This is a genomic window from Thiomonas sp. SCN 64-16, assembly GCF_001725585.1.
GTDB classification, from domain to species: domain Bacteria; phylum Pseudomonadota; class Gammaproteobacteria; order Burkholderiales; family Burkholderiaceae_C; genus Thiomonas; species Thiomonas arsenitoxydans.
In genome coordinates, this window is the sequence record NZ_MEGQ01000026.1 from 1 (window position 1) to 55137 (window position 55137).

Consider the following 55137-nt stretch of genomic DNA (forward strand, 5'->3'; position numbering starts at 1 on the left):
CACAGCACCCCGTTGAATTACTAGGTGAGGACTGGATGGACTTCGGTCTTGACGCAAAAGAAGCAAAAAAGGCAAAGTAAAGCAAGGCGCGACGTTGATTGCATGATTTCTTGCCGCACGCCGTAGCTCTAGCCTCCCTTTCTTGAGAACGGGTACTGTGCCAAAGCGCTCACCTACGTCATTGAAGTGGTAATAATAAAACTGCTTTAAGGTGCTTTATGACATGATGTGGGTCTGGCTGGTTGACAGAATCAGCCAGATTGAGGTGTTCTGTCTGCCCTGTTAGAGCTTGGAACTCGGCCCGGAGCAGCGACTGAATGATCTGCTCCCCATCATGAGTACCACGATGAAGCCTGTGGAGCCCAGCGAATCGCGCAACGGTCTTTCGACCCCGATCAAAAGATAGAACGCCTGGATGCGCACGGCTTCCCCGCACGGTTTCTCGCCAGCGAAGGATGTTTCACACGCCGCGCCGGGCTCGCATGGCCTTGCCAATCTCTTGGAGTTGTTTCTCGCTCAAGAGCCGTTTAGCCATGGGAAGCAGCTCGCTTTCTTCGCGCGCGATGTGGCGCGTATGGTGATCGACGAATTCATCCACCGCGGCAAAGTCAAGCGCGCCCGCTTCACCGAGCGCCACGCACACCAGTTGCGGGCGTAACGCCTGCCAGACGGCAGCGAGTTCACGATGGTCGTGGGTCAACGCCTGGGTGATATCGCGCAAGCAGACGGGGTCTGAACCTGCCATCGATTCCAGCAGCGCGGGAAAGAGATCGAGCTCTTCATCCGCGTGATGATCACGCCCCGCGGTGTCGAAATAGCGCATCACGTTGGCGGCAGCTTGTCTGGCGTCCTGATCGGCTCCGTGCTCGTCGAGATGCCGCACCAGGCGGCGCAGCGTCGCGCATTGTTTTTCGATGCGCGCGTGGCAGGCCGAAAGCATGTCCAGCGGCGCGTCGAATCCCGCGGCAGCGGACGTCGAGGAAAGAAGATTGATTTCCATATCGAATCTCGCAAAAAACTTGGTACGCACACGCAATACACGCAGCCCGCGGTCGCAAGCCCAAATACTGTAACCAGTCTATGGCTTGAAACAGGTAAAAGCAATGCATGTTTAATCGACAGGGTTTTGCGAAATGGCCATGATGACGGCTTGTGCCACATCCAGGAGTCTTTTCATGTCAACGTCACCCGTCTATCCGCAGGCTGATCGTGAGTTGACGCAAATGCGTCAAAACCATGCCCCGAATCAGTTTGCTGCCTTTCAGCAATTCAGCCAGCAGGCCTTCGCCAAGGGCGCGCTGGACGTGCGGACCAAACAATTGATCGCGGTCGCCGTGGCGCATGTGACCCAGTGTCCCTATTGCATCCGAGGCCACACCAAGGCTGCGCTCAAGGCAGGCGCCAGCCGTGAGCAAATCATGGAGGCCGTTTGGGTTGCCGCCGAAATGCGAGCGGGCGCCGCCTATGCGCATTCGCTTTTAGCGCTGGATACGATGCGCGAGGAGGATGCCAAAGCCGATTCCGCGTAGTCGCGTCAGTGTGCTGTATCGACCGGCGAAGCCGATCGCAGACGTCGGCGGCGCGCTGGCCGCCCGATGCCCAGATGCTGAATTTCCACTTTCTGCTCAGGCAGCTCGGTTGCGCTGACCAACGCATCTCACAGTCCGCAGCTACAGGAGAAACCTGAACATGGCCTCGAACCCGGCTGAGGACATCCCCGCTCAGCATGTGTCGATGCTGGCGACAGTGCAACGCATGCGCTTGGGCTTGCTCGTCGGCAACCTGATTGAGGCGCGCGCCGCACGCGATGTGCTGCAAGGCTTGCACGCAGCCCATATCGCGCTCGAAGAAACCGCGCTGATTCCGAAGCTGCCGGCCAGCGCACGCTGGTCGGCAAAGGTCTATCTGGCCGAGCATGCCAAGCTGAGCGCGATGCTCGGCGAATGGCGCGAGATCTTGGCACGACAACCTGACCGAATCGATCCGCCCGAACAACGTCTAACGCTGCCCGACGCCTCCGCGCCTTTGCAGCATCTGCTCGAACATCACTTCGAGCGTGAAGAAAAGGGCTTGTTGATCGAAACCCGGCGCTGAGCCGCGCTCAAGCCGTGGACAGCGGCACGGCGACGAACTTGCGCAGCGCAGGATTGAGGCAGTCTGCCAAGGTGGTTTCGTTGAGTGCGGCATAGAACGCGCGGCGGGCGCGTTCGAGTTTGGGCCGCAAGGCGCAAAAGCCGGTGAGCAGGCACTGGCCGCCATCGTCGCGGAAACACTCGGTCAGCGGGGCGTCGTCTTCCAGCCACTGCAACACCTCACCGATGCGAATGGCTGTGGCGCGCCTGGCGAGCCTGACGCCACCGCCGGCGCCGCGCGTGGTCTGCACATAGCCCCCGGCGGCAAGGCGTTGCAGCACCTTGATGAGGTGATCACGCGAAATATCGAGCTTGGTCGCAAGCTCGACGCTCGACCAGGTCTCGCGCTCGCTGCCGGCCAGCACGAGCAGGGCGCGCAGGCCAAAATCGGAAAAAGAGGTCAGCCGCATGGTGGAATCCTTCAGAAGAGGTATTGCAAATACCACTCAAGAATTTTATAGTGGGATTCATTCTACCTTTTTACAGCTCCACATCATTGATTGCACAGGACCTTCCGCCATGCACACCCAAGACCTCCCAGCAAGCTCCTCCTCACCGTTCGCCGGCCTCCCCCTGGGCCAACTGGCGCGCGATCTGCCCGGTTCCACCGCCGTGTTTCGGCGCCACCGGCTGGACTTCTGTTGCGGTGGCGACATGACCCTGGAAGCGGCCGCGCAGGCGCGCCAGCTCGATCTGGCGACTATTGAGCGCGAACTCGCGGAGTTGAGCCCGCAAGCGCTGGATGACACGCCCACCGACACGCTGCACGACCCCGACGCCCTGATCGACCTCATCGTCAGCCGCTTCCACGACATACACCGGCGGGAGCTGCCGGAATTGATCACCCTGGCTGCCAAGGTCGAGCGCGTGCACAAGGATCATGCCGAGGTGCCGGCCGGTCTGGCGGCCCTGCTTCAGGAGATGCTCGACGAACTGCAGGAGCATATGCAAAAGGAAGAACAGATCCTGTTCCCGATGATGCGCCGCAATCCCGGTGCGGTTCTCACCCCGCCGATCTCACGCATGCGCGCCGAGCATGATGACCACGGCCGGATGCTGCAACGCGTGCAGGATCTCACCCACGATCTGCGGCTGCCCGCCGAGGCGTGCAACACCTGGCGCGCGCTGTATGCAGGTCTGGACAAGTTCACCGCCGATTTCATGCAGCACGTCCACACCGAAAACAACATCCTGTTCCCGCAGTTCGAAGAACAGGCGTGAAGCCGGCTGCGCTGCCCTCCTCTTTCAACCCCGACTCACTCCCAAGGAACCCGCCATGGAACCCCTCACCGTCGTCAACCAACCCCACTCCCACCGCCGCGCCGACCGCGTCTATCCCTTCGACGCCAGCGGCATCGCCAAGCGCTTTCGCCATGCCGCCATCTTCGGCGCGCTGAATGCGCTGGAGCCGGGAGAGACCATGGCGTTTTTCAACGACCATGATCCCCTGCCGCTGCTGGCACAGATCGCGCAGCATTTCGGTGACAAGGTACGCATCGAATACGTCAGCCGCTCGCCCGAGGGGGTGCAAATCGACTTTCATGTGCAAGACGTGCAAACCGGCGCCTGAGGCGCAGGATCGAACCGACGGCGGCTGAGCGGCGAAGCTGAGCGGCCCCGCCTGGCCGCGCCGGATCACCCACTCACCACAGCCCCGCCTGCAACCGGGCCGCCTCGGACATGCGCTCCAGGCTCCACGGCGGATCCCAGACGAGTTCCACGTTCACTCGCGTGATTCCTGGAATGCGACGCACCTTGTCCTCGACCTCGGCGGTGAGGATGTTTCCCATGCCGCAGCCGGGTGCGGTCAGCGTCATGTCGATATCAACCGCCCAGCCGGCACCGCTTGCGCCGACTGGCTGCACGTCCAGGCGATAGATCAGACCCAGCTCCACAATATTGACCGGAATTTCCGGGTCGTAGCAGGTGGCGAGTTGTTCCAGCACGGCATTTTCGGCTTCCTCGCGCGTCGTTGGCGCGGGAATATCTTGCCGCTGCCCGTCATTCAGCCCAAGCGCATCGGCATAGCGGCCGTCGATGCGGTACATGCGGCCCTCGGACACCACGGTGACGTGGCTGCCCAGCCGTTGGGTGATGCGCACCTCGGTGCCCTGCAGCAAGGTTCCGGCAGTGCCCAGCGGCACCAGGGTCGCGGGGACGTCGCGCTGCAGGATGATGGGGCCAGAGTCGATGAGGTCGTCCATGGTCAACCCTGCGGCGTGGACAAATCTTCGGTGCGCGCCACCTGGGCGGTTTGGGTGAGCGCGTTGCGCAGGGTATGCCAGGCGAGCATGGCGCACTTCACCCGCGCGGGAAACTGCCTCACGCCTGCGAGCACGGCGAGTTTGCCCAGACCAGCCTCAGCGCCGGTGTCGCCATCGACCAGGATACCGTGCATCTGTACGAACAAAGTCAGTGCCTCGTCCACACGCTTGCCCTTGACCGCTTCGGTCAGCAGCGAGGCCGACGCGGTGGAAATCGCGCACCCCTCGCCGGTAAAGGCCACGTCCTGGATGCAGCCCGCGTCGTCCACAAACAATTCGAGTTCAAGGCGGTCGCCGCACAGCGGGTTGTCACCCTGCGCGCAGCGGTTGGGCTGCGGCAAATGGCCGAAGTGTCTGGGCCTGCGGTAATGATCGAAGATCACCTCCTGGTAGAGGTCGCGCAGGTCGGGAGGCGCGTCGTTGGATGGGCTGTCAGGCATGGGTCGTGGACTCCGTGTTTAAGCGGCAAACATCACCTGCGCCTTGCGCACCGCGCGCACCAGTGCGTCGATGTCGTCTTCTTTGTTGTACACGCCGAGCGAGGACCGCGCCATGGCCGCGACGCCGTAGCGTTTCATCAGCGGCATCGCGCAGTGGTGGCCGGCGCGGATGGCGACTCCCTCGGCATCGGCGATGGTGCCGAGGTCGTGGGCGTGAAGACCATCGATGTTGAAGGAGATGACGCCGATCTTGTCCGGAACCGTGCCGTAGATGCGAAGCCCGGGGATGCGGGAAAGCGCGCTTTGCGCCCGCTCCAACAGCGTGCGCTCGTGCTGCGCGATGGCGTCCCAGCCGAGGCCCTGCACGAAGTCGATCGCAGCGGCCAGGCCCACCGCGCCAGTGATGTGCGGAGTGCCGGCCTCGAAACGGGTTGGCGGATCGGCGTAGGTGATGCGTTCGAAGCTGACGCTGCGGATCATGTCGCCGCCGCCCTGATACGGCGGCATCGCGTCCAGCATCTCGGCGCGGCCCCACAGCACACCGATGCCGGTGGGACCGTAGAGCTTGTGACCGGAGAAGACATAAAAGTCGCAACCCAGCGCCTGCACATCCACCGGCAGATGCGCCACGGCTTGCGCGCCATCGACCAGCACCGGCACGCCGCGCGCATGGGCAAGATGCGCCACGCTCGCCACATCGTTGACGGTGCCCAGTACGTTCGACACATGGGTGACGGCCACCATCCGCGTGCGGGGCGCGAGCAACTCCGGCAGGGCCTGCAGGTCGAGCGCGCCGTCGTCGCGGATCGGCGCCACGCGCAATTTGGCACCGGTGGCATCGCACACCATCTGCCAGGGCACGATGTCGGCATGGTGCTCCATCGCCGTCACCAGCACCTCGTCGCCAGGCTGCAGCCGCGCCCGTGCGAAGCTTTGCGCGACCAGATTGATCGCTTCGGTGGCGCCGCGCACGAACACGATCTCGCCGGCGCTGCGGGCGTGGACAAAGGCTGCGACCTTCTCCCGCGCCGCCTCGAAGGCGTCGGTGGCACGCTGCGAAAGGACATGCACGCCGCGGTGGACGTTGGCGTAATCGCGCACCTCGAAGGCACGCATCGCCTCGAGCACGGCCAGCGGTTTTTGCGTCGTCGCCGCATTGTCCAGATACACCAGCGGCTTGCCGTGCACGGTCTGGGCGAGGATGGGGAACTGCTCGCGGATCGCCGCAAGTTGCGGCGCAAGACGCGATGGCGATTCAAGCGCATTCATGCCGAAACCTCCGAGGCTTCGATCTCCAGGCCGCGCCGCGCGGCAAGCCGTGCGCGCACCAGTGCGCGCAAGGGCTCCCAGCCGATGTCGGGCAGGGCTTCCGCAACGAAGGCCTGCACCAGCATGGCGCGCGCGAGCTGCGCAGCGATGCCGCGCGACTGCAGATAAAACAGCGCCTCGGCATCGAGTTGGCCGACCGTGGCGCCGTGGCTGCAAAGCACGTCGTCCGCGTCGATCTGCAGTTGCGGACGGGTATCGGCCTCGGCGCGGGGCGAGAGCAGCAGGTTGCGGTTGATCATGCCCGCGTCGGTCTTCTGCGCGCCCCGATGCACGTTCACACGGCCGGTGAAAACGCCGTGCGCGGCGTCGTCGAACACGCCGCGCACCACGGTGCGGCTGGTGCCGCGCGGGTGGCGGTGCTCGATGCACATGTGCACGTCGCCATGCTGCTCGCCTGCGAGCACGCTGGCCCCGCGCAGATCGGTATGGCAGCCCGGCGCCTCGTGCGCGATGTGAAATTCCTGGCGCGACAGCCTCGACCCCAGCACCAGGATTTGCGCATCGAGCGCGCTGTCCTCGCCTTGAGTTGCATGTAGTTGCGACACATGCACCGCGGCGTCGGCTTCGTCTTGCAGGCGTACATGCTGCAGCTTCGCCCCGCGCGCCAGTTCGGCGCGAGTCACACAGCTTGCCAGATAGGGGCCGACCTGCGCGACGCCGAGGTGCTGCTCGATCACGCGCGCCGAAGAACCCTGCCCCAGGCGCAGGGCGTGGAGCACATGGTTTGCGCCCGCGAGCGTTTGCACCATGACGACGACGATGGGCGCATCGAGGCAAACGCCCGCGCCCAGTTCGAGCGCCATGCCGTCGCGGGCGAACAGGCGGTTGATCGCGTCGAAGGCGCCGCCGGACGCGGCGGCATCCAGCACCGTTCCCGCCTCCGTGTCGCTGGACGACTGGCGCGCCCCCCAGGGCGCAAGGCGCACCCCAGGCGGCAGGTCGCTCAAATGGGAAAGTTCGGCGTCAAAAGCGCCGTCGACGAACACCAGACGCGGGCCGCTCTCAAGAAAACGCCGGGCCGCCCCAAGTTTTCTTGACCCCCTCGGGGGGCGGGTCGGCGAGCCGACCCTGGGGGCGCTCACGAGCAGAGCGCCCGCAGCGCGCAGCGCCTCTTGGTTCAATCGTGCGCTGGGCGCGGTGGCGGCGAGATCCATTGCGTCCAGCGCACGCAGGCCGGTGTATTTCCAGTCTTCGGTGTGGCGCGTGGGCAAGCCGCTGCGCAGCAAGTCCTCCAGAGCCTGACGGCGCGCCTGCACCACCCGTTCGGGCTCGCCCGCAGCATCGACGCCGATCGCGTCGAACGCCCGGACGAATGTTTCGAGCGCTCCCATGCTCAGACCTCCTGCGCACTCGCCAGGGCCGCGCCCTGCTGCAGCCAGGCATAGCCCTCGCGCTCAATGCGCCGCGCCAATTCGGTCCCGCCCGAGGCGGCGATGCGGCCTTGCCACAGCACATGCACGCGGTCGGGGATAATGACTTCCATCAGACGTTCGTAGTGGGTGATCAGCACGAAAGCCCGCTCGGGTGAGCGCATGGCGTTGACTGCCTGCGCCACGACCTTGAGCGCGTCCACGTCCAGCCCCGAGTCGGTTTCGTCGAGGATGGCCAGGCGCGGCTGCAGCAGGGCCATTTGCAGCATGTCGTTGCGCTTTTTCTCGCCGCCGGAAAAACCTTCGTTGACCCCGCGCTGCAGGAACTTCTCGTCCATGCCGAGTTCACGCATCAGCGCTTTGACCTGTTGCAGGAATTCCATCGCATCCAGCTCGGGCAGACCGCGGTGTTTGCGCTGCGCGTTGAGCGCGGCCTTGAGCAGGTAGACGTTGGACAGGCCGGGAATCTCCACTGGGTACTGAAACGCGAGGAACAGCCCGGCGAGCGCGCGCTCCTGCGGCGGCAGCGCCGGCAGGTCCTGGCCGTCGAAGCGCACCGTGCCGCCGGTCACGCGGTAGAGCTCGCGCCCGGCGAGCACCTGCGCCAGCGTGGTCTTGCCCGAGCCGTTGGGCCCCATGATGGCGACCACCTCGCCGGGGGCGATGTCGAGATCGATGCCATTGAGCACCCTTTTGCCGTCGATTTCGGCCTGCAGGCCACGGATTTGCAACAGCGGCTGCGTCGCTTGCGGTTGAAGCTTGGCTGGCATTTGCATGTTTGTTTCCTCTTTGGCGTTTCAGCCCACGCTGCCTTCGAGGCTCACGCCCAGCAGCTTCTGAGCCTCGACGGCGAATTCCATCGGCAGTTGTTTGACCACTTCCCGGGCGAAGCCGCCGACGATCAGCGCCACCGCGTCCTCCGCGGAAATACCGCGCTGCATACAGTAAAAAAGCTGGTCTTCGCCGACACGCGAGGTCGTCGCCTCGTGCTCGACCTGCGCGCTGGGGTTGCGCACCTCGATGTACGGAAAGGTGTGCGCGCCGCAGCGGTCGCCGATCAACAGCGAGTCGCACTGCGTGTAGTTGCGCGCCCCTTCGGCCTTGGGCAGCACCTTGACCAGGCCGCGGTAGGTGTTGCTGCCCCGTCCTGCGGAAATGCCCTTGGAGACGATGGTGCTTCGGGTGTTGCGGCCGATGTGGATCATCTTGGTGCCGGTGTCGGCCTGCTGGAAATGGTTGGTCAGCGCCACCGAATAGAACTCGCCGACCGAATCGTCGCCGCGCAGCAGCACGCTCGGATACTTCCAGGTGATGGCCGAGCCGGTTTCCACCTGCGTCCAGGAAATGCGCGAGCGCGCGCCGCGGCATTCGCCGCGCTTGGTGACGAAGTTGTAGATGCCGCCCTTGCCGTCCTTGTCGCCGGGGTACCAGTTCTGCACCGTCGAGTACTTCACCCGCGCGTCGTCGAGGGCGATGATTTCCACCACGGCGGCATGAAGCTGGTTTTCATCCCGTCGTGGCGCGGTACAGCCTTCCAGGTACGAGACCTGCGCGCCCTCGTCGGCGATGATCAGCGTGCGCTCGAACTGGCCGCTGTCCTTGGCGTTGATACGGAAGTAGGTTGACAGCTCCATCGGGCAGCGCACCCCCTTGGGGATGTAGACGAAGCTGCCGTCGGTGAACACCGCGGCGTTGAGCGCGGCGAAGAAGTTGTCTCCCGGCGGCACCACCGTCCCGAGGTATTGCTGCACCAGTTCGGGGTGGTTTTGCACCGCATCGGAGAATGAACAAAAAATGATGCCGTGCTGCGCCAGCTTGTCTTTGAAAGTGGTGGCCACCGACACCGAATCGAACACCGCATCCACTGCCACCCCAGCCAGCGCGGCGCGTTCGTGCAGCGGGATGCCGAGTTTTTCATAGACGCGCAGCAACTCAGGGTCGACCTCGTCGAGGCTTTTTGGCGCCTTGTCGCGCTTGGGGGCAGCGTAATAATGAATCGCCTGATAGTCGATGGGCGGATGGTGGATCTTGGCCCAGGTCGGCTCGGCCAGGGTCAGCCAGTGACGATACGCCTTCAGCCGCCATTGCAGCAGGAACTCCGGCTCATTTTTTTTGACGGAAATGAGCCGGATGATGTCTTCGTTCAGGCCTTTCGGGGCGAGGTCGGACTCGATCGGCGAAACGAAGCCCGCGGCGTAATCGCGTTCGAGAAATTCGACCAGTGAGGGATTGCTCTGGCTCATGCGGTCTCTCCTTGGCAGGGCTTGCGCAGCGTTCAGACAGCTTGCGCCGACGTGCGGGCGATGCCGGCGTGTCTCACCCCCGAAGCCAGAACCATCTGGCAGACATGCTCCAGGCGCTCCACATGCTCGAAGGCATCCCAGGGCGAGTGGCCGATGGCCACCACGCCATGCCGATCCAGGCCGACGATGTGCGGCATGGGCCCGAACTGCGGCTCGAAGGCTGCGACGCACGCCGCAGCAAGCTCTTCGCTGGTGGCGGGCAGCGCACCCACGTTCTTGCCCACCCGGCTGTAGCGCGTCACTTCCGGAAACGTCTCGCACAACTCGCGCAGATCATGACCGGCGTACATCGCCGCAACGATGTGCGTGGGGTGCAGGTGCAGCACCGTGTCATAACCGGCATGGAGCCTAGCCTGCAGCAAGCGATGCAGGGCGTATTCACCCGATGCCCCCTGGGGAACAGGCCCATTGGCGAGCTGCTCGGCGCTGACGCGCAGCATCTGCTCGGGCCGCAAGCGCGCCTTCACCACGCCGCTTTGCGAAATCCATAGGCCATCACCGTCTTCGGCACGCATCGAGATATTGCCGTCCCGATGCGTGATCCAGCCCCGCGCATAGGCGGCGTGCATGACTTCGCAGGCTTGGTCAAGGCGGGCATCGCGGCCTGCGGCGATTTGGATAGGATCGGAATGGAGAATGGTCATGGCGGTCTTGAGATGAAGTGGGTCAATCCGGATCGGCAGCGAATGCGTGCCGCCTCACGGCGAGCCGTCTCACGGCCCGATTTATTGTGGTTTTAAATTTACCACTTATGCCGTACGCTGACCAGGCTGGTCCGTTATCCCTGCTGCAAATGATGGAATGCGGAAAACGTGTGCGCCGCAGACCGACGCAAGATCGGCGCGTGCTGCGCATACTTCCTCGTGATCTCGCCTGCCAAGCGGGGGCGAAGCGCAGGCGTGGGGGTGCGTTTCCTCGGCCTCAGGCGGGAGCCGGGAGAGTCGGGTCAGTGGGTGAATCGTTCTGCATCGCGAGTTCGGCCCGCAGGCTGTCGCGGTCGCGGCCGATGCTGACTACGGCCTGCACGCGGCCGCCCAGCAGGTAGCGGGCCAGATAGCCGCTCGCGGGGACGCCCTCTTCCTCGATGGCGTCCCATTGCGCGGCGTGGCCCACGTAAGAAAGGGTCACGTCGCCGTGCTGGCTCCAGAAAAAGGGAACGGCGCTGAAGACTTCGGCAAACCCGAGCATATTGCGCGCGGCGGTCTTGCCTTGCGCCTGCGCCACCGTCCAATGTTCGATGCGCAGACGCGCAGCGCTGCGCGCATCGGGCCAGTTCGCCACATCGCCCGCCGCCCAGATGCCTGCGGCAGCGGCGAGACCGTGATCGACGACGATGCCATTTTCCACGCGCAATCCAGTCTGCGCGGCGAGCGCGGTATCCGGTCGCACCCCCACGCCCATGATGACCAGATCGGCGGGCAGGATCTGGCCGTTGTCGAGGGTCACCCCATGCGCGTCGATCGACGCGGGCCTGCGCCCGAGGTGGAACACGCTGCCCAGCGCTTCATGCAAGCTGCGGACAAACCCAGCCAAGCGCAGACCGAACACCCGCTCCAGCGGATGCGCCTCGGGCGCAACGACGTGGACTTCAATGCCGTGCGCCCGCAACGAAGCGGCGGCCTCCAGCCCGATGAAGCTCGCCCCGATCACCACGGCGCGGCGCGCGCCTCGCGCCAGCGCGGCCAGGATCGCCTCGGCATCGGCGCGGGTGCGCAGGGTGTGGACCTGAGGCAGGTCGGCGCCGGGAATGGGCAAGCGGATCGGCTGCGCCCCAGTGGCCAGCAGCAGCGCGTCGTAAGTCAAATCCTGGCCGTTATCACACCGCACGCGGTGCGCGTGGCGATCCAGCGACAGCGCTCGGGCGTTGACCAGGGTGATGTCGCGTTCGCGCCAGTAGTCTGCGCCGCGCAGCGGCAGCCAGTCTGCGGGCGCCTTGCCCGCCAGGTAGTCCTTGGACAGATTGGGGCGGTCGATCGGCGTGTCGGCTTCGCCGGCGAGCAAGGTGATGGGCCCGTCATAGCCGCAAGTGCGCAACTCGGTGGCGGCCGCTTCGCCAGCGGCTCCGGCGCCGACAATCAGCACCGCCTGCGGCTGACGTGGAGGGTTGCCCACAGCCGGCGCTGGCCGCACATCGCCCACCCGCACCAGGCCGTCTTGGACGTTCACCTGCCAGCAACGCAGCGGATTCAGCCCCGGCGGATTGAGGACCGCGCCGCTGCGCAGCGAAAAGCACGCGTGATGCCAGGGGCAGCGAATGGTGTCGCCAGCCACCAGCCCCTCGGCCAGCGGGCCAGCATAATGGGTACAGGTGGCGGAAACTGCGTGGATCTCGGCTCCATGGCGCACCAGCAGCACCGCTTCGTCATCGACATGGCCGAGCAACGGCTGGTCTTCGCGCAGCGCGTCCAGCGCCACGCCGCGGCGCAGATTCGGACCACTTTTCTCAAATGATTCGCTCATGGCATCACCTCCGGGTTGCGAGAGTCAGAACTGACGAGCGGCTCCTCGAACGGCGGCGCGACAGATGTCACATCCCCTGCGCGGATTTGGCCTTGCGCCTCTAGACGCCGCAGCAGCAGGTGGAAATACACCAGCCCGGCGTCGGGCTGCCAGCGGGAGACCAGCGCCTCGGTCGAAGCAGCATCGAGCCGTGCTGGAAGATCGAGCCAGGCAGCCAGATGCTTGTGCGCGCCGACATCGTCGACGGGAAATACGCCGAGCCGACCCATGCCGCGCAGCGCCACGTATTGCGAACTCCAGCGCTTGATGCCGCGCAGGGTGCAAAGCCGACGCAGCAGCTCGCCGTCGTCGGCCTGATCGAGCTGCGCTTCGGGTAGCGCGCCAGCGTCCAGCCGCGCCGCGACGTCGAGCAAATACTGCGCCTTCTGACGGCTCCACCCCAGGGCATGCAGCGCAGCGGGGTCGATTGCGCGCAGCGCCGCAGGCTGCGGGAAAGCGTGCAAAGTGGGCACCTCGGCAGGCGCGGCGCCGAAGGCTTGGGCCAGTCGTCCGAGCAGCGCGATGCCGGAGGCGAGGCTCACCTGCTGGCAGGCGATGGCGGTGGCCAGCGCCTCGAACAAGCTGGGAAAGCGCGGAGGTTTGAGCCCACGGTAACGCTGAACCAGGGGAGCCAGCAGCGCATCTTGCGCAGCGCGGGCGTAAAAGCCGCTCAAATCGACATCCAGCCCCAGGATGCGCACGAGCTGCGCGGCCGCCGCCGCGCGTACCCCTGGCCGGTCGCTGCCCCCGCCTTGCAGCCGCACCGCGAGCCGCGGCGCGTCGTCCTTGCCTTCCTCGCGGACTTCGACCAGCAGCACGGAATCACCGATCACCAGGCTGCGACGGTAGGTCTGCCCATCCCATAAGTCGATGCGGTTGCCGGATTGGCGGCGCAGCGCCCAGACGGTCAAATCCAGGCGAAACGGTCCGCGCGGATCAAGCCGAATGGGGATGTCGTTCAAGAAAGGCTCGCAAGACCACGGCATTGTTGTGCACCTCGTCCTTGGCCGCATACAGCAGGGTGGCCTGCGGATGCGCGTCAAGCTCGGCACGCAGTCCAGCCACGGTTTCCGGCATGGCGTCCAGTTCGGTAAAGTAACGGCGCTGGAACTCGTCCCACTTGGACGGATCGTGGCTGAACCACTGACGAAGCGGGCCGCTTGGCGCCAGTTCGCGCTGCCAGTGATCCACCGCGGCACGCTCCTTGGTGAGGCCGCGCGGCCACAGCCCATCGACCAGAACCCGAAATCCATCCTCGGGAGCAGGATCGGCATAGACGCGCTTGATTCGAATGGATTGGACGGGCATGACGTTCACCTTCTGAGCGTCCCAGGGTCGAGCTGCGCCCAGCCCGCCTACCGTGGGGGGTGAGTCCCGCGGCTCCAAGCTGCCCAGCGGCAGCTTGGACGCTGCTGAATCCGAGCAGCTTGCAAGCTGCGAGGTGGTCGAGGCAACTTGGGGTGGCCCTGCGTTTCCTTTAATGTCAGATTAGCATGGACGAATGGCCCTGACGCGGGCGGGAGTAACGCGGCACTGCATGGCAAGAAACTGTGCAGCTTTGTGTGCAAAAGCGATCCAGAACAGGACCGTGCAAGGTGGTCATGGTCAGAGGTTGATGACGACATCGACCTTGAACCCCTTGGGAGGGCGAACCATGACCAGAGTTGCGCGTCCCGCGCGACCGCAAGGGCGCGTACATTCTCTTCGGCACTGTTCGAGCGCGACCCGCGCAGCGAGAAGGTCTTGGTTTCGGCGCCTGATCCTGGATGCCCGCTACGAGAAGGTGCGGGAGGATGGCGTGGTCCAGTCCCAGGCCATCCTGGTGGCCATCGGCATCAACAGCGAGGGCAAGCGGCATGTCTGGTACCGGATGATTGGCTGCTGCCTAATCGACGCGGCCTGCTGATAGGCCGCGAGGTGCTGCGGGCCGTGATGGCAGGATCATCCGTCCGGACGGGGGACGCATGCTGGATGCCCATGCACAAGAACGCCACCACCACGCCGGCCGTGCGCGCGGCCATCCAACAGTCCTCGGCCAGTGTGGACGCGCTGGCTGGCCTGTACGGCGTGAGCCGCCAGACGATCCGGCGCTGGCGTAAGCGCCACAGTGTGCTCGATGCCAGCCACACCCCGCACCGGTTGCAAACCACGCTCAATGCCGCCCAGGAGGAGCTGGTGATCGACCTGCGCACGCAACTGCGGCTGTCGCTGGACGATCTGCTGGCGGTGGTGCGCGCGTTCATCGAACCTGGCATGAGCCGCTCGGCGCTGGATTGCCTGCTGCGCCGACGAGGCCATTCGCGCCTGCCGGCCCCGCAGGTTCCTTCGCGCTTGCCCAAGCCATTCAAGGCCGACGAGCCGGGCGATGTGCACTTGGACGTGAAGTCCCTGCCGCAGATGGCCGATGAGACGGCCCGGCGCGATGTGTGCGTGGCCATCGACCAGGCCACACGCTGGGTGTTCATCCGCCATCAAGAGCCACAAGACGGCGGCAGCGGCCAAAGCCTTCCGCAACGCGCTGCACAAGGCCGCGCTGTTCCAGATCCACTCCCTGCTTGCCGACAACGGTCGTGCGTTCACTCACGGCCATTTCGCCTCCAAAGCCAAGGACGCCTCGGGGCAGCATGCGCTCGATGCCCTGTGTGAAGCCCTGGGTATCGCGCATCCCATGCCGAAATCGCCACAGACCAACGGCATGGTGGAGCGATTCAACGGGCGGCTCGAGCAGGTGCTGCGCTCGCACCACTGCAACAGCGCTCAGGACTTGACCACCACGCGACACCGCGACGTGTGGCTGTACAACGCGCACCTGCCCCAGAAGGCTGTGCAGCACCTCACGCCCCTCCAGACCATGAAACGATGGCGCCGCCCCCATCCGCATCCGTTCTCAAAACAGGTGAAGGATCAGCCGGGACACGACACATCCGCAGCGAGCGCCAGTTGGTCCAGGCCATCGACGACAACCTGCTGCACCGCTGGTTCGCGGGCCTGAACATCGAGGACAAGGTCTGGGACCACTCCACCTTCAGTGCCAACCGCAAGCGCCTGTTCAACGAAGAGCTCGCGCCCGCCTTCTTCGAGCGCGTCAAGCTCAGCGCCCAGCGAAGCCGACTTGCCAGCAACGAACACTTCAGCGTGGACGGCACGCTGATCGAGGCCTGGGCCTCGCACAAGAGCGTTAAGCGCCGGGACGATGACAGCAGCACACCGCCCGGGCGCAACCCCGAGGTGAACGTCAAAGGGCAGCAGCGCTGCAACGGCACCCACGCCAGCACCACGCACGCCGATGCCCGCCTGTGCAAGAAGAGCCCGGGCGACAAGTCCCGCCTGTGCCACATGGGCCACATCCTCATGGAGAACCGCAACGGGCTGATCGTGGATGTCGAGGTCACCCACGCCAGCGGTACCGCTGAGCGCGAGGCGGCGCTGGCGATGTTGAAGCGTCGGAGCAACAAAACCAAGCGAGCCACGGCCGGGGCCGACAAGGGCTACAAGACCAGTCAGAAGGTGCGCAAGCGCATCGAGGAGGCACTTGGCTGGATCAAGACCGTGGCGGGCCTGCGCAAGACGAAGCTGGTGGGTCAGGCCCGCCTGGCTGGACAACTGCTTCTGACCACCGACACCTACAACATCATCCGCATGGGTACCCTTGGCAGGTGGTGGCGAGGCGCCCATGTTTAGGACAGGTGCGCCCAGAATGCGCCAAAAAGCCTTGGAAACCCCTCTTCAAGGGGGCAAGAGACCCGCATCAGCGGGTCTTCCCCCACTGATCGGCCGGTGGCACAACATGCGGCTGGACAATCTCAGATATTTTTCAACGGCCTGCTCGTATGGTCGCCAGTGTCAACTGCTGCATGAAGATGCTTTACAAGAACTCAGATCGATCGGGTGATGCGCAGTGGCAAGGCGCGGCGATGAATCATGAATCAAGCTCGTATCCGTGGGTTGGGTACCACCGTTCATCGATTCGTCGCGGAGGCTGCCTCGCTCTAATTGCGCGGATCACTCGTCATGTCGAATGCCGGAATAACAGGCTCGAGGGTTCCTCCTATCGGGGGCCACGGCGCATCGCCGGATCGATCCGAGATTGGTGTTCATGAACGTTCATGGCGCGGTGGGCGTGCGCATGGTGGGGCTCGCATTGCAAGCGACAGCCCAGACGAAGCCTGCAAGTTCCCTCGCCACCGCCACGCACACTTTGTTGAGCGTGACGCCGCGCGCCTGCAGCTTGGCATAGCGCTCGGTCAGGCGCAGCTGGGCCTTCCAGGCGATTGCTCGTGTCGACTCGGGCAGATCCTCCTGGCGCCGCTGCGCCTGGTAGCCCACGCGTGGCTTGAAGCGGTAGCACCACGCCGCCTCGGTCAGCAATCGTCTGGCGTGCGCATTGCCGCTCTTGGTGATCGGGCCGCGGTTCACGCGCTCCCCGCTGGAGCGCTCAGATGGGACCAGGCCGAGATATCCCATGAGCTTGCGTGGATGGTCGAAGCGCGCGATATCACCGATCTCGGACACCAAGCCGATCGCGCTGACCGCGTCGACGCCGCGCAGGGCGCACAGCGCCCTGACCACGCTCTCGAACCGCCAGCCTTGGATCGCCTGCAGCAAGGACAAGCTCAGCCGCTCCACCCGGGCGTCGCACGCCTGCACCGCCAGACAGTATTCGGTGAATGCGATCTGGCTGCCCGGGGCCTCGAAGCTCAGGGTTGCCAGCCAGCGGCCGAAGGTCTTGGTCCACGCCGTCTTGCCCGGGTAGCGAATGTCGTGGCGCAGCAGGAATCCACGCAGTTGATGCCGCGCACGGGTGCGCGCGTTCACCGCGTCTTCGCGTGCCCTGGACAACTCGCGAATCGCCTCGTCGGCGGGATCGGGAATCCAGATCGCCTTGAGCTCCCCGGCGCGCGACAGCTCGGCCAGGCGCAGGCAGTCGCGCCGGTCCGTCTTGACACGGTCTCCCGCTCGGCGCGGAATCAGCGACGGCGCGATGATCTCGCATACGTAGCCAAGGGCTTGCAGCTTGCGCTGCAGTCCATAGCCCGTCGGCCCTGCCTCGTAGACGATGTGCACCGAGCCGGGGTCGCCCAGCGGCGCCAACTTCTTGATCAAACGGTTTACGTCGTGCGCGATCTCGCCCACCAGTCGCGCGGGCTGGCGGCCCGCCGCGGCTTGCGCGATCGCGATCGATTCCTTGTGGACGTCCAGTCCCACGTAAACCTTGCTAATCTGGTCCATGGTCGGTCTCCTCAACAGGTGATGTGACTTGTTCACAGCATGTAGCTCGGCACGCTTGCGTGCAACCTACGAATCGGCAGGAGATCGACCCCCGCCGACTTGCCTATTGGCGACCATGATGACTAATCACGCGGCCAGCGCCGCGCAAGGCGCCGCTGCGGTGTCGGGCGCTGTGTCTGATGCTGCCGACAAGGCCAAGGACGCTGTCAGCAAGCCCTGATTATTGCCGTACGCCGTCGCGGCTTACGCAGCGGCGTATCGGCATTTCCGTCTCAGACGGCGAACTTCGGTTCGCCGTTTTTTTCGCCTCGCCTCATTCCAGATCGGCCTCGGGGTTGTCGAGGCTGAAGACTTCGGCGTTGTCGTCGTAGGCGTAAATCTCGGCGTAGCGGCCCCAGTCGATGGCGGTGTCGAGCACGCGGCGGGCTTCGTCTTCGCTGAGGTGATCTTCGAGTTCGGTGAGAAAGCGAGAGTCGGGCGCGCGGTGGTTGAAACGCTCGTCGAGCACCGTGCGGATGCGCGCCACCAGCGGCACGCGCTCGATCAAGTGGCGGGCGAAAACCTGCTTGCGCTCCTGCAAACTGCCATCGACAAAGGTGCGTCCGGCGGGCAGCAGCATGATGTCGCCATCTTCCACCTGGGCGAAGCCGAGCAATTCCACGCCTTCGATCAGCGGAAACAGGTCATCCACCGAAAAGTGCATGTCCTCGGCCAGCTCGGGCAGGCTGATGCGGGTGTTGGCATTGCTCTTTTCCAGCGCGTCGAGTTCTTCGAGCAGGCCGGCCAGGGCATTGACCGAGAGCGACGGCAGCCGCAGGCCGATGCCCGGCGCCTGTTTGCGCACCGCGTCACGCCCGGTCGGGCGGGCGGTCATGGCGCCGTAAATGCCCTCGACCAGATCGCGGAACTGCTGCGATTCGCGCTCGCGCGGGTGCGGCAGGTCGATGTGCATTTCGCTGATCACCCGCCCGGGATTCGATCCGAGGATGACGATGCGGTCGGCCATGAGCACGGCTTCTTCGATGTTGTGCGACACCAGCAGAATGCCGCGGGTGGGGATCTTGCGCTCCGCCCACAGATCAAGCAGGTCGGTGCGCAGGGTCTCGGCGGTGAGCACATCGAGCGCGGAGAACGGCTCGTCCATCAGCAGCACGTCAGGGTTGATGACCAGGGCGCGGGCGAAGCCCACGCGCTGGCGCATACCGCCCGACAGCTCGCGCGGATAGGCGGATTCGAAACCGTCCAGACCGATGAGGTCGATGGCGGCCAGCGCGCGGGCGCGACGTTCTGCCGGCGGCACCTTGAGCGCCTCCAGCCCCAGTTCCACGTTCTGTAGCACCGTCAGCCAGGGAAACAGCGCAAAGCTCTGAAACACCATCGCCAGCCCCGGCACCGGGCCGTCGATCGGCTTGCCACGATGCAGCGTCGTGCCGCTGGTGGCGGAAACCAGCCCGGCCAGGGTGCGCAGCAGGGTGGACTTGCCCGAACCGGAGCGCCCCAGCAACACCAGAATTTCGCCGTCGCGCAAATCGAGATCGACGCCGTCGAGAATGACGAGTTCGCTGCCCTCGGGGGTGCGATACGACTTGCGCACATTCGCCAGATGGAAAATGGGTGTGGAAGACGCGGCGTCAGGTGCGCTGGGCAGTTCGGTGGCGTTCATGGCATTCATGCTGGGTCCTTCAGTTGCGCACGGCCGTTCCAAAGGAACCGAGGCCCCCTCGGGGGAAACGCGCGCAGCAAGTCAGAGAGGATTTCATATCAGGCGGCAATCAATCGAGCCGCACCCGCGTGGCGGCAATTTTGTAGAGGCGGTGCCAGACCAGACGATTGATGGCGATGACGTATAGCGCCATCACGCCCACGCCAAGACCCACCTTCAGCGTCTGCCCCTGCTGGGTGGCTTCGGTGATGTAGGCGCCCAGCCCGGTGGCGACCAGGGTGTGACTGCCCCAGCTCACCACTTCGGCCACGATGCTGGCGTTCCACGCTCCGCCCGAGGCGGTGAGCGCGCCGGTGACGAATCCCGGAAACACTGCGGGCAGATAGAGCTTGCGCCACAACAGCCAGCCGCGCAAACCCAGATTACGGCCGGCTTCGCGCAAGTCGCTGGGCAGGGCAGACGCCGCGCCGATGACCGAAAACAGGACGTACCACTGGCTGCCCAGAATCATCAGCGGCGCAGTGAACACATTGACATTGAGATGCCAGTGCACGATGGCCACCACCACCAGCGGGAACAGCAGATTGGCGGGGAAGGCGGCGAGAAATTGCGCCACCGGCTGCGCCACGGCCGCCCAGCGCGGACGCAGACCAACCCAGATGCCCACCGGCACCCAGATCAGCGCCGAAATCGCCACCAGCACGAACACCTTGAGCGCGGTGAACGCGCCCAGCAACATCACATGACCGACCTGCAGCCAGCCGAAATCTCGCGGCAACACCAGAAACAACGCCACGATCAGGCCGAGGGTGAACAGCACCATGCTGGCGACAAACACCCGGTCGCCCCACACGGAAGGCGCGCGTTGCGGCGATTTGTGCAGCGGCACCGCGGGCAACAGGCGCACGCTCATCTCCCACAGCACGGCGGGCAGCCGGGCCAGGCGCTGAGTGAGGCGGGTGCGGCGCAGAAAGTCGAGCACCACCGAGCGCGGCGCGTCCACGCTGACGGTGTTGTCCAGACGGAACTTGTCGGCCCAGGCGACGATGGGGCGAAACAGCAGAAAGTCGTAAGACAGAATCACCAAGGCCATGGCCAGAATCGCCCAACCGATAGCGCCCAGATTCTTGGCCGCGATCGCCGCTGCGATATACGAGCCGATACCCGGCACCGACACCTGCTGCCCGGCCACGGTGAGCGCCTCGGCAGCGACGACGAAGAACCAGCCGCCAGACATGGACATCATCGCGTTCCACAGCAGGCCGGGGGCGGCGTAGGGGAGCTCAAGCTTCCAAAAGCGCTGCCAGGCGTTGAGGCGGTAAAGCGTGGCGGCCTCGGTGAGGTCGCGCGGTACGGTCTTGAGCGACTGGTACAGGCTGAAAGTCATGTTCCACGCCTGCGAGGTGAACACCGCAAAAATCACCGCGAATTGCAGCCCCAGCATGCTGCCCGGAAACAGGGCGATGAAGCCGGTCACGGTGATCGACAGATAGCCCAGAATAGGCACCGACTGCAACACGTCGAGCAGCGGCACCATGATTTTTTCGGCGTAGCGATTGTTGGCCGCAATCCAGGCGTAGATCAGGGTGAACACGGTACTGGCGACCAGCGCGGCCAACATGCGCAGCACGGTGTAGAGCGCGTACTCGGGCAGATCCGCGGGTTTGAGCGACAACGCCACGGTCTCGCCCAGATGGAACGGTACTGCCATCTGCCGACTGGCGTGGCCGATGATGAGCAGCATGCCGATGACCAACGGCAGCGCGATCAGATCGCGGCGGTTGGGCAGCGGCAGCGCCAGTGGACGGAAATTGAAGGCCATGGATCAGGCAGGACGATTGAGGCGGCTTGAGTCGGAGGGTGACGCGCTGTGAAATTGGCAGCAAAAACAGCCGACTAGTCTAACGAGAGACGCGTGAAATTTCGATCACGCGAGCGTCATCGACTTTACACAGAAGTATCCGGGCATTTCAGCCGCCGGTTGATCGCTCTGCGATTCCGCCCGGATCAGCCTCATTCACGCAAGCCATGCACAATAACGGCATGCAAGCCAGAACCTATCTCCGCGCCTCGCTGCTCGCCGCCCTCATCGTCATCAGCCTCAAGCTGCTGGCCTGGAAGGTCACAGGCTCGGTAGGCTTTTTGTCGGACGCGATGGAGTCCATCGTCAACGTCGCCGCCGCCGCATTCGCCTTGTTCATCGTGCGCATCGCCGAGGCGCCGCCCGACGCAGACCATCCTTACGGTCATACCAAGGCGGAGTATTTCTCCAGCGGCGTCGAGGGCCTGCTCATCGGCGTGGCCGCAGCGCTCATTCTGATCGAGGCCGCCAAGCGCCTCACCCATCCGCAGCCCATCAGCGACGTGCCGCTGGGCGCGGCGATCTCGGCCGCGGCCACGGTGATCAACCTCGGTGTCGCGCTGTGGATGTTGCGCGGCGCGCGGCGCCTGCGTTCGATCGTCATCGAAGCCGATGCCCGGCACCTGCTCACCGATGTCTGGACTTCCGTGGGCGTGATCGTCGCCGTGATGCTGGTGCCGCTCACTGGCTGGCTCTGGCTCGACCCGGTGATCGGCATCGTGGTGGCGCTGCACATTTTGCGCGAAGCGTTTTCGCTGGTGAAGCGCTCGGTCGATGGGCTGATGGACAAATCGATGGACGACGCCGATCTCGCGGGTTTGCAGGCCGTGCTCGACCGCTTTCGCTCCAACGACCTGCGCTTCGACCATGTCCGCACCCGCGTGGCCGGCACCCGGCGCTTCGCCTCCATGCACCTGCACATGCCGGGCGGGTGGTCGCTTCAGCGCGCGGCAGACTGCCGTTACGCCGTGGAAAAAGCGCTGATCGAGGCTTATCCTGGCATGACCGTAACCATTGAAATGCTGACCTCCGCACAGGAAAGCCTGCAGGAGGAAAATGCGCAGCTGCAGGCTACGGGAACCATCAGCCATCAGGTCTGCACGCCTGGCGCCCCCTCGCTTCCGCACTGAAACCCGACCGCCCTCGTCACCACGCACCGCCCCGGAGACACTCATGCAACTCACCAGCCCCGCCTTTGCCGATGGTCAGCCGATTCCGCCGCAATATGCGTTTTGCAAGCCGTCGGCGGTCGGCCATGTAGCGCTGTCGCAGAACTTCAACCCGCCGCTGGCCTGGTCGGACGTACCGCAGGGCGCGCAAAGTCTGGTGCTGGTCTGCCACGACCCCGACGTACCCAGCCGTGCCGACGACGTCAACCTCGATGGCCACACCGTACCCGCCGATCTGCCCCGGGTGGACTTCTATCACTGGCTGCTGGTGGACATTCCGACCTCGCGCAGCCACATCGCTGAAAAAGAATTCAGCCATGAAGTCACCCCGCGCGGCAAACCAGGCCCCGAGTGCTCGGGCGGCATGCGCCAGGGCGTGAACGACTACACCGCCTGGTTCGCCGGAGATCAGGACATGGCCGGTCAGTATTTCGGCTACGACGGCCCCTGCCCGCCCTGGAACGACAGCCTGCTGCACCACTACATCTTCACGCTGTACGCGCTAGGCGTGGCGCGCTGCCCGGTGGACGGCGCGTTCAACGGCGCGCAACTGCGTGCGGCCCTCGCCGGGCATGTGCTGGCCCAGGCCAGCCTCACCGGCACCTACACCCTCAACCCCGCCCTGCGCTAATCCATGTCCGACACCCCAGACGCTCCGCCCCCTGCGCCCCCGCAGAAAAAAAAGGGCATGAATGTGCAGCTCAGCGGGCTGCTGGGCATCCTGCTGGGCATCGTGGTGCTGGTGGGCATTTTCAGCCTGCTGCGTGGCCGCTTGGTGAACGAGCCGGTGGATGCGCCCCAGCTTCAAATGGCCAATGACAGCCCATGCATGGCCGATGGCCTCAAGGCGCTGGCCGCCAGCGGCAAACCCATCACCTACGGCCAGTTGGGCGATCTGAAAAAACAGTGCGGCGAAGATGGCGAATGATCAGTTCGGGTGCAGCGGGCGTGGAACACCGCCCTACTTCGTCCTCCCGAACTGCACCTGCACCCTCAAGCCCTGGGCGGACGCGCCTTGCGGCAAATCGCTCAGCGTGATCTCGGCATCATGCTGGCGGGCGATTTCGCGCACGATGGCCAGCCCCAGTCCGCTGCCCTCGCTGCCGTTGTCCAGAATGCGATAGAACGGCTCGAACACCAGCGCACGTTCCGCTTCGGGAATGCCGGGCCCGCTGTCATCCACCTGAAGCTGCACCACGGGCGCGCTGCGCGCCTCATCAGCCGTCGCGCTGCGCAGCCTCAGGGTCACGCTGCCTCCGGGCGGGGTGTAAGTGATCGCGTTGTGCAGCAGATTCTTGATGAGTTCCTGCAACAACAAGGCGTTGCCGCGCACCGGCAGCGGCAGCGGGGGGCTGTCGAACTCCAGTTCCAGTTGCTTGTCGAGCGCCAGCATGGCCAGTTCCTGCATGGCTTCTGCGGCGGGCTGGCGCAGGTCGATGGTTTCGAACACGGCGCGCGCCGCGCCGCCCTGATTTTCCGCGCGGGTGAGCGCCAGCAACTGATTGACCAGCCGGGTGGTGCGCTCCACGCTGCGGCCGATCTGCCGCAGACTGGCGCGCAGATCGGCCGGGTCGGTTTCGCGCTGCGCCAGCTCGGCCTGCATGCGCAGGCCGGCCAGCGGCGTCTTGATCTGATGCGCGGCATCCGCGATGAAGCGCTTTTGCGTCTGCAGCGACTGTTGCAAGCGGGCGAACAGACTGTTGATCGAATCGACCAGCGGCGCAATTTCTTCCGGCGCCTCCTGTTCGTCGATCGGGCTGATGTCGTCGGCACGGCGGCGGCGAATGCGCGCCTGCAATTCGTTGAGCGGCGCGATGCCCTGCCCCAACCCGAACCACACCAGCAAGATGAAAATCGGCACCACGACGAATTGCGGCAGGATGACGCCCTGCACGATGTCGCGCGCCAGCCGGGTGCGCGCCTCCGTGCTCTGCGCCACCTGCACCAGCACGGGGCCGGTCGCGCTGGCCCCGTGCTGCACCCGCGGCCAGACCCAGACCCCGGCCAATCGTGCGCTATGCGCGCCGATCTCACTGTCACGCCAGATCACCGTCAGCGGAGCACCCGCCTGCGTGGGCGGCAAGCTCGCCGGGGCGGGCAGGCCCGCCTCGCCCGCCAGCAGCGCACCGGCCTTGCTGCGCACCTGGTAGCCGAGAATGCCGCCCACTGGCGGCTGTCGCAGCGTCTGCTGCCACAGGGCCGACTGCGCCGCGCCCTGCGCGCCTTCGGTCTGCACCTGCGCGGCAAGTTGCAGCAGGGTGTGCTCCAGCGCCGCGTCGTAAGGCTTGGCGGAAATGGCCTGCGCCACCAGATAAGTAATGCCGATGGACAGCGGCCACAGCAACAGCATGGGCGCGAGCATCCAGTCGAGAATTTCGCCAAACAGCGAGCGTGGATGATGCCGACGTTTGCGCCCCGCCGCCCCTTCGGTCGGCTCGCCGGAGGGCGAGATTTCAGGCATCGGCACGAGGAGGCGCGGCCGACTCGGCCGAAGTCGCGGCAACCGGGACGATTTTCTCCAGACAGTAGCCCAGACCGCGCACCGTGGCGATGCGCACCGGGCCGACTTCGATCTTCTTGCGCAGCCGGTGCACATACACCTCGATGGCGTTGGTGCTCACCTCCTCGCCCCAAACGCACAGATGCTCGACGAGCTGGTCCTTGCTCACCAGCCGCCCGGCGCGCTGCAGCAGCACTTCGAGCAGGGTGAGTTCACGCGCCGAGAGTTCCACCACATGGCCGTCGAGCGTGACCACGCGGCCCGTGATGTCGTAGTGCAGCGGGCCGTGCTGGATCACGGCGCTGGCGCCGCCCATGCCCCGGCGCGACAGCGCGCGCACCCGGGCTTCGAGCTCCTGCAGCGCGAAGGGTTTGGCCATGTAATCGTCGGCGCCGAGATCGAGGCCGCGCACCTTGTCTTCCACGCTGTCTGCAGCGGTGAGAATGAGCACCGGCACGGTGGCGCCGCGCGCGCGCAGCTTGCGCAACACCTCGAAGCCCGACAGCCGCGGCAGCCCCAGGTCGAGAATCAGCAGATCGAATTCGCTGGACTGCAGCGCGGCGTCGGCGCTGTTGCCGTCGGCCACCTGATCGACCGCATAACCCAGAGCGCGCAGAGAGCGCAGCAGGCCGTCGGCCAAGACCCGGTCATCTTCGGCAATCAGAATGCGCATGCTTGTCTCCACGATGTGCCCAATGCGCTGCCGTTGCGCTTGGATGTTTCGCGGATTTTAGGAGCCTGTCGGGCTTGGGGCGCGGTTGGCGAAAAATGGCGGTGGGGATACCGTGGGGCAAAAAGCCGCTAGCGCAGGGCGCTGCGGCGCCATTTTGCAGCCCGCGATTCCCAAGTCCGACCGGTTCCTACGGCGCGGCGGCGACCCGTTCCTGCAATGCGACAGGCAATGCCCCGCTCCATTGCAACTGCACCGTGCGCGTGGGAAAGGCAAACTCCGCGCCGATGCGCTCGCATTCACGCACCAGACCGAGGTTGATCGCCTGCTGGGTATCCATATAGGCGGTGTAGTCGGAGGTTTTCATCCAGTACACCACTTCAAAGTTCAGTCTGGAATCGCCGAAATCCTTGAAATGCGCGCGGTCGAAGCGGGCGTTGGGCTGCTGATCGACGATGGTTTTAACCACTGCTGGAATCTGCTCCAGGGTTTCTGCCGATGTGTCGTAGGTCACACCGAAGGCGAAGACGATGCGCCGCTCCTGCATGAACTTGTAGTTGCGCAGCCGGGCCTTGGTGAGATCAGTGTTGGAGAACACCACGATCTCGCCGCTGATGGAACGGATGCGGGTAGTTTTCAGGCCGATGTTCTCGACCGTGCCGGAGAAGTTGTCCACGACGACGAAGTGCCCGATCTGGAAGGGCTTGTCGAGCACGATGGACAGACTGGAGAACAGGTCGCCCAGAATGTTCTGCAAGGCCAGGCCCACCGCAATGCCGCCCACGCCCAGACCGGCCAGCAAGGTGGTGACGTTGAAGCCGAGGTTGTTGAGCAGTAGCAAAAACACCAGCGACCACAGCAGCAGCCGGGCGATGAAACTCATCGCAGCCAGGCCGGTGGCGGTTTCGGGGTCGTGAGAAATGGCGCGCTCGCGCGAGACGCGAATCCAGAAATCGAGAAAGCGCGATATCCACAGCCCGATCTGCAGAAACAGCGCCACGGCCGCCAGCCCCAACACCCATTTGCTCACCGCCTCCGGCAAGCTGAGGCTTTGCACCGCCGGGTAAAGGCCGATGAGCGCGGCCAGCGGCAGGCGCGTGCCCTGCACCGCGTTGACCAGCGCGTCGTCCCAATGATTGCGGGTGTGCGAGGCCAGGGCGGTGATCCACGACACCAGAATTGGCTTGGCCACGGAGACCAGCACCACGGCCAACAGCAGCCAGCCCAGCGCCAGCAGCCAGCTCTGCAAAGGGTTATTCAAAAAGGGAAGGGATAGCCATGCGCTCATCTCGTAGCCTTTCTCGGGAAAAAAATCAGAATGGGGGCGGTGACGAACCGGTTTGAGCAAGCTCATGCCACTGCAAGCGTCGACGCGGCAAATGCCCGGGCTGGACGCGCTGCATATAGGCGATCATGCCTTCACGAATGCGGCAGCGCAGCTCCCAGGCGCGCGCCGAATTGGCCGCACTCACCAAAAAGCGCACCTGCACCGCGGTCTCGGTGGCGTCGGTCACATGCACCAGGGCCAGGCGGCCGTCCCAGTCGGGGTCGGCCGCGCATAGACGCTTGAGCTCGTCGCGCAGTTGTTCGATCGGCGTGGCGTAGTCCACCCACAGAAACACCGTGCCTAGCAGGCTGGCGCTGGAGCGCGTCCAGTTCTGGAACGGGTGTTCGATGAACCACTGCAGCGGCAGGATCAGCCGCCGTTCGTCCCAGACGCGAAACACCACATAGGTACCGGTGATTTCCTCCACCCGTCCCCATTCGCCCTCGACGATGAGCACGTCGTTGATGCGAATCGGTTCGGTCATGGCAATCTGCAGACCTGCCAGCAGATTGCTGAGCACCGGCCGCGCGGCAAAACCCACCACCAGACCGGCAATGCCCGCCGACGCCAGCAGGCTGGCGCCGATCTGCCGCACATCGGGAATGCTCATCAGCGCCACGGCCAGCCCGACGAGCAGAATAAGGAAGCTCAGCACCCGGGTGAGCACCCGGGCCCGGGTGAGCAGACCGCGCACCTCCAGATTGGAGTCGAGCAGATTGGGATCGTCGGGCAGTTGCAGGCCGCCGCGCCGCAGCACCACCAACTCGCCGCTCGAGCGCACCAGGCGCATGGCCAGCCAGGTCAACGCGGCGATCAGGCTCAGGTGCAACGGCGCTATCACCCACGACCAGTTCTCCAGCCGCTGCTGCAAAAATCCCGCATCGAGACGCAATATCAGCAACAGCCAGGCCAGCCGCAGCGGATTGCGCAGGCGCAGATACAAAAACTGCCCGTTGCCTTCCGGCCCGCTGGCTTTGCGCAGCAGTCTCGCCCCCAGCATGAACACTGGCGCCGCCAGCAGGGTGAGGGCGATAGCCAGCGCGACAGGCGGGTGGGACGACGCCCACGCCCACAGCATCGTCCAGGTCGCATTCAGGTCGTTGTGCATCGCCGGATTGCTCGGCTTACTGCGAGCGCAACTGCGCGAACAGTTCGAGCACGTGGTGCGTCCAGTGGGTGATGTCGTAACGTTGGATGAGTGCATCCATGCGCTGCATGCGCTCGCGCTGTTCTTCGCGCGGCATGTCCAGCGCCCGGTCGATGGCGTCGTCCATCTGGCTGATGCTGTAGGGATTGACCAGCACGGCGTCCTGCAACTCCACCGCCGCACCGGCGAACTCCGACAGCACCAGCACGCCGCTCTCGTTCACATGCGCGGCGATGAACTCCTTGGCCACGAGGTTCAGACCGTCGCGCAGCGGCGTGATCCAGCAGATGTCGGCGGCGCGGTAGTAGCTCAGCGTCTCCTCGAAAGGCATGGGCGTGGTGGACAGCAGGATGGGTGTCCAGGTGAGCGAGCCGTGATGGCCGTTGATGCGCCCGACGAGTTGTTCGATGTTCTGCTGCGCCCGCTTGTAGACCCGCATGCCGTCGGCCGCGGCCACAGCCGTGACCAGCAGCCGGACTTTGCCGTGCAGCTCTGGGCGGCGCGCCAGCAGGCGCTCGAAGGCCAGCAGCATTTCGCGCGTGCCCTTGGCATAGTCCACCCGACCGATCGACACGATGGTGGTCTGCCCGGACATTTCGCGGCGGATGTGCGCCACCCGCGCCAGGTTGTCGGGCTTCTGCACCGTGCTGCGGATGAGGTCGGCATGGGTGCCGATGGGAAAGGCATCGATGCGGATCATGCACCCGCCCACCGTGATGGAGACCGGGGTGACCGGCTCGGACAGCGCGGTGCCCGTGGCCTGCAGTTCCGGCTCCACCGCGCGCTCGACCAGGCCCACGGTTCTGCGCAGCGACTGCACCAGCGCGGCGAAGTTGCGGGCATAGCGCGGCACGTGAAAGCCCACCAGATCGCAATCGAGCAGCGAGGCCAGAATCTCATCGCGCCAGGGCAGGATGTTGAACACATCGGGCGCAGGAAACGGCGTGTGGTGGAAAAAGGCGATCTTCACATCCGGACGCATCTGCCGCACGAAGCCCGGCACCAGCCACAGGTTGTAGTCGTGCACCCAGATCACCGCCCCCGGCGCGGCTTCGGCGCAGGCGGCTTGCGCAAACAGGCGGTTGACCTCGCGGAACACACTCCACTGGCAGTTCTCGGTGGAATAGAGCGAGGGAAAGCTGTTGAGAATGGGCCACAGCGCCTCTTTCGAGACGACGTGATAAAACTGGCTGATCTGCTCGGCGGTCAGCGGCAGCCGCACGACTTCATAGTTGCCATAACTGTCGTTCACCGTGATGCGGCGCTCGAACTTCGCAGCTTTTCCCGTCGGCGCTTTTTTCCACGCCACCCAGCTGGCGCGGTCGACCTGGCCGATGAAACCCTTGAGGGCCGGCACGATGCCGTTGGGGCTTTTGTTTTCCCTCAGAACGGTCTGGCCGCCCTCGCTGTATTCCTCATACGGTTGTCTGTGATAGACGATGACCAGAGATGAAGCCATTGAAGTCTCCCTGTTGATGAAATCGCTGCAAGGCGTCGAGCACCCCGGCTGCGCCCGGCTGGGCGCTGCGGTACACATTGGTATGCGGCGTGATGGCATGATCGAGCGCGGCCTCGCGGTTGCTCACGGCCACGCCGGTCAGGCCGGTCTGGAACATCGACAGATCGTTGAGCGTGTCGCCAGCCACCAGGGTGCGGTGTTCAGGCAGGCCGAGCGCGGCCAGGGTGCGCAACAAGGTCGAGCCTTTCTGCACCCCGCGCGGCAGCACGTCGAAATACTGGTTGTCCGACATCAGGGTGTCGAAGCCCAGTCGCCGCAACTCAGTCGCAGCCACCTGCACCGGCTCCGGACGACGGTAAAAATACGATCGTCTGCGACCGCTGTGCGGCGGTTGGGGCTGTAGCTCTGGATGTCGGCGTACGATGTCGTCGATCTGCTGCACGCGATCGGCAGGCCAGCTCGCGTCGAGCCACTGATCGATCGCCGCAATGGGCGCGAAGTCGGCGCCGGTCGCCACGCTGGTGCCCACATCGCCAATCACATGATCGGGTTGCACCGGCAGATCTCGCGCGAGTTGGCGCATGAAGTCCAACCCGCGACCGCTGACAAAAATCAGCACGATCTCGCTGCGGCGCTGCGCGATCCATTCATACAACGCCGCGCGCTGCGCCTCGTTGCCGCCCAGAAAAGTGCCGTCCAGATCGGTGGCCAGAATGGTTTGTGGCATCGACGCCTCCTTCATTGCGACTGCCGCGACTGCGCGCGGGACAGGGTGGGCCGCAAGCCCTGCACGTCGCGCAGCAGCCGGTGCGCATGCACGCCCGAACCGACGGGTAAGCCGAGCGCGTCGTCCTGCTGCACCGGCTGAGTCAACAGGCGCCGCAAGGCCTCCTCTGCCGTTTGACGGCGCCCCAGCACATCGCGCACCACAGCCGCCACCTGCAAATGCAGGCCCAGCCGCCGTTCCAGAATTTGCACCGACTGGCTACTGATCGCGCCTTCGGCCAACTCGCCCTCGCCGCCGGGGAATTCGCCGCGCCCCAGCTGCATGCCCAGCCGGGTGTTGCGCGATTGGGCCGATGACGCGGTGAGAAACAGATCGCCCGCACCCGCGCTCGACAACAGGGTTTCAGGGCGGCCGCCCAGCGCCAGGGCGAGGCGCCGCATGTCCTGCAAGCCGCGCGTCAGAATGGCCGCCCGCACGTTCTCGCCCTGCTCGCAGCTCATGGCCATGCCGCAGGCGATGGCGATCATGTTTTTGAGCGCGCCGCCGACCTGCACGCCGATGGCATCGTCCGTCACGTCGAGCTGCACCTGACCTGCTGCGAACGCCGTGCGCAAGCCCCCCATCAGCCGCTGCGCGTGGCTTTGCACATCGACCGCACCGCGCTGACGCAGGGCAGGCAGACCGACCGTGAGCGCCGCAGACTGCCCGCGCACCACCTCATGCGCAAAGCTCGGCCCGCCAATAGCGCCGATGAGCGCGCCCGGCCGCAACTCCTGCCGCAACACCTGAGTCATCAGCGCGCCGCTGTCGCGCTCGATCCCTTTGCAAGCGGCCAACACCACAGCGCGCCGCTGCAGCCAGGGCGCGGCAACGCGCGCCACCTCACGCAGCGCAGCCGACGGCACGACCATGAAGACCGCGTCGGCGCCGTCAAGCACCTCGGCCATCTGGCTGCTCGCCTTCAGGCCCGCAGGCAATTCCAGATCCGGCAAATGGCGCGGATTGCGCGCCTGGGTGGCGATGGCGTGGGTGAGATCGGGGCGGCGCGCCCACAGGCGCACCTCCAACCCGCCGCGCCGCAAGGCGCAGGCCAGTGCCGTCCCCCACGCGCCAGCGCCGATCACGGCAACAACGGGGGCAAGGGTCGGATTGCCGACGATGAATGATGAAGCAGAGTTCTGCATGGACTCTCCCAAGGTCGTGGACAACCCTGTAGGTTGTCCGATGGCAGAACGCCCAGCAAAGCGGGGCGTGGCGACTGGGTGGCCGCGCGTGCAGACGCGGCCGATGGGCATTCAGAGCGAATGCCATGAAGCGCGGGGTTGGCTTGAACCCCTAATGCCGTCCAGGGGACGAACGAGAAATTTCTGGCCCGCGAAGGCCAGGAGGCACACCAGAAGACACAAGTAGAACTCGCTACTTGTGGTGATATTTCTGGAGACTCATTGAATCAAAATATCAATGGATAGATTGTAAAGCAATTTTGAAGGAATTAAAACTTCAAAGTCACCAAATTACTTACAAGTTTTGGGACGATCCAAGGAACATCGAAGTGACACCCGATGATCTGTCTAAACCAGGTTCGAAACTCGCTGCGGCGCAGCAAAACGACGCCAAGCGCAGGCCAGACTCACCCCGCCTGTCGCGCGCCGTAGCGCAACCGCATGATCAGCACGGCCAGCGCCAGCAGGAAAGTCACCGCGTTGGCGCCAACCAGGGGCCAGCTCCGCTGGACGACACCATAGGCCAGCCAAAGCGCCACGCCCGCGGTGAACAGCGTGTACATGCCGAGCGAAATCCCCGAAACATCGCGCGTGCGAACCGTCAGCCAGGCCTGCGGCACGAAAGACACGGTGGTGAGAAACGCCGCGCCGTAGCCGATGAGATCGGTGAGGTGAAAGGCCATGAGGGACTCTCGAAAGATGGGGGGAGGTCGGCGAAGTGCGCGCTCAAGCCGTCTGCATGAAGCCGTTGATGAAGGCTTCCAGCGCAGGCCAGGCGCCGCCGGCGCGTGGGTCGTTGACCAGCGCGGCGAAGGTGTAGCGCTGCCCGGCACGGGTCTGCGCATACCCGGCAAGCGACAGCACGCCGTCGAGGCTGCCCGTCTTGGCGTGAATGCGGCCCGCGGTATCGGGGTCGCGGAAATGGCGGCGCAGCGTGCCGTCTTCTCCGGCCAAGGGCAGCGACGAGATGAATTCGGGCATCACCGGGCTGTTCCACGCCGAGCGCAGCAGGGCGTTGAGATCGGCCGCCGAAATGCGCGCGATGCGCGACAGGCCGCAGCCGTTGTCCAGCACCAGGCCGGGCATGGACAAATTGTGGGTGGACAACCATTGCTCCACCGCCTGCTGCGCCAGCCCCCAAGTGGCCCGCTGCGCACCCGCCTGTAGCGCCAGGGTGAGGAACACCTGCTGCGCCATGACGTTGTTGCTGTATTTGTTGATGTCGCGCACCAGCACGGCGAGCGCGGGCGAGTCCCACACGGTCAGTTCGGTGGCGCCCGCAGGCAGGTTGGCGGTGCGAACCCGCCCTTTCCAATCGATGCCGACCTGCGCAAACAGCGCGGCGAGCAAACGCTGCACATAAGCGTTGTCGCTCACCTCGGGGGCGATGTTCCAGGTCTGCGGCCCGCAGGCGGCCGCAAAACCCCCGGCGAAGCGCGGCGCGAAGGGCTGTTTCCAGTCGGCGCGCAGTTTGTCCTTCCAGTTGCCGCAGGCGCTGGCGGTGAGTTTGGGCGCTTCGCGCAGATCGAAGCCCGCCACCGGCGGCTCCACTGTGACACGCACCTGCTGTGCCTGAGCGTCGGGCACGAAGCCCAGGCGCAACACGCCGAAGTTCACCAGAAAGGGGTCGGGGCCGACGTTGTAGGGAGCGGTGGCGTCGCCGTCGAAGGCGCCGGGATTGTGCGGCGGAAGATCGAAAGCCTGACGATCGATGAGCACGTCGCCGCGAATACGGCGGATGCCCAGATCGCGCAGCCGTACCGCGATGCTCCACAGGTTGTCGGCCATCAGATGCGGGTCGCCGCTGCCGACGAAAGCCAGATCGCCCTGCAGCACCCCGGCGCGGATCGGCCCCGTGGCGTACACCGGCGTCTTCCACACATAGGCCGGGCCGAGAATGCGCAGGGCCGCGTAGGTGGTGACGAGCTTGAGCACGGAGGCCGGATTCATCAACGCGGCGCCGTTGAACGCGATCTGGGGCGACGGGCTATCGAGCGGCTGCAGCACGAAGGCGCAAGACTGCTGCGGAATACGCGCCGTCTCCAGCGCCTGCGCCACACCGGCAGGCAACGCCCCCGACCCGCCCAGCCCGACCTGCTGCGCCCGGGCCAGAAGCGGCATGCCGGTCACGGCCAGTGAGGAGATCAGAAAACGGCGGCGGCTGGGTAGCATGGCATGGGCGGCGAAGAAGATCAGTGGAATGGTAGAGGCTTGCGGAAAGGCTAGGTTCAAAACCCCTGCCTACAATGCGCCGCATCATGACGACCCGCCCCCCCTTCATCCACCAGTGGCAAGAGGCCGCCGAGCGCAACAATTCGGCGCTGTGCGTCGGTCTCGACCCGGAGCCCTCGCGCTTTCCGGCGCCGTGGACCAACGACCCGCTGCGGCTGTTCGACTTCTGCGCCGCCATCGTCGATGCCACGGCCGATCTGGTCTGCGCCTACAAGCCGCAGATCGCCTACTTTGCGGCGCTGGGCGCGGAGAACCAGCTCGAACAGCTCATCGCCCACATTCGCAAGGTCGCGCCGGGCGTGCCCGTCATCCTCGATGCCAAACGCGGCGACATCGGCGCCACCGCGGAACAATATGCCCGCGAGGCCTTCGTGCGCTTCAACGCCGACGCCCTGACGCTGTCGCCCTATATGGGCTTCGATTCGGTCGAGCCCTATCTGCGTTTCCCCGAGCGCGGGCTGTTCGTGCTGTGCCGCACCTCCAACCCCGGCGGCGCCGATCTGCAGACCCTGCCGCTTGTCGCATCGAACGCCAGCTCGGCCACAGGCGCCTCGGCCCACCTCGGCGATGAGCTGCTGTTCGAGCGCGTGGCGCGGCTGGCTGCGCTGGACTGGAACCGCCACGGCCAGAACGGCCTGGTGGCTGGCGCCACCAACCCGGCCGACATCGAACGCATCCGCGCCGTCGCCCCCGAAGCGCCGCTGCTCATCCCCGGCATCGGCGCGCAGGGCGGCGATCTCGCAGCCACTGTGCGCGCGGCGCGCGGCAACTTTCTCATCAACGCCTCGCGCAGTGTGCTTTACGCCAGCAACGGGCGCGATTTTGTCGATGCCGCAAGACGCGAAGCCCGCCGTCTGCGCGACGCCATCAACCAAGAGGTGCACGCCGCCTCCACCGCCCCGAACGCCCCATGAGCAACAGCAGCGCATCCACCACCGGCCTCACCCACTTCGACGCCGCCGGTCAGGCGCATATGGTCGATGTCGGCGCCAAGGATGAAACGCATCGCGTGGCCGTGGCCACCGGCTGCATCCGCATGCAGCCCGCCACCTTCGCCCTGGTGCAAAGCGGCAGCGCCAAAAAGGGCGATGTCATCGGCATCGCCCGCACCGCCGCCATCATGGCGAGCAAGCGCACCGCCGACCTCATTCCCCTGTGCCACCCCATCGCCCTCAACCGCGTGGCGGTGAACTTCGACCTGCAGCCGCAGGACAGCAGCATCCACTGCACCGTCACCGCCGAAACCCGCGGCCGCACCGGCGTTGAAATGGAAGCGCTCACCGCGGTGCAGATCGGCCTGCTCACCATCTACGACATGTGCAAGGCGGTGGACCGCGGCATGATCATCGACGGCGTTCGCCTGCTCGAAAAGCACGGCGGCAAGTCGGGCGACTGGGTCGCCCCCGCCTGAACGCCCGGCTAAGGCCGAGGCGCCTGAACCGCCCTGCGCGCAGGGACATGCCGCTGTTCCTACAATCGGGCGCATGAACATGATGACCGAACCCGCGCTGTTGCGCCTCGACGAGGCGCGCCGCGTCTTGCTCGACCCCTACCAGATCGACGAAATCGCCTTGCAGCGTGCGCTGGGCAGGGTGTTCGAGCACAAGCTCGACTATGCCGACATCTATCTGCAATACACCCGCTCCGAGGGCTGGAGCCTGGAAGAAGGCCTGGTGAAGTCGGGCAGCTTCGACATCGAACAGGGCTTTGGCATTCGCGCGGTACAGGGCGAGAAGACCGCCTTCGCCTATTCCGACGATATTTCCGAGCTGGCCTTGCTCGAAGCCGCCGACACGGTGCGCAGCATTGCCCGCGCGGGCAAGGGCAGCGCCAAAGTGCCCAGCGACACCCGCCGCAGCGCGGCGCGCGTGCTCTACGGCGCGACCGACCCGCTGGGCGCGCTCGATTCCAACGCCAAGGTGGCGCTGCTGCAAAAGGTGGACCGGCTGGCGCGCGCCAAAGACCCGCGCGTGGTGCAGGTCATGGCCAGCCTGGGCGGCGAACACGACGTGATGCTGGTGCTGCGCTCCGACGGTCTGCTGGCCGCCGACGTGCGCCCGCTGGTGCGCCTGAGCGTGAACGTGATCGTCCAGCAAAACGGACGGCGCGAGTCGGGATCGTCGGGCGGCGGCGGGCGCTATAGCCTGGGCTACTTCGACGACGCCCTCATCACGAAATATGTCGATGAGGCGGTGAACACCGCGCTGGTCAACCTCGAATCGCGCCCCGCGCCTGCGGGCGAGATGAGCGTGGTGCTCGGCCCCGGCTGGCCCGGCGTGCTGCTGCACGAGGCGGTGGGCCACGGTCTGGAAGGCGACTTCAACCGCAAGGGATCGAGCGCGTTCGCGGGCCGCATGGGCCAGCGCGTCGCCGCCAAGGGCGTGACCGTGCTCGACGACGGCACCCTGCCCGACCGGCGCGGTTCGCTCAACGTGGACGACGAAGGCAACCCGACACAGCGTAATGTACTGATCGAGGACGGCATTCTGGTGGGCTACATGCAGGACATGCTCAACGCCCGGCTGATGGGCCGCGCGCCCACGGGCAATGGCCGCCGCGAGAGCTACGCGCATGTGCCCATGCCGCGCATGACCAACACCTACATGCTGGCGGGCGACCGCGATCCGGCGGAAATCCTCGCCAGCATCGACCGCGGCCTGTACGCGGTGAACTTCGGCGGCGGGCAGGTGGACATCACCAGCGGCAAGTTCGTGTTCTCTGCCAGCGAAGCCTGGTGGGTGGAGAAGGGCAAGCCGCTCTACCCGGTAAAGGGCGCCACACTGATTGGCAACGGCCCCGACGCGCTCACCCGAGTGAGCATGATCGGCAACGATCTGCGGCTGGACAGCGGCGTGGGTACCTGCGGCAAGGAAGGCCAGAGCGTGCCTGTCGGCGTGGGCCAGCCGACCCTGCGCATCGACGGCGTGACCGTGGGCGGCACGGGCTGAGCTCAACCCGACCTTCATCCAGGCCCAGCAGCCGGACCGCAGCGATGCGTTCCGGCTGTTTCATTTTTTACTTGCGGTGACATCGGTGAAACCTGCTTTACGGTGGATGATGAACGGCCGAACACTGGCTACAGTGCATCCAAGCCGGACGCTGATCCGGCCTTCCCTCCCACACTGCTGAAGAAAGGTTTGCTCCATGAAACACACCACCCTGCTCGCCGTTGCGCTGACCAGCGCTGCCCTGGCCTTCCCCACGATCGCCTCGGCCGGGTTGCTGAAAAATCACGAACAAAAAGTGCAGTGCGAAAAACAGGCCAAGGAGCAGAGCCTCAAAGGCAAGGACCGCACCGAGTTCATCAAATCCTGCGTGAGCAAGGCCCAGGAATCCGCTGCACCCGCAACGGAGCAAGCCCACCACGAAACCAAGAAGGAAGAAGAGCATCACTCCATGCAAACCTCGGGCGCAGGCATGGCAGCGGCGGCGGGCGGCGGCGCGGGCAAGGTGTGGGTGAATGCCTCGACCAAGGTTTATCACTGCCCGGGCGACAAGTACTACGGCAAGACCAAGCACGGCGAATACATGAGCGAGTCGGCCGCCAAGGCGGCGGGCGATCATCCGGCGCATGGCAAGACCTGCAACTGATCGCAGATACTCCGGACTCAGCCCGCGCTAAGTGAGGCCGGTTAAGTTGTGGGCATTCTGATTTTCAGCCGCCGCCCCGTGCGGCCTTGCTCACCATGTCCACAATCGCCCTGCCCGAAGCGCGCTATCACCCCGTCTCCCGCCTGCTGCATTGGGCCATCGTGGCGCTGATCCTGCTGGAATATCCCCTGGCCTGGCTGATGACCGATCACCGCGGCGCGCCTGAAGATGCGCTGGCGACCTGGCATATCGGCGTGGGCACGACCATCCTCACTCTTTTCGTGCTGCGCCTGCTGTGGCGGCTGATCAAGACACCGCCGCCGCACCCGCCGATGCCCGCCTGGCAGGCGCTTGCGGCCCAGGCCACGCATGCGCTGCTCTATGCCGGATTCGTCTTGCTGCCGCTGCTGGGCTGGCTGGCCGCGTCGGCCCGCGAGTGGCCGGTGCATTGGCTGGGGCTATGGCCCCTTCCCGCACTGTTTCCGGCCAACGCCACATGGGCTGGCCTGCTGGGCGACGCGCATCAAGTGGTCGCTCTGGGGCTGCTCGGCTTGATCGGTCTGCACGTCGCTGCAGCGCTGTACCACGCCTTTATCCTGCGCGACGGCAGCCTGCGCCGCATGCTGTAAACAAGCTCAAACCACCTTCAGCCCGGCCAGCTCGGGCTTGGGCTCGGGCGGCGGAGTTTTGAGCGCCTCGAGCGCCTGCACCACCAGACGCGCCACAATCAGATTGCGCACCGGCTTGCGGTCGGCCGGCACCACATACCAGGGCGCCTGCGCAGTAGAAGTCGCCGCCAGCGCCTGGCTGTAGGCGGCCTGATAAGGCTTCCAAAACTGCCGCTCTTGCAGATCGGACGGGTCGAACTTCCAGTGTTTGAGCGGGTTGTCGATGCGCTCCTGCAAGCGCTCGCGCTGCTCGTCAAAGCTCAGGTGCAGAAAACACTTGACGATGGCCGTACCCGATTCCGCCAGCATCTGCTCGAAATCGGTGATCTGCCGCAAATAGCGCTTCATCTCGCCGTTCTTCAACTCACCGTGCACCCGGCGGATGACCGGTTCCTCGTAATGACTGCGGTTGAACACACCGATGCAGCCCAGCGGCGGCACCTGCGCATGCACCCGCCAGAGAAAGTCGTGCCGCCGTTCCTGCACGCTGGGTACGCTGAACGACGCAGCGTGGATGCCCAGCGGATTCACCCCGGTGAACACCGCCTTGGTCGTGCTGTCCTTGCCCGCCGAATCCATGCCTTGCAACACCACCAGCAGAGCTTGCTCGCGGCGGGTGAACATCGCGTCTTGCAGCTCGCCGATCTGGCCGCGCAGGCGGTCGAGCTCGGCCTCGATCTCGTCTTTGGAAGGGTCGCCCGGCAGGTCGATCAGCGTGGCGCGGTCCGAGAGGTCGAGGTTGTCTTCGGGGTCTACCCGCAGACGGCGCAAATCGGTCAGTAGGGGCATGTCAGAGGGCATGTCAGCTTCAGCGTCTCACACCCTTGGCCAGCAGCGCCAGATTTTTACGGGCGCGTTCTTCACCTTGCTCGGCGGCCAGCGTCCACCAATGCCGCGCTTTTTCGACGTCAGGCAGCTTGCCCAGCCCGCGGTAGTACAGCACGCCGAGACCGAACTGCGCCTGCGCATCGCCCAGCTCCGCCGCCCGCTGGTACCAGCCGGCCGCCTGGGTGTAGTCGAGACTGCCGCCCCGACCCATCGCCAACAAGGCGGCAAGCTCGCGCTGCGCCTCGGGCATATCCATCTCGGCGGCCTTGCGCAGCCAGGCCACGGCCTGCGCATCGTCCTGCTCGACGCCCTGGCCGGTGACGAACAGATGTCCGTAGCGGTAGCAGGCTTCACGATGGCCCTGATGCGCAGCAAGAGAGAACATCGCCGCAGCGCCCGAAGGATCGGCCGGGCCGCAACGTCCGTTGAGCAGAAAAATGCCCAGATTGCACTGGCCCGCCGCGTCGCCCGCCTCTGCGGCACGCTGATACCAGACCTGGGCCTGTGCGTCGCTGCGGGGCACCCCGCGCCCATGCTCGTACAAAAAACCCAGACCATTCATCGCCCGGGCCAAACCCGCTTCGCAGGCTTGGCGCCACAGGGCCAACGCCTGCGCATCGCTTTGTTCCACGCCGCGCCCGTGTATGTAGAGCCAGCCCAGGTTGTACCGGGCCCCGGCAGAACCCTGTTCGGCCGCCTTGCGATACCAGTGCGCCGCATGAACAAAGTCCTTGCGGTCGTGATAGTGCGCGCCCAGCCACTCTTGCGCGGCCGCATCTCCCTCATGCGCCAGGACTTCGAGCGGATGCTGCGTCTCGCTGAAGTCGAGATGCTGGGGCGGTTGGGTGTGAATGCCGAGATCGAGCTCGGCGGAACGTGGGGTACTCATGGGCGCGGCGATTTTTTGCAGGCAAGCAGCATACCCCCGACTCGCCCCGGAGCGGAACATTGCGGCGATATGCTTCGTACTCTTGATTCAACCCAGAATTTCCATTCGGCGGGGCTACGCCCCTACATGGGCGCTGGCGGGCGGTTTGGGGCGTCTTCGCCCCCGCGTTTCGCGCCCATAGCTCAGGCTATGGGCTTGTCGCGCAAGGCCAAATCCATCCCCAATCCGCCGCGCCATCATCCCATGTCCTAATGGAAAATCTGGGTTTAACGTGTTTCTTCCCGTGTTTGTTCCTTTTTTGCGGAGACTCTTTCATGCGCCGCTGGATATCCCTTCTCTTGCTTTCCGCCGCCCTGCTGAGCCTGAGCGGCTGCGGCTACAACGCCCTGCAGTCGTCCGACGAGCAGATCAAAGCGAGTTGGGCCGAGGTGCTCAACCAGTATCAGCGCCGGGCCGATCTGGTGCCCAATCTGGTGAACGTGGTCAAGGGTTACGCCGCGCATGAAAAAGACGTGTTCGTCCAAGTGACGCAGGCGCGCGCCAAGGTCGGCCAGATCCAGGCCACGCCCGAACTCATCAACGATCCGGCCGCCTTTGCCAAGTTCCAGGAGGCGCAGGCGCAGATGACCAGCGCGCTGTCGCGCCTGATCGCGGTGTCCGAAAACTATCCGCAGCTCAAGGCCGATGGCGTGTTCCGCGATCTGCAGGCCCAGCTCGAAGGCACGGAGAACCGCATCGCCGTGGCCCGCATGCGCTACATCGAAGCCGTGCAGAACTACAACAACCTGGTGCGCCAGTTCCCCAGCAACCTCACTGCCATGGTGGTGGGCATGAAGGTCAAGCCCAGCTTCACCGTGGAGAACGAGAAAGCCATCTCGGTGGCGCCCAAGGTGGACTTCGGCGGCGCGGCCCCCGCGCCGGCCCCGTCCAAGTAAGTCGGCATGACGCTGTTGCGCGGAATCTGGAAGCGCTGGCTGGCCGCGCTGCTGCTGTGCGGCCTTGGCACGCTGGTCTGGGCCGCGCTGGCGCCGGTGCCCGCGCTCACCGCGCCGGTCACCGACCTCACCGGCACCCTCACCGCAGAGCAGACCGCCACGCTCGATCAGGAACTGCGAGCCTTCGCCACGCGCAAAGGCAGCCAGATCGCCATCCTCATGGTGCCCAGCACCGCGCCGGAAGCCATCGAGCAGTACAGCATTCGCGTGGCCGAGGCGTGGAAGCTGGGCCGCAAGGCGCAGGACGACGGCGTGCTGCTGCTCGTCGCCAAGGACGACCGCGCCATGCGCATCGAAGTCGGCTACGGGCTGGAAGGCGCCATTCCCGACGCCATCGCCAAGCGCATCATCGCCGAGGTCATCACCCCGCAGTTCAAGCAGGGTGACTATTTCGGCGGACTGCAGGCAGGCGTGCAACAACTCATGAAGCTGATCGACGGCGAGCAACTGCCGCCGCCGCAGGCCGTCGCGCCGGGCGCAGACCGATCCAGCGCGCAGGAAATCGGCTTCATGGTGTTGATCGGCGCGGTCGTGCTGGGCTCGGTGCTGCGCAGCGTGCTCGGCCGCACCGTCGGCGCCGGGCTGAGCGGACTGATCGCTGGCGGCGTGGGGTGGTGGCTCGTCGGCTCCGTGCTGTTGGGGCTGACCTTCGGCGCGCTCGCCTTCCTTGCCGTGTTCAGCGGCATACGCATGGGAGGTGGGCCGGGCGGACTGGGTGGTGGTGGCTTCGGCGGCGGATTCGGCGGCGGCAATGACCGCGGCTCGGGCGGATTCAGCGGCGGCGGCGGTGGTTTTGGCGGAGGCGGCGCTTCGGGCCGGTGGTGAGATGCGTTGGTCCCGTCTGCTACGACACCTGCGCTTTGCGCCCTGGCAAACCCGCCGGGCGTTTCCGCAAGCCACGCTGGGCGCCATTGCCAAGGCCATCCACGCGGCTGAGCTGGCGCACGGCGGCGAAATCCGCTTTGCGGTTGAAGGCGCGCTCGATCTGCCCGAACTCTGGCGCGGCCTGAGCGCCCGCGAGCGCGCCATCGAGGTGTTCTCGCACCTGCACGTCTGGGATACGGAGCACAACGACGGGGTGCTGATCTACCTGCTGCTGGCCGAGCGGGACGTGGAAATCGTGGCCGACCGCGGCATCCACCAACGGGCGCCGAGCGACGCTTGGGAGCAGGTGTGCCGCAGCATGGAAGCGCTGCTGCGCCAGGGCCGCTTCGAGGCCGCCGCGCTGCAGGGCGTGGCCGAAGTCAGCGGCCTGCTCGCCCAGTATGCGCCCCCGCGCAGCGGCGAAAAACGCAACGAGTTGCCCGACTGGCCGGTGGTGCTGCGGCTTTAGGGCCTGCTGGCCCTACTTCAACCCAGATTTTCCATTAGGACATGGGATGATGGCGCGGCGGATTGGGGATGGATTTGGCCTTGCGCGACAAGCCCATAGCCCGAGCTATGGGCGCGAAGCGCGGGGGCGAAGACGCCCCAAACCGCCCGCCAGCGCCCATGTAGGGGCGTAGCCCCGCCTAATGGAAATTCTGGGTTCAAGGAAACAAACCCTTGAACAGGCCAGGAACCCCCTTCTGCAGCGGCTGGGCCTGGGCGGGTGCGAGCTGTTTCTGCAGTTCGTTCTGCAAGGTGTTTTTCAAGGTCTGCTTCAACAGATTCCCGCCCGCCTGCGACCACAACACGGTGTAGCTCGGCTGGGCAAAACTGCCCGCGATACGCACCGGCACGGTGACGCCGCGCAAGACCGCGAGATCGGCCCCGCCCTGGCCGCGCAGCGGACCGACGACGGCGGGCAGCAGCAGATAGTCCAGACGCTGCCGGGGCAGATCGAACCAGCCCTCGCCGCCCACGCGCAGCAGCGGGCTCTGCACCATTAGGTCGCTGTTGTTCGCCACCCCGTTCTGCAGCACAAAGGTGGCGCCGAGCGCGGTGAAATCAGTCTGCTCACCCGGGGTGGCGGCGAACTGCCCATCCTTGCGTGCCGCCAGCAGGGCGCGGGCGTTACGCAGCATCTGTGCCAGATTGAAGCCCTTCACAGCGCCGTTGCGCACATCGAGCCGCGCCTTGCCCGACAGGCTGGCGATGAGCGCGGGCAGCGTCTTGCCCTGTGCCGACAGGTTCATCGTCCAGTTGGCCTTGCCGAGCAGAAAATCTTTGCCGACCAAAGCCTGCAATACCGGCTGCACGCTGACATCGCGCCCGCTTTGCTGCAGGGTGTATTGCTGCTGCGCCAGATTCACCCGCAGATTCGCGTCCACACTGCCGCCAAAGCCCTGCGCTGTGAAAGGCTGCAAGGCCAGCGTTTTGCGGTCGCTGGTCAACTGGCCCTGCACCGCGCTCCATTGCATGCCCTTGAACAACAGACTGCCAATCTTGAACTGCGCGCCCAGCCCGAGTTTTTGAAAGGCCGACAGGTCGATGGACGCAGGCGCGGCGGCCTTGGGTTGGGCGGCGGGCGGCGGCAGCCAATCGTCGAGGTTGAGGCGGTCGGCATTCACGTCGAGGCGCAGGGTGTCGGGCTGCGCCCAGCCGCCCGACAGCTTCATCCCGCTGCCGGCCACCAGGCCTTGGAGCTGAAACTGCGCAGTAGGTCCGTTCATGGGGCCGTTCGCGCCGCCGTCGTATTGCGCATTGCCCTGCAGCGCCAGGGTCTGCGGTTTGGCGCCGGGGGTGAGCTGGCCCGAGAGCTTGATCGCGGGCAGAACATAGTGCGCATGAGTGAGGTCGAGCTGCAACGGCGAGGCCAGAGTCAGGCGCATCGCCCCCGTCTTTCCGGCGGCGCCGCGCTGCACATCGCACTGCGCCACGGGAACGCGCAGCGCGCTCCAGGCGCCCGCGGCCTGCTGGGCCTTGCACTGCAGCTGCAGCGCCTGCACCGCGCCGATCTCGGCGCTGGCATCGAGCGGCCCGATCTGCACGGTGTCGCCCTTGGCTTCGAGCGTTGGCAGGCTGATCTGCGCACTCAAGTTTTCCCCGCTCTCGGTGCGGCCGGTGGTCTTGATGCGCCATTGCCGCGTCGTCAGCGCCCACATCGAGCCGGTGCGCAGCCCGAGTTGGTCGGCGTTGAGCTGGGTCTGCATCGCCTTCAGTCCCGGCACATCGCCCTGCGCCGACAGCGCCAGATCGGTCAGCACCACGCTGTGCTGCGCCGTGTCGGCCAGCAGCTTGCCGCGCAGGGCGATGCGGGTTGCCAGCGCGGGCTGGACAAAGCGCGCCGTGGTCTCCAGATGGAAGGCCCCGGCGTTGCCGCCGTCCAGGCCGGAAAGGCCGACGTCTAGGCCGTCGAGCTGGCCGTGGAGCTTGGCCTTGTCGTCGTCGTAAAAGAGTACGCCCTGCTCCACCTGCAGACGGTGCACCGACAGGCCCAGCGGGCTGCGCGGGGGCGCGGATTCGGGCTTGCTGTCGGGCAGCAGGTCGGCGAAATTCAAACGCCCCTGCGCGTCGCGGGCCACATGAATCTGCGGCTTGATCATCACCACCCGATCGACCACCAGCTTGCGCCGCAGCAGCGCGAACAGATCGAGGTGCAGTCGCAGGTCGTCAGCCCGCGCGAAAACGGCGGGAGAGTCGCGCTCGCTCAAGGAAAACGGCCCGGTGCGCAGCGTCAGTGGCGGAAACAGCGTGAGCTCGATCGTGCCGGGCAACGTCAACGTGCGGTGCTCGCGCTCCTGCACCACCTGGATCAACGTGGCCTTGTATTGGTTCGGATCGAAGGTGAGCAGCAGAATGCTCATGCCGCCCACCACCAGAATGACCGCAGCCAGCAGCGCCGCCAGCAGCCCCTTGAACAGCCGCATCGGCCAGCGCCTGCGCGGCGCGGGTGCGTCGGGCTGCGGCGCAGTGACCTCAGTCATGGGCGGGAATTACGCCCAGGCGCTGATGCGCCGGGGGCACAATGCGGGTTTTGTCGGTCAACATGGCGGCTGATTTTAGGCAGCTTGTCTGACAGCCCGAAGTTCCCAGAAACACAGCGCTTCAAGCGCAGCCATTCCATCATGTCCTCCCCTTCTTCCGACCTTCTGATCTGCGGTGGCGGCATTGCAGGCAAGGCCTGCGCGCTGGCGCTAGCGCAGATCGGGCTGCAGGTCACCCTGCTGGGCGCGCGCCCGGCCGCCGCCCTGCCGACCCAGGGCTATGCCCAGCGCCTTTACGCGCTCAACGCAGCCTCAAGGCAATTGCTCGAAGAGCTGCGGGTCTGGCCGCAGATGCCGCCTGAGCGCATTCAGCCCGTACAGGCCATGCACATCCGCGCCGATGGCGCCCAGCTCGCCTTCGATGCCCGCGACGCCCGCAGCGAGGCGCTGGCCTGGATCGTCGAATCCGGCGCCATCGAAACCGCGCTCGATCTGGCGCTGCGCTTCGAGCGCCGCGTTGTGATCGACTCGGCCCAGGCCGCGCGGCTGCAACGCCAGCCCGCGGCGGCAGGCTGGCAGGTGCAGACCGATGACGGCCGCACCCTGCAGGCCGCGCTGCTCATCGGCGCCGACGGCGAGCACAGTCTGGTGCGCAAGGTCTCGGGCATCGCGATGGATACGCACGACTACCTGCAGCGCGGCGTGGTCGCCAATTTCCTCTGCGCCGCACCGCACGAGGGCGTCGCCTTCCAAACCTTTGCAGATAGCGGCGTGATCGCCCTGCTGCCGCTGGCGCCGATGCAGGGTCGGGCGATGGTGTCGCTGGTCTGGTCGGCCCCCGAGGCGCTGGCGCTGGAACTGCTCGACTTGTCGCCCGAAGCTCTGGCGCAGCGCGTCGAAGCGCACCTGCCCGCCTTGCGCGCGCAACACCTCGGGCCGCTGCAGGCCACCGGCCCCGCCGCAGCCTGGCGCCTGCAGCGCCAGCTGGCCCGCCGCACCGTGGCCGATGGTCTGGTGCTGATTGGCGACGCCGCGCATCGCGTGCATCCGCTGGCCGGTCAGGGCCTCAACCTGGGTCTGCAAGACGTGCAGGTGCTGGCCCGCACCCTGCAACAGCGCAGCGCCGGCCAGGCCGTGCACGACCCGCGGCTGCTGCGACGTTATTCCCGCGCGCGGGCCGAACAGGTGCTGGCGCTCGCCACCACCACCGACACCCTCGCCCGGCTGTACGGCGCGGGCAGCCGGGTGCCCGGGCCGCTGCGCGCGCTGGGCCTGCAGACCGCCAATGCCCTGCCGCCCGTCCGGCAGTTGCTCACCCGCTATGCTTCGGGTCTTCCCTATCTTGCCTGACGCGCGTTTGTGCGCACTCCCGTCTAAATGAACTCTTTGCTCTCCCGCTCCGTTGCGCGCGTTCTGCGCGGTGTCGCGCTGTCCGCGGCCTTCCTGTCTCTGCCGGTCATGGCGCAAACCCTGGCCGAAACCCGCGCCGCACTCGAAAAGGCCATGCCGGGTCTGCCCGCCAGTGCCAAGATCATCAAAACCCCCTATGCGGGGCTGTATGAAGTGGACGTGGGCAGCAAGATTTTTTACACCGACGCCAAGGCCACCTTTTTGTTCGCAGGTGAGATTTTCGACACCAAGACCCAGACCAACGTCACCAAGGCCCGGATCGACGATCTGCGCCGGGTGAACTGGAAGGATCTGCCGTTCAAAGACTCGTTCAAGCTGGTGTTCGGCAACGGCAAGCGCCAGATCGCGATTTTTGAAGACCCGTATTGCCCATACTGCCACAAGATGGAAGCCACGCTGGAAAAGATGAGCAACGTCACGCTGCATGTGTTCGTCGTGCCCATCATCCGCCGCGAATCGATGCAACAGGCGCGCGACATCTGGTGCGCCCCCAACCGCAGCAAGGCCTGGCTGGACTGGATGAACAAGCAAGTGCAGCCGCCCGCGGCCGCGGCGACTTGCGTCGACCCGCTCAAGGCCAATGTGGAGCTCGCGGAGAAGCTGGGCATTTCGTCCACCCCCACGCTGATCTTCACCGACGGCGACCGCATGGAAGGCGCCCTGCCGCAAGAAGAAGTCGAAAAGAAGCTGGCCGCAGTCAAGTAAATCAAGCCAAGCCGAAGCGCCACAGCAGATACACCGCCATGCCGCCCGCGATGGCGGCCAGTAGTTTGCGCGTACCCAGTGCCAGCGCGGCACTGGTCAGCGCACCGGCCAGCCAGGGGTTGCGCCAACTCAAATCCCAGTGCTGGCCGTCGGGCAGCAACACCATGGGCACGACGATGGCGGTGAGCACCGCCACCGGCACATGGCGCAGCGCCTGCTGCACTCGCGGCGAAAACCTCAGCCGCCCGCCCAGGCCGAACAGGGTGTAGCGGATGGCAAAGGTCACCGCGGCCATGCCGACAATCACCGCCCACAGGCTCCAGTTCATCGCGGGTCTCCTGCGGCTTGCAGACGGCGGCGACCATCCATCCACACCCCGACCGCCACCCCGGCGAAGGCGGCGAGCATCAGGCCGAGCTTGTATGGCAGGTCGCGCGCCGCCAGCGCCACCACCGCCGCAGTGAGGGCCACGGCGATGCTGGGACGTTCGCGCAGCAGCGGCGCGACGATGCCCACGAAGGTGGCCACGAGCGCGAATTCGAGTCCGAGATGCGTCAAGGCCGGGCTGGCCTGCCCCAGAAACGCGCCGACCGCCGTCCAGCCCAGCCAGTTGGCGTACATGGCCGCGCCCGATCCCGCCGTGTACCAGTGTTTGAACGGAGCGCCATCATCGCGGGCGTAGCGGTGATGCACCGCGGCGTAGGTCTCATCGGTCAGCCAGAACGCCAGCAGCACCCGCCAGCGCTGCGGCAGCCGCGCCATCTGCGGCTGCAGGCTCGCGGCGTACAGCAAGTGGCGCAGGTTGACGACCAGAGTGGTGAACACCACGACTAGCGCGCTGGCGCCGGTACCCAGCAGACTCAGGGCGATGAACTGCGCCGATCCGGCGAACACCAGCGCCGACATGCCCAGCGCCCCGACGATGCCCAGCGGACTGGCCGATGCCAGCGCGCCGAAAATCAGCCCGAAGGGCGCAGCGCCCAGGAGCAGCGGCAGGGTATCGCGCGCGCCGAGGAGAAATTCGGTGGAACGTCCCGCCGGGTGAGGCGAGGCAGAAGAAATCGACGTCATGCCGACAGACTAGCGGCACGGCTCGATGCGGTCTTGAACGTTCTTGCTCTGGATATAACCGCCAGGCGTGACGCCGAAGGCGCGCTTGAACAGCCGGTGCAGATGCGACTGGTCGGCAAAGCCCAGACTCGCCGCCACCTCCGCCGGACTCAGCCCGCCGCGCAGCAGGCGCTTGGCCTGCGCCAGCCGCCACTGGTTGCGCCAGGCATGCGGCGGCAGTCCGACGCTGCGCGAGAACACGCGGTTGAGGTGCCAGGGGCTCAGGCCCACCGCGCGCGCCAGATCGTCGAGAGTCAACGCTGCGTCGGGGTCGGCCCGCAACAGCTCCTGCGCTCGGCGCACGGCGGCATCCTCGCATCCTGTGGCGGGCTCGACCACCCCGGCGTGGCGCAACAGCGGCGTCATGGCCTCGCGCCAGGCGCAGCTGCGATGCAAGGGATCGCGGCAGGCGATCAGCACGGCGTGCAAGCCCTGCAAAGCACGGAACAACGCCGGGTCGTCGAACACCACCCGATCGAACACCGGCAGCCGCGCTTCGCCGTCGCGCAGCTCGGCCATGAGTTCGCCTAATTTCTGGGGCGCTGGGTAAAGTGCGCGGTAAGACCAGCCGGACTCGCCGCCACTCTGGCCCGTATGCACCTCTGCCGGCGGGATCACGATGATGCTCCCCGCGTTCGCCACGCCTTCCGCCCGTCTGCAACGAAAGCGCTCGCTGCCTTGTTCGATCAAGGCCACGACAAAGGTGTCGTGCACATGCGGTGCAAACCGGTGATGCACATAACGCGCCGTCAGCAGTTCCATGCCTGCGAAATCCGGGGCGATGTGCATGCGGGCCGATTCGGTCTGCGGTGCGATGGCGGGTGAGGACATGCGCAGATTGTCCTGCAGACGCCGAGCGCTTCGACACAAAGTTGCGCCGCACAAAAACCCTGCCCCACACTCGGAAGCACATGATTTGTCACTGCATTGGGCGTACAAGCTGTGGCACCCCCGAATCGACTTGACAGGAGACCGTGATGCGTCTGTTCCATCTTGAACCGTCCGATACCCAGCAGCTCGCGCAATGGTTGCAGCAGGCCGACGCGCTGGTGCTCGCCCAGGGCGGCAGCGATGTGCTCAGCGGCACTTTGCAGGATCTGCCCATTCTCCAGAACCTTATTGCGCAGCACCTGGCCGCGCCCACACCCGAGCAGCTGCACGCCGTTTCGGCCGCGCTCGGCCGTGTCTTGCTGCATGAGCAGGCGGGCAGCGAATGGGCCATCGTGCAAGGCGTGCATCAGCGCGGCTACGCCATCCGCCGCATGGGCACCCTGCACTGGGTGTCGCCCGAGGGCGCCCTGCGCTCGCATCTGCACGGCGGCGCCCGGCTCGACCTGCGGCAGCTGTTCGCCAGCTTGTGCGAGCGGCTCAACCCCCCGGCCCTTGCCGCTTGAAGCGGCGCACCCTGCGGTGATGAAGCCGCGCTTGATGAGACCGGCTTATGAAGTCGGCTTGAGCGGCGTGTAACCGTCGTTCAGGGTGTGCAGGAAGGCGATGATGTCGCGCATGTCCTGCGCGGTCATCGCGGGTTGTTCGCCCAGCTTGCGGTTGAGCGGCGGATCGGTCACGTCCACATTGGCGCGGTACTGCGGCGGCAGGTCGTCGTACTTTTGCACCTGGCCGCCCACGGTGGGGTAGATTCTGCCCGGCTGCACGTCGCGGAAGTTGTAGAAATCGAGCACCTGCTTGAGCGAGTGATAGACCCCGTTATGGAAATACACCGGCCGCTGCGCCACATTGCGCAGCGTGGGGGTGAGGAACATGCCGCAGTAGGCAGTCTGGTTTTTCAGGTCGGTGCGGAAGGGGCCACACAGCCCGATATCGAAGTAGTGCGGGTTCTGGTTCGCCGGAATCTGTGGATTACGCGGCACGCCCAGCGCCTCGTACTGCGTGTCGGTGAACAGCGGCGGCAGATGATCCTTGGTCGGCTGATCAAAATGGCAGGCAGCGCAATCGCCCTTGTTCACATCGTTGAACGCCAGATAGCCGCGCATTTCCTGCGACGTCAGAGTCGCCCTGCCCTGCAGCCAGGCGTCGTATTTGCTGTTGAAGGCGTGGAACTGCGGGTCTTCGATCTGGTAACGGGCGATGGCGAACAACGCTTCGGAAACCGTCTGCTTCGGGTCTGCAAACACATTGGGGCCGAAGAGTTGCAAAAACATCTTGGCATACGGCTGGCGCTCGATGATGGCGGCCACGCGCTGCGGCGTGCCCGCGTCCATTTCCACCGGGTTGAACAGCGGGCCACCCGCCTGCTGCTGCAGGGTGTTCACCCGCCCGTCCCAGAACAACCCGCCGGTGGGCACCAGATTTTGTACCGACCGCGCCGTACTCTGTGCGGTCTTCTTCGCCCGCTGGCTGGTCTGCCCCAGCGCCGCGAGTTGCTGCAGGGTGATGGTTTCGTTCTCCTCGTTGTCCGGGCCGATGGAGAACGGCTGCTGCCGGTAGAGGTAGGCCAGCGACGGCGGCGGGCGAAAGCCGGGTGAGGTCATATTCGGCCCGCCCAGCATCACCGGCCCGCTGCCCGGCGGCGGGTTGTAGCCATTGGCCGGGTCATGACAAGACGCGCAAGACTGCTTGCCCGAGGCTGAAAGCGCCGTATCAAAAAACAACTGACGCCCCAGTTGCGCCACGGCCGAGAGGGGTTGCTGGGGCGGCAGCACGAGCTGCACCGGATGCGGATTGCCGCCTAGCGCAAAGGTGAAGCTCTGCACCGGATGCTGCAGCCAAACGACGGGGGGAATGCTCGGCTGCTCGTGCATGCCCCAGGCCAGCGCGCCGCCGCCCCCCGCAAGGGCAACGACCAGCGCAATGGCCAGGCGGCGTGCCCAGTGCGAGCGGCGTGGCTTGCTCGCAGGCTCCTGCGCAGCAGCCGAAGAAGCGACGGCAGGGGTGGATGAGGTAACGGACATGGTGCGGCTTCTCGGCGAATTTCAGTCTTTTCCGCGAGTCTCGTGGCGGACGAAACCCGCGGAAAAGACCGCCCCGAGCGGGGCGGCCTGCGGGGTACCAGCGGGACTTGGCCGATCAGCTTTGCTTGGTGAACAGCGAGACGTTGAACTGCGGCGTCAAGCTGCCCGCAGGCGGGGCGCTCAGCACCGTGCCCTGCGCCGGATCGATGAACACCTTGGGCGCGCTGCCCGTCGGTTTGCTGAAGTCGAACAGGTTGTTGATCGAGCCCGCCGCGGCGTCGAACGACCCACCGCCCAGGCGCTGGCCGCCGAGCCAGTTGTCCTCGATGAACCGCACGATGGACGCCTGACTGATGGGCGTGTTGCTCACATAGTTGGTCTTGGCCCAGGGCGAGATCACCAGGAAAGGAATGCGCGTGCCCGGACCGCAGCGGCCATTGACCGGCTTGCCGTTCACGCCACTGAGCGGCGTGCCCTTGCCGCACACGCCCGCCCCATTGAGCTGGTCAGCCTGGCTGTCGAACGAGGGATTGGTGGTGTTGGCAAACGCATGGTCATACCAGCCATCGGAATCGTCCCAAGTGACGATCACGGCGGTGCTGCTCCACTGCGGCTGCTGCTCCAGGAAGTTGACGACCTGCGTCACGAAGGCCTGCTCGTCCAGCGGGTCGGAATAGCCGGCGTGACCATCCTCGAAGGCCGGGGCCTTGAGATAGGCCACAGCGGGCATATTGCCGGCCTTCACTGCGGCAAAGAAGTCCTGCAAGCCGTATTCGTGATTGGCCGGATCGGCAGTCTTGTTGTCGGTCTCCAGGGTGTGACCGATGGCCAGGGTCGAGCTTGGGCGGGCGTGCGTGGGGTTGGCCGTGCTCTTGTAGTACTGAAACCAGTTGTGGTGCTGGATGTAGTCGCCCACGGTGGAGTTGACGACTGGTGAGAAGGTGCTGCGCTTGCAGCCCGTCGTGCCGTTGGGGTTAGTCGCGCCAAGGTTGAACCCACCCATGAAACCACCCCAAGAGATGTTTTTGGCGTTGAGCAGATCGCCGATGTTCTTGCCCGACATCGAGACTTGATTCGTTGGGCTGGAACAGATGTCATAGGCCGGATCGACATCGTTGATCAAGCCGTAGCCGCCCTGCCCGTCACTGATGTAGTACGAATACTTGCTCAGGGTGAAAGGCTGGTCCGTGGTCGCCACCAGCTGCACGCCGTTGGTCTGGCCGCTCACCGCTTCGAGCGCACCCGGGGTAGACGGGCCGTAGGTGTCGGTATAGGCGTCATCGCTCAGGGCGAAGTTCTGCGCGTAGTTCCACAGCGCGGTGACGGTGTTGCCGTCGTAGTAGCCCATGACCTGGCCCTTGGTACCGAAGGCGCCCACGCCGCCCGTCGTCGCCGCGCCGGTGTATTTCGGGAACAGGTCGGCCTTGCCACCGTCATAAGCCTGTTGCTCGGCGGTGTAGGCGTGGTTCTGGTCGGCGGTGGCGGCCTGGGTGCGGTCGAGACGGTAGGGCTCGGCGGCATCGGCGCCGTTGGCGGTGTCGGTGAAGTTGGGGTTGTTGCTCAGCAGATTGGCGCTGACCAGATTGTTGACCGCAGGCGTGCCCGCCTTGGCGGTGAACGCCGGTTCGCCCGCCGGGTTGGTGGCCGTGGGATAGGTGGCGTAGTAGTGGTCGAACGACACGTTTTCCTGATACAGCACGACCACATGCTTGATCGGCGTGGCCGTCGCGAGCGCGCGGGCCGCGGTGTAGCTGGTGCCGGGCACGGTGGGCGAGGCCGCGACAGAATTGGAACCGCCGCCGCAGGCAGCCAGCGTGATGGCAGCCACGGCAACCGCCGAGGCCAAGAGGGTTTTGCGCAACATGGTGAAACTCCCTGAAGAGTGTGAACGATGGATCGCGTGGGGGCTGATCGCAGCCCGTGCTTCACGCAACAACCGTGATTCTTGAGAGCGCAAATGTCGCTTCCGTGACCAAGTTCCTCAGGGCAACAACTGGTTTCAATCCATACGGATGGATAACGGTTTGTCGCAACCAGACAAACTGCAGGCGTCCGGTTTCCGCCTTAGCCGCACCCAAATCTGGGCGTGAGGTAAGTTCAGCGCGCGAGGCTTTTCAGCGCCTGGCGGATGCCGTCGTCCACACTGCAGCCTTCCGGCAGCGCTTTGGCGGCGGCCGCTGCCTCGCGCTCGGAATAGCCCAGCGCGATGAGGGCCTGCAGCACATCGGAGGCGCTGCCCGCGGCGGCCGTTGCGGCCCCGCCCAGATCGGCGCCGAGCTTGCCCTTGAGTTCGAGCAGCAGGCGTTCGGCGGTCTTTTTGCCGATGCCCGGCACGCGGGTAAAGCAAGCGGCGTCCTGCTGCGTGACGGCTTGAGCGATCTCGCTCACGCTCAGCCCGGAGAGCACGGCCAGCGCAATGCGCGGGCCGATGCCGCTGATTTTGAGCAGCTCACGAAACGTGCTGCGCTCCCCCGCAGTAGCGAAGCCGTAGAGCAGATGCGCGTCTTCTCGGATGACGGTGTGAATGAGCAGGGTGACGGCGTGCCCCACCGTGGGAAGGTCGTACAGCGTGCTCATCGGCACGTCCACCTCATAACCCACGCCGCCCACGTCGAGCAGAATCTGCGGGGGGGATTTGTCGAGCAGGGTGCCGTGCAGTCGTCCGATCATGGGCGAAACTGTAGCAGCCGCAACCGCTAACATTCGCGGATTGTTCTGCGACGACACTCCATGACCCGACCTTCCTCCTACAGCAAAGAAGACCTCATCACCTGCGGCGAGGGCCGCCTGTTCGGCCCCGGCAATGCGCAGCTCCCTTTGCGCGAAATGCTGATGATGGACCGCATCACCCGCATCGCCAGCGAAGGCGGCACCTACGGCAAGGGCGTGATCGAGGCCGAACTCGACATTCATCCCGACCTGTGGTTTTTCGGCGTGCACTTTCAGGGCGATCCGGTGATGCCCGGCTGTCTGGGGCTGGACGCGATGTGGCAGCTCGTCGGTTTTTACCTCGGCTGGATGGGCGGTCTGGGCCGCGGTCGCGCGCTGGGTGTGGGCGAAGTGAAGTTCACCGGTCAGGTGCTGCCCACCGCGAAACCTCAAGCGGGTGATCAACAGCCGCCTGGTCATGGGCATCGGCGACGGCGCCATGCTGGTCGATGGCCGTGAGATCTATACCGCCAAGGACCTGCGCGTCGGGCTGTTCACCTCCACCGAAGGGTTCTGAGCCGAACGGCCGGTTCCGTTTCGCAAGCAGCCCGATATTGCTGACTTGATACCGGAACGAAACCATGCAGGCACACGCCCCCGAGACGAGCGCCGAGCGCGATACTGAGCCGGCCGATTTCATCGGCAGTCTGCGGGACGTGGTGTTCCGCACCCGTGGCAAGACCTTCTGGTCCTACCTGAGCCCAGCCTGGACCACACTGACGGGCTTTACTGTCGAGGAATCGCTGGGCCGCAACATCCTCGACTTCGTCTACCCCGACGACCGCCCTGCCAACAGCCTGCGCAAGCAGCAGCTCGAATCCGGCGAAATATCCGCGTCGCGTCACACCAAACGGCTGCTGCGCCGCGACGGATCATTCGTCTGGATCGAGGTCGATCTGCGCGTGCTGTACGACGGCGACGGCGCCTTTCTGGGCAGCGTTGGCACGATCCGCGACATCTCGGACCGCATTGCACTGGAAAACGCCATTCGGCATGAGCGCGAGCGGGCCGCGGTCACCCTGATGGCTTTGTCGGACGGCGTGCTGACGCTGGACCCGCAGCGCCGTATCGAATTTCTGAATCACGCAGCAGCCGATCTGCTGGGCTTGAAGCTGATCGACTACGCACTCCATCGGCCGATTGAAACCGTCCTCGCTCTGGAATCAGGCGACATCCGCTCCGTGGTCGACGAAGCCCGCGCCCAGCAGCAAATGCACACCCTGGACGGACGGTGTCGGCTGCATGCCACCGAGGCCGACTGGTCAGATGTCGATCTCACGGTGATTCCACTCAGTGAGGCAGATGAGGGCTGCATCATCGTGCTACGCGACGTGCGCGAGCAGCGCGCCTTGCAGGCCAGGCTCCACCACCAGGCTCGGCACGACGCCCTCACCCAGGCTCTCAACCGCGTCGGCATGCTCGACGAATTGGGCCGCACCCACGCCGGCTTTCTGCGTACTGGGGCAACGTTCAGCAACATTCTGCTCGATCTCGACCACTTCAAGCGGGTCAACGATCAACACGGCCATGCTGCAGGTGACGAAGCACTGCGGCTAGTCGCACGCGCCATTCAGGGCGCACTCAGGGCAGACGATCATCTCGCCCGCTGGGGCGGCGAGGAGTTCCTGTGTCTGCTACCGCACACCTCGCTCGAACAGGCCATCGCGATAGCCGAGCGCATTCGCGCCGAGGTGCAGGCGCTCGAACTGAAGCAAGGACGTCAGCCCATTCCGCTGACGATTAGCGCGGGGGTGAGCGCTGCATCGCCCGACCGTGGCGACACGCTCGAACAGATGTTGCAGCGAGCCGATTTTTCGCTCTACGAGGCCAAGCAGGCCGGGCGCAACTGCGTGTGGCATGAGCGCATGACAGGGGAAGGCGTACTCGATTTGGCGAGCCAGGCGCAGGAGGCGCTGCGTGCTGATCGA

The 55137-nt window shown here is 65.4% G+C and carries 52 protein-coding genes and 4 pseudogenes (1 of these 56 only partly in view); 23 read left to right on the plus strand and 33 right to left on the minus strand.

What is annotated here, in order from left to right; genetic code table 11:
* Window positions 1-460 precede the first annotated feature (460 nt).
* Window positions 461-1000: a hemerythrin domain-containing protein gene (locus ABT24_RS08795; RefSeq protein ID WP_276732512.1), complete on the minus strand. Its 540-nt coding sequence runs from the start codon at window positions 998-1000 to the stop codon at window positions 461-463.
* Between the two features lie 175 nt (window positions 1001-1175).
* Here ABT24_RS08795 and ABT24_RS08800 point away from each other — a divergent pair, with 175 nt between their 5' ends.
* Both ABT24_RS08800 and ABT24_RS08805 read left to right on the plus strand, forming a co-directional pair.
* Entirely contained in the window at window positions 1176-1529 is a 354-nt protein-coding gene (locus tag ABT24_RS08800; protein WP_013123976.1) for a carboxymuconolactone decarboxylase family protein, read from the plus strand.
* Window positions 1530-1689: 160 nt separating this feature from the next.
* Complete coding sequence (locus ABT24_RS08805; protein WP_276732517.1) at window positions 1690-2094, plus strand: hemerythrin domain-containing protein; 405 nt, start codon at window positions 1690-1692, stop codon at window positions 2092-2094.
* A 7-nt stretch (window positions 2095-2101) separates the two neighbouring features.
* Here the strand turns inward: ABT24_RS08805 and ABT24_RS08810 are convergent, their stop codons facing one another.
* Window positions 2102-2542 (minus strand): RrF2 family transcriptional regulator, encoded by a 441-nt coding sequence (locus ABT24_RS08810; protein WP_013106745.1) that lies wholly within the window; start codon window positions 2540-2542, stop codon window positions 2102-2104.
* 109 nt (window positions 2543-2651) lie between these two features.
* On the opposite strand from ABT24_RS08810, the gene ytfE reads away from it, so the two are divergent.
* A complete protein-coding gene (gene ytfE / locus ABT24_RS08815) occupies window positions 2652-3353 on the plus strand; it encodes an iron-sulfur cluster repair protein YtfE (protein ID WP_276732520.1) in 702 nt (233 codons plus the stop codon).
* Window positions 3354-3408: 55 nt separating this feature from the next.
* Window positions 3409-3702: a DUF2249 domain-containing protein gene (locus ABT24_RS08820; protein WP_013123980.1), complete on the plus strand. Its 294-nt coding sequence runs from the start codon at window positions 3409-3411 to the stop codon at window positions 3700-3702.
* A gap of 73 nt (window positions 3703-3775) precedes the next feature.
* Here the strand turns inward: ABT24_RS08820 and sufT are convergent, their stop codons facing one another.
* From sufT to ABT24_RS08870, 10 genes are all read right to left on the minus strand, one after another.
* Complete coding sequence (gene sufT / locus ABT24_RS08825) at window positions 3776-4336, minus strand: putative Fe-S cluster assembly protein SufT (RefSeq protein ID WP_276732525.1); 561 nt, start codon at window positions 4334-4336, stop codon at window positions 3776-3778.
* A gap of 2 nt (window positions 4337-4338) precedes the next feature.
* Window positions 4339-4836 (minus strand): Fe-S cluster assembly sulfur transfer protein SufU, encoded by a 498-nt coding sequence (gene sufU, locus ABT24_RS08830; protein WP_013123982.1) that lies wholly within the window; start codon window positions 4834-4836, stop codon window positions 4339-4341.
* Between the two features lie 18 nt (window positions 4837-4854).
* Complete coding sequence (locus ABT24_RS08835) at window positions 4855-6105, minus strand: cysteine desulfurase (RefSeq protein ID WP_286737692.1); 1251 nt, start codon at window positions 6103-6105, stop codon at window positions 4855-4857.
* Complete coding sequence (gene sufD, locus ABT24_RS08840; RefSeq protein ID WP_276732531.1) at window positions 6102-7496, minus strand: Fe-S cluster assembly protein SufD; 1395 nt, start codon at window positions 7494-7496, stop codon at window positions 6102-6104. The genes ABT24_RS08835 and sufD overlap by 4 nt, the downstream gene beginning before the upstream one ends.
* 2 nt (window positions 7497-7498) lie before the next feature.
* Window positions 7499-8269 carry a Fe-S cluster assembly ATPase SufC gene (gene sufC / locus ABT24_RS08845; protein WP_276732548.1) on the minus strand — a complete coding sequence of 257 codons (771 nt, stop codon included), beginning with the start codon at window positions 8267-8269 and terminating at the stop codon, window positions 7499-7501.
* A 63-nt stretch (window positions 8270-8332) separates the two neighbouring features.
* Window positions 8333-9778: a Fe-S cluster assembly protein SufB gene (gene sufB, locus ABT24_RS08850; RefSeq protein ID WP_276732534.1), complete on the minus strand. Its 1446-nt coding sequence runs from the start codon at window positions 9776-9778 to the stop codon at window positions 8333-8335.
* Between the two features lie 32 nt (window positions 9779-9810).
* Window positions 9811-10482 carry a class II aldolase/adducin family protein gene (locus tag ABT24_RS08855; RefSeq protein ID WP_276732537.1) on the minus strand — a complete coding sequence of 224 codons (672 nt, stop codon included), beginning with the start codon at window positions 10480-10482 and terminating at the stop codon, window positions 9811-9813.
* A gap of 277 nt (window positions 10483-10759) precedes the next feature.
* A complete protein-coding gene (locus tag ABT24_RS08860; RefSeq protein ID WP_276732540.1) occupies window positions 10760-12298 on the minus strand; it encodes an FAD-dependent oxidoreductase in 1539 nt (512 codons plus the stop codon).
* Entirely contained in the window at window positions 12295-13299 is a 1005-nt protein-coding gene (locus tag ABT24_RS08865) for a DNA-3-methyladenine glycosylase family protein (protein WP_276732542.1), read from the minus strand. Before ABT24_RS08865 ends, ABT24_RS08860 begins: the two co-directional genes overlap by 4 nt.
* Entirely contained in the window at window positions 13274-13645 is a 372-nt protein-coding gene (locus ABT24_RS08870) for a DUF488 domain-containing protein (protein ID WP_276732545.1), read from the minus strand. Before ABT24_RS08870 ends, ABT24_RS08865 begins: the two co-directional genes overlap by 26 nt.
* 439 nt (window positions 13646-14084) lie before the next feature.
* Between ABT24_RS08870 and ABT24_RS08875 the strand changes: the two are divergent.
* The 3 pseudogenes from ABT24_RS08875 to ABT24_RS08885 all read left to right on the plus strand — a co-directional run.
* Window positions 14085-14198, plus strand: a pseudogene (locus ABT24_RS08875) (transposase); the annotation flags it as partial.
* A gap of 110 nt (window positions 14199-14308) precedes the next feature.
* Window positions 14309-15329 (plus strand): annotated as a pseudogene (locus ABT24_RS08880) (transposase family protein).
* Window positions 15260-16018: pseudogene (locus ABT24_RS08885) on the plus strand (IS5 family transposase); the annotation flags it as partial. The pseudogenes ABT24_RS08880 and ABT24_RS08885, both read left to right, overlap by 70 nt.
* A gap of 423 nt (window positions 16019-16441) precedes the next feature.
* Here the strand turns inward: ABT24_RS08885 and ABT24_RS08890 are convergent.
* From ABT24_RS08890 to ABT24_RS08900, 3 genes are all read right to left on the minus strand, one after another.
* Window positions 16442-17566 (minus strand): IS110 family RNA-guided transposase, encoded by a 1125-nt coding sequence (locus ABT24_RS08890; protein WP_276710603.1) that lies wholly within the window; start codon window positions 17564-17566, stop codon window positions 16442-16444.
* Between the two features lie 313 nt (window positions 17567-17879).
* The gene (locus ABT24_RS08895; protein ID WP_013124149.1) at window positions 17880-19238 is read right to left on the minus strand and encodes an ABC transporter ATP-binding protein; all 1359 of its coding nucleotides are present in this window, start codon (window positions 19236-19238) and stop codon (window positions 17880-17882) included.
* 100 nt (window positions 19239-19338) lie between these two features.
* Window positions 19339-21051, minus strand: a complete 1713-nt coding sequence (locus ABT24_RS08900) for an ABC transporter permease (protein ID WP_276732478.1) — start codon at window positions 21049-21051, stop codon at window positions 19339-19341.
* A 221-nt stretch (window positions 21052-21272) separates the two neighbouring features.
* On the opposite strand from ABT24_RS08900, the gene ABT24_RS08905 reads away from it, so the two are divergent.
* The 3 genes from ABT24_RS08905 to ABT24_RS08915 are packed head-to-tail and all read left to right on the plus strand — an operon-like array spanning window position 21273 to window position 23187.
* Entirely contained in the window at window positions 21273-22220 is a 948-nt protein-coding gene (locus ABT24_RS08905; RefSeq protein ID WP_276732475.1) for a cation diffusion facilitator family transporter, read from the plus strand.
* A 43-nt stretch (window positions 22221-22263) separates the two neighbouring features.
* Window positions 22264-22890 (plus strand): YbhB/YbcL family Raf kinase inhibitor-like protein, encoded by a 627-nt coding sequence (locus ABT24_RS08910; protein ID WP_276710589.1) that lies wholly within the window; start codon window positions 22264-22266, stop codon window positions 22888-22890.
* Window positions 22891-22893: 3 nt separating this feature from the next.
* Window positions 22894-23187, plus strand: a complete 294-nt coding sequence (locus ABT24_RS08915; RefSeq protein WP_013124152.1) for a hypothetical protein — start codon at window positions 22894-22896, stop codon at window positions 23185-23187.
* 33 nt (window positions 23188-23220) lie between these two features.
* Here ABT24_RS08915 and ABT24_RS08920 read toward each other — a convergent pair whose 3' ends face one another.
* The 9 genes from ABT24_RS08920 to dacB all read right to left on the minus strand — a co-directional run bounded on the left by ABT24_RS08920 (window position 23221) and on the right by dacB (window position 33484).
* Entirely contained in the window at window positions 23221-24720 is a 1500-nt protein-coding gene (locus ABT24_RS08920) for a sensor histidine kinase (RefSeq protein ID WP_276732481.1), read from the minus strand.
* Entirely contained in the window at window positions 24713-25432 is a 720-nt protein-coding gene (locus tag ABT24_RS08925; protein WP_013107072.1) for a response regulator, read from the minus strand. Before ABT24_RS08925 ends, ABT24_RS08920 begins: the two co-directional genes overlap by 8 nt.
* 187 nt (window positions 25433-25619) lie before the next feature.
* Window positions 25620-26690, minus strand: a complete 1071-nt coding sequence (locus ABT24_RS08930) for a mechanosensitive ion channel family protein (protein ID WP_276732467.1) — start codon at window positions 26688-26690, stop codon at window positions 25620-25622.
* 52 nt (window positions 26691-26742) lie between these two features.
* Window positions 26743-27864, minus strand: coding sequence for a mechanosensitive ion channel family protein (locus ABT24_RS08935; RefSeq protein WP_276732464.1), 1122 nt, complete (start codon window positions 27862-27864; stop codon window positions 26743-26745).
* A 16-nt stretch (window positions 27865-27880) separates the two neighbouring features.
* Window positions 27881-29362, minus strand: a complete 1482-nt coding sequence (ggpS, locus tag ABT24_RS08940; protein ID WP_276732461.1) for a glucosylglycerol-phosphate synthase — start codon at window positions 29360-29362, stop codon at window positions 27881-27883.
* The gene (locus ABT24_RS08945) at window positions 29319-30089 is read right to left on the minus strand and encodes an HAD family hydrolase (protein WP_276732459.1); all 771 of its coding nucleotides are present in this window, start codon (window positions 30087-30089) and stop codon (window positions 29319-29321) included. The genes ggpS and ABT24_RS08945 overlap by 44 nt, the downstream gene beginning before the upstream one ends.
* An 11-nt stretch (window positions 30090-30100) precedes the next feature.
* On the minus strand, window positions 30101-31273 hold the full coding sequence (locus tag ABT24_RS08950; protein ID WP_276732456.1) for an NAD(P)H-dependent glycerol-3-phosphate dehydrogenase: 1173 nt from the start codon (window positions 31271-31273) through the stop codon (window positions 30101-30103).
* Between the two features lie 446 nt (window positions 31274-31719).
* Window positions 31720-31995 (minus strand): SemiSWEET family sugar transporter, encoded by a 276-nt coding sequence (locus tag ABT24_RS08955; protein WP_276732453.1) that lies wholly within the window; start codon window positions 31993-31995, stop codon window positions 31720-31722.
* A gap of 43 nt (window positions 31996-32038) precedes the next feature.
* Window positions 32039-33484 (minus strand): D-alanyl-D-alanine carboxypeptidase/D-alanyl-D-alanine endopeptidase, encoded by a 1446-nt coding sequence (gene dacB / locus ABT24_RS08960; protein ID WP_276732451.1) that lies wholly within the window; start codon window positions 33482-33484, stop codon window positions 32039-32041.
* An 86-nt stretch (window positions 33485-33570) separates the two neighbouring features.
* On the opposite strand from dacB, the gene pyrF reads away from it, so the two are divergent.
* From pyrF to ABT24_RS08985, 5 genes are all read left to right on the plus strand, one after another.
* Window positions 33571-34458: an orotidine-5'-phosphate decarboxylase gene (pyrF, locus tag ABT24_RS08965; protein ID WP_276732449.1), complete on the plus strand. Its 888-nt coding sequence runs from the start codon at window positions 33571-33573 to the stop codon at window positions 34456-34458.
* Entirely contained in the window at window positions 34455-34955 is a 501-nt protein-coding gene (moaC, locus tag ABT24_RS08970) for a cyclic pyranopterin monophosphate synthase MoaC (protein ID WP_276732445.1), read from the plus strand. Before pyrF ends, moaC begins: the two co-directional genes overlap by 4 nt.
* Before the next feature lie 73 nt (window positions 34956-35028).
* Complete coding sequence (tldD, locus tag ABT24_RS08975) at window positions 35029-36492, plus strand: metalloprotease TldD (protein ID WP_276732442.1); 1464 nt, start codon at window positions 35029-35031, stop codon at window positions 36490-36492.
* A gap of 196 nt (window positions 36493-36688) precedes the next feature.
* Window positions 36689-37135 (plus strand): PsiF family protein, encoded by a 447-nt coding sequence (locus ABT24_RS08980; RefSeq protein ID WP_276732439.1) that lies wholly within the window; start codon window positions 36689-36691, stop codon window positions 37133-37135.
* A 95-nt stretch (window positions 37136-37230) separates the two neighbouring features.
* Window positions 37231-37764 (plus strand): cytochrome b, encoded by a 534-nt coding sequence (locus ABT24_RS08985; protein ID WP_276732436.1) that lies wholly within the window; start codon window positions 37231-37233, stop codon window positions 37762-37764.
* Between the two features lie 6 nt (window positions 37765-37770).
* On the opposite strand, the gene ABT24_RS08990 is transcribed toward ABT24_RS08985, so the two are convergent.
* Complete coding sequence (locus ABT24_RS08990) at window positions 37771-38592, minus strand: PPK2 family polyphosphate kinase (protein WP_286737698.1); 822 nt, start codon at window positions 38590-38592, stop codon at window positions 37771-37773.
* 19 nt (window positions 38593-38611) lie between these two features.
* Complete coding sequence (locus ABT24_RS08995; protein WP_013124168.1) at window positions 38612-39520, minus strand: tetratricopeptide repeat protein; 909 nt, start codon at window positions 39518-39520, stop codon at window positions 38612-38614.
* A gap of 314 nt (window positions 39521-39834) precedes the next feature.
* Here ABT24_RS08995 and ABT24_RS09000 point away from each other — a divergent pair, with 314 nt between their 5' ends.
* The 3 genes from ABT24_RS09000 to ABT24_RS09010 are packed head-to-tail and all read left to right on the plus strand — an operon-like array spanning window position 39835 to window position 41848.
* Window positions 39835-40455 (plus strand): LemA family protein, encoded by a 621-nt coding sequence (locus ABT24_RS09000; RefSeq protein ID WP_276732430.1) that lies wholly within the window; start codon window positions 39835-39837, stop codon window positions 40453-40455.
* Between the two features lie 6 nt (window positions 40456-40461).
* A complete protein-coding gene (locus tag ABT24_RS09005; RefSeq protein WP_276732426.1) occupies window positions 40462-41340 on the plus strand; it encodes a TPM domain-containing protein in 879 nt (292 codons plus the stop codon).
* A 1-nt stretch (window position 41341) separates the two neighbouring features.
* The gene (locus ABT24_RS09010) at window positions 41342-41848 is read left to right on the plus strand and encodes a TPM domain-containing protein (protein WP_276732423.1); all 507 of its coding nucleotides are present in this window, start codon (window positions 41342-41344) and stop codon (window positions 41846-41848) included.
* Between the two features lie 196 nt (window positions 41849-42044).
* Here the strand turns inward: ABT24_RS09010 and ABT24_RS09015 are convergent, their stop codons facing one another.
* The gene (locus ABT24_RS09015; RefSeq protein ID WP_286737700.1) at window positions 42045-44363 is read right to left on the minus strand and encodes an AsmA family protein; all 2319 of its coding nucleotides are present in this window, start codon (window positions 44361-44363) and stop codon (window positions 42045-42047) included.
* Window positions 44364-44504: 141 nt separating this feature from the next.
* Between ABT24_RS09015 and ABT24_RS09020 the strand changes: the two genes are divergently transcribed.
* Together ABT24_RS09020 and ABT24_RS09025 are read left to right on the plus strand one after the other, a co-directional pair.
* Entirely contained in the window at window positions 44505-45713 is a 1209-nt protein-coding gene (locus ABT24_RS09020; RefSeq protein WP_276732416.1) for an FAD-dependent monooxygenase, read from the plus strand.
* 27 nt (window positions 45714-45740) lie between these two features.
* Window positions 45741-46478, plus strand: coding sequence for a DsbC family protein (locus ABT24_RS09025; RefSeq protein WP_013107092.1), 738 nt, complete (start codon window positions 45741-45743; stop codon window positions 46476-46478).
* A 1-nt stretch (window position 46479) separates the two neighbouring features.
* Here the strand turns inward: ABT24_RS09025 and ABT24_RS09030 are convergent, their stop codons facing one another.
* The 3 genes from ABT24_RS09030 to ABT24_RS09040 are packed head-to-tail and all read right to left on the minus strand — an operon-like array spanning window position 46480 to window position 48419.
* Window positions 46480-46806, minus strand: a complete 327-nt coding sequence (locus ABT24_RS09030; protein ID WP_013107093.1) for an AzlD domain-containing protein — start codon at window positions 46804-46806, stop codon at window positions 46480-46482.
* Window positions 46803-47549 carry an AzlC family ABC transporter permease gene (locus tag ABT24_RS09035; RefSeq protein ID WP_276732407.1) on the minus strand — a complete coding sequence of 249 codons (747 nt, stop codon included), beginning with the start codon at window positions 47547-47549 and terminating at the stop codon, window positions 46803-46805. The genes ABT24_RS09030 and ABT24_RS09035 overlap by 4 nt, the downstream gene beginning before the upstream one ends.
* A gap of 9 nt (window positions 47550-47558) precedes the next feature.
* Window positions 47559-48419: a helix-turn-helix domain-containing protein gene (locus tag ABT24_RS09040; protein ID WP_276732404.1), complete on the minus strand. Its 861-nt coding sequence runs from the start codon at window positions 48417-48419 to the stop codon at window positions 47559-47561.
* A 146-nt stretch (window positions 48420-48565) separates the two neighbouring features.
* Between ABT24_RS09040 and ABT24_RS09045 the strand changes: the two genes are divergently transcribed.
* Window positions 48566-48982, plus strand: coding sequence for a DUF3806 domain-containing protein (locus tag ABT24_RS09045; RefSeq protein WP_276732401.1), 417 nt, complete (start codon window positions 48566-48568; stop codon window positions 48980-48982).
* Between the two features lie 45 nt (window positions 48983-49027).
* On the opposite strand, the gene ABT24_RS09050 is transcribed toward ABT24_RS09045, so the two are convergent.
* The 3 genes from ABT24_RS09050 to ruvA form a co-directional block, all read right to left on the minus strand.
* Entirely contained in the window at window positions 49028-50500 is a 1473-nt protein-coding gene (locus ABT24_RS09050; protein ID WP_276732398.1) for a cytochrome-c peroxidase, read from the minus strand.
* Window positions 50501-50615: 115 nt separating this feature from the next.
* Window positions 50616-52364 (minus strand): phospholipase C, encoded by a 1749-nt coding sequence (locus tag ABT24_RS09055; protein ID WP_276732395.1) that lies wholly within the window; start codon window positions 52362-52364, stop codon window positions 50616-50618.
* 233 nt (window positions 52365-52597) lie between these two features.
* The gene (gene ruvA / locus ABT24_RS09060; protein WP_276732392.1) at window positions 52598-53170 is read right to left on the minus strand and encodes a Holliday junction branch migration protein RuvA; all 573 of its coding nucleotides are present in this window, start codon (window positions 53168-53170) and stop codon (window positions 52598-52600) included.
* Window positions 53171-53230: 60 nt separating this feature from the next.
* Here ruvA and fabA point away from each other — a divergent pair.
* Together fabA and ABT24_RS09070 are read left to right on the plus strand one after the other, a co-directional pair.
* Window positions 53231-53726: pseudogene (fabA, locus tag ABT24_RS09065) on the plus strand (bifunctional 3-hydroxydecanoyl-ACP dehydratase/trans-2-decenoyl-ACP isomerase).
* 64 nt (window positions 53727-53790) lie between these two features.
* Window positions 53791-55137, plus strand: the 5' portion of a protein-coding gene (locus ABT24_RS09070; protein WP_276732386.1) for a diguanylate cyclase domain-containing protein. The gene runs 699 nt beyond the window's last position; the window shows 1347 of its 2046 coding nt (coding positions 1-1347); its start codon is at window positions 53791-53793; the stop codon falls past the right edge of the window.

Excerpts from the sequence above, each read along its gene's own strand:
- ABT24_RS08955 (WP_276732453.1), bottom strand. The coding sequence starts at position 31,995 with ATGGCCTTTCACCTCACCGATCTCATCGGCTACGGCGCGGCGTTTCTC.
- ABT24_RS08855 (WP_276732537.1), bottom strand. The coding sequence starts at position 10,482 with ATGACCATTCTCCATTCCGATCCTATCCAAATCGCCGCAGGCCGCGAT.
- ABT24_RS09030 (WP_013107093.1), bottom strand. The coding sequence starts at position 46,806 with ATGAACTGGAGCCTGTGGGCGGTGATTGTCGGCATGGCCGCGGTGACC.
- ABT24_RS08990 (WP_286737698.1), bottom strand. The coding sequence starts at position 38,592 with ATGCCCCTACTGACCGATTTGCGCCGTCTGCGGGTAGACCCCGAAGAC.
- ABT24_RS08915 (WP_013124152.1), top strand. The coding sequence starts at position 22,894 with ATGTCCGACACCCCAGACGCTCCGCCCCCTGCGCCCCCGCAGAAAAAA.
- ytfE (WP_276732520.1), top strand. The coding sequence starts at position 2,652 with ATGCACACCCAAGACCTCCCAGCAAGCTCCTCCTCACCGTTCGCCGGC.
- moaC (WP_276732445.1), top strand. The coding sequence starts at position 34,455 with ATGAGCAACAGCAGCGCATCCACCACCGGCCTCACCCACTTCGACGCC.
- ABT24_RS08995 (WP_013124168.1), bottom strand. The coding sequence starts at position 39,520 with ATGAGTACCCCACGTTCCGCCGAGCTCGATCTCGGCATTCACACCCAA.
- ABT24_RS09010 (WP_276732423.1), top strand. The coding sequence starts at position 41,342 with ATGCGTTGGTCCCGTCTGCTACGACACCTGCGCTTTGCGCCCTGGCAA.
- ruvA (WP_276732392.1), bottom strand. The coding sequence starts at position 53,170 with ATGATCGGACGACTGCACGGCACCCTGCTCGACAAATCCCCCCCGCAG.
- ABT24_RS09055 (WP_276732395.1), bottom strand. The coding sequence starts at position 52,364 with ATGTTGCGCAAAACCCTCTTGGCCTCGGCGGTTGCCGTGGCTGCCATC.
- ABT24_RS08895 (WP_013124149.1), bottom strand. The coding sequence starts at position 19,238 with ATGAATGCCATGAACGCCACCGAACTGCCCAGCGCACCTGACGCCGCG.
- ABT24_RS08910 (WP_276710589.1), top strand. The coding sequence starts at position 22,264 with ATGCAACTCACCAGCCCCGCCTTTGCCGATGGTCAGCCGATTCCGCCG.
- ABT24_RS08920 (WP_276732481.1), bottom strand. The coding sequence starts at position 24,720 with ATGCCTGAAATCTCGCCCTCCGGCGAGCCGACCGAAGGGGCGGCGGGG.
- sufT (WP_276732525.1), bottom strand. The coding sequence starts at position 4,336 with ATGGACGACCTCATCGACTCTGGCCCCATCATCCTGCAGCGCGACGTC.
- sufB (WP_276732534.1), bottom strand. The coding sequence starts at position 9,778 with ATGAGCCAGAGCAATCCCTCACTGGTCGAATTTCTCGAACGCGATTAC.
- ABT24_RS08820 (WP_013123980.1), top strand. The coding sequence starts at position 3,409 with ATGGAACCCCTCACCGTCGTCAACCAACCCCACTCCCACCGCCGCGCC.
- ABT24_RS08985 (WP_276732436.1), top strand. The coding sequence starts at position 37,231 with ATGTCCACAATCGCCCTGCCCGAAGCGCGCTATCACCCCGTCTCCCGC.
- ABT24_RS08905 (WP_276732475.1), top strand. The coding sequence starts at position 21,273 with ATGCAAGCCAGAACCTATCTCCGCGCCTCGCTGCTCGCCGCCCTCATC.
- pyrF (WP_276732449.1), top strand. The coding sequence starts at position 33,571 with ATGACGACCCGCCCCCCCTTCATCCACCAGTGGCAAGAGGCCGCCGAG.
- tldD (WP_276732442.1), top strand. The coding sequence starts at position 35,029 with ATGAACATGATGACCGAACCCGCGCTGTTGCGCCTCGACGAGGCGCGC.
- ABT24_RS08795 (WP_276732512.1), bottom strand. The coding sequence starts at position 1,000 with ATGGAAATCAATCTTCTTTCCTCGACGTCCGCTGCCGCGGGATTCGAC.
- sufU (WP_013123982.1), bottom strand. The coding sequence starts at position 4,836 with ATGCCTGACAGCCCATCCAACGACGCGCCTCCCGACCTGCGCGACCTC.
- ABT24_RS08925 (WP_013107072.1), bottom strand. The coding sequence starts at position 25,432 with ATGCGCATTCTGATTGCCGAAGATGACCGGGTCTTGGCCGACGGCCTG.
- ABT24_RS09045 (WP_276732401.1), top strand. The coding sequence starts at position 48,566 with ATGCGTCTGTTCCATCTTGAACCGTCCGATACCCAGCAGCTCGCGCAA.
- ABT24_RS09000 (WP_276732430.1), top strand. The coding sequence starts at position 39,835 with ATGCGCCGCTGGATATCCCTTCTCTTGCTTTCCGCCGCCCTGCTGAGC.
- ABT24_RS08870 (WP_276732545.1), bottom strand. The coding sequence starts at position 13,645 with ATGCCCGTCCAATCCATTCGAATCAAGCGCGTCTATGCCGATCCTGCT.
- ABT24_RS08945 (WP_276732459.1), bottom strand. The coding sequence starts at position 30,089 with ATGCCACAAACCATTCTGGCCACCGATCTGGACGGCACTTTTCTGGGC.
- dacB (WP_276732451.1), bottom strand. The coding sequence starts at position 33,484 with ATGCTACCCAGCCGCCGCCGTTTTCTGATCTCCTCACTGGCCGTGACC.
- ABT24_RS08860 (WP_276732540.1), bottom strand. The coding sequence starts at position 12,298 with ATGAGCGAATCATTTGAGAAAAGTGGTCCGAATCTGCGCCGCGGCGTG.
- ABT24_RS08835 (WP_286737692.1), bottom strand. The coding sequence starts at position 6,105 with ATGAATGCGCTTGAATCGCCATCGCGTCTTGCGCCGCAACTTGCGGCG.
- ABT24_RS09015 (WP_286737700.1), bottom strand. The coding sequence starts at position 44,363 with ATGACTGAGGTCACTGCGCCGCAGCCCGACGCACCCGCGCCGCGCAGG.
- ABT24_RS08900 (WP_276732478.1), bottom strand. The coding sequence starts at position 21,051 with ATGGCCTTCAATTTCCGTCCACTGGCGCTGCCGCTGCCCAACCGCCGC.
- ABT24_RS08800 (WP_013123976.1), top strand. The coding sequence starts at position 1,176 with ATGTCAACGTCACCCGTCTATCCGCAGGCTGATCGTGAGTTGACGCAA.
- ABT24_RS08950 (WP_276732456.1), bottom strand. The coding sequence starts at position 31,273 with ATGCAGAACTCTGCTTCATCATTCATCGTCGGCAATCCGACCCTTGCC.
- ABT24_RS08810 (WP_013106745.1), bottom strand. The coding sequence starts at position 2,542 with ATGCGGCTGACCTCTTTTTCCGATTTTGGCCTGCGCGCCCTGCTCGTG.
- ABT24_RS09040 (WP_276732404.1), bottom strand. The coding sequence starts at position 48,419 with ATGTCCTCACCCGCCATCGCACCGCAGACCGAATCGGCCCGCATGCAC.
- ABT24_RS09035 (WP_276732407.1), bottom strand. The coding sequence starts at position 47,549 with ATGACGTCGATTTCTTCTGCCTCGCCTCACCCGGCGGGACGTTCCACC.
- sufD (WP_276732531.1), bottom strand. The coding sequence starts at position 7,496 with ATGGGAGCGCTCGAAACATTCGTCCGGGCGTTCGACGCGATCGGCGTC.
- ABT24_RS09020 (WP_276732416.1), top strand. The coding sequence starts at position 44,505 with ATGTCCTCCCCTTCTTCCGACCTTCTGATCTGCGGTGGCGGCATTGCA.
- ABT24_RS08890 (WP_276710603.1), bottom strand. The coding sequence starts at position 17,566 with ATGGACCAGATTAGCAAGGTTTACGTGGGACTGGACGTCCACAAGGAA.
- ABT24_RS08980 (WP_276732439.1), top strand. The coding sequence starts at position 36,689 with ATGAAACACACCACCCTGCTCGCCGTTGCGCTGACCAGCGCTGCCCTG.
- ggpS (WP_276732461.1), bottom strand. The coding sequence starts at position 29,362 with ATGGCTTCATCTCTGGTCATCGTCTATCACAGACAACCGTATGAGGAA.
- ABT24_RS09025 (WP_013107092.1), top strand. The coding sequence starts at position 45,741 with ATGAACTCTTTGCTCTCCCGCTCCGTTGCGCGCGTTCTGCGCGGTGTC.
- ABT24_RS09005 (WP_276732426.1), top strand. The coding sequence starts at position 40,462 with ATGACGCTGTTGCGCGGAATCTGGAAGCGCTGGCTGGCCGCGCTGCTG.
- ABT24_RS08935 (WP_276732464.1), bottom strand. The coding sequence starts at position 27,864 with ATGCACAACGACCTGAATGCGACCTGGACGATGCTGTGGGCGTGGGCG.
- ABT24_RS08805 (WP_276732517.1), top strand. The coding sequence starts at position 1,690 with ATGGCCTCGAACCCGGCTGAGGACATCCCCGCTCAGCATGTGTCGATG.
- ABT24_RS09050 (WP_276732398.1), bottom strand. The coding sequence starts at position 50,500 with ATGTCCGTTACCTCATCCACCCCTGCCGTCGCTTCTTCGGCTGCTGCG.